Raw genomic sequence first — 56,780 nt, forward strand, 5'->3', positions numbered from 1 at the left:
GGACCTAAAACGGCATCATTGGGCCCAAGCGCCGCGAAAGCCTTTGCGATATGTCTCCGGGTTACGCCCGGTATGTCCGCGCCAATAATACAGACCGGACCGGGCGGCATCCCGCGCAAGATCCGCCCCATCCGGTCCCCCAGATCCCCGGCCTTTTGCGCAACACGCGGTAAATGCGCTGGCCAAACCCGGCTGAGCAGCCCAGCTCGGTCAGGCGAAACGGCAAGCACCACCTGCCAACGTGGATCCTCGATCTGACGTAACAGACGCGTGACCTGATGCCGAAACCACCAAGCGGCCGCCACTATGCCAATATCGCGCCCGAGCCGCGTCTTGACCCGACCGGGACGCGGTTCCTTGACCATAACTACGAGGTATCTGCGCATCGCGATCGATCAGGCAAAGAAATCGCGCAGAATTCGCGCGTAAATCGCCTTGAGCTGATGGATTTGCGCTACCTCGACCCGCTCATCCACCTGATGCATGTTCTGCCCCACAAGGCCAAACTCCACCACTGGGCAATGCTCCTTTACGAAGCGCGCATCTGAGGTGCCACCTGTCGTCGAGAGCACAGGCACGACGCCGGTTTCCGTCTCCACCGCATGTGCAACCAGATCAGAGAGCGCTCCCGGCGGCGTCAAAAAGCTCTCGCCGGAAACCTTGACCTGCATTTCACCGCTCACGCCGAATTCCTCACTCACCTTGTCCAGCTCACGTTGCATCCAATCCATCAGCTTCGCGCTGTCATGCGCATCGTTGAACCGGATGTTGACGGTGGCGCGACATTGTGCGGGAATCACATTGACAGCCGGATTGCCGGTATCGATTGTCACAACCGCCAGTGTAGAGGGGTCAAAATGCGCAGTGCCCTCGTCAAGGGTGTGTGAGGCAAGCCGATCCATCAACCGCGCCATGGCGGGGAGCGGATTTTTAGCCCGGTGTGGGTAGGCGGAATGGCCCTGCACCCCCGTCAGCGTGAACCATGCCGACAGAGAGCCGCGTCGCCCAATCTTGATCATCTCCCCCATGCGTTCAGGACAGGTGGGCTCCCCCACCAGACAGGCAGTCATGCGTTCACCATTGCCTTCCATCCAATCCAACAGGGCCACCGTGCCGTCCACTGCATCGCCCTCTTCATCCCCGGTGATTGTCAGGATCACAGCACCGTCCGGAGGCGTGTCACGCACAAAATCCACAGCCGCTGCAACAAAAGCCGCCACGCCGGATTTCATATCGGTGGCTCCACGTCCCCAGAGCATGCCATCCTTTTCAACCCCGTCAAACGGGGGTACGGACCAAGCCGCAACATCACCGACCGGCACGACATCCGTGTGACCGTTGAAACCAAAGCTGCGGGCGGCTCTCTTTTCCCCCCAACGTGCAAACAGATTGGCAACCCCTCCGCGATCCACGCGAGTGCAGAAAAAACCCGCTTCGGTCAGCACCTTTTGCAACACCTGCAAGGCACCCCCTTCTTCTGGCGTGACAGAGGCGCAACGGATGAGATCGACAGTCAGTCGGGCGGGGTCGAGTGGCGTATGTGGCATGGATCATTTCCTGTCAGTCGGGTTTTCCAGAGGCGTAGCGCGGATCGCATCCGAGCGCAAACCAGACAGCAGCAGGAGCGCGCGCGCAACAGATCGCAACGGCAGAGACAACTTCAGAGAATAAAACTTAACAATCCAGAAATTGTTTGCTATCCGAAAGGATATAAAAAGAACCCGAGGCAGGGCATACATACCACGTCAGGGCCGCCAGATCCGCAAAGGACAGCAGGCCCGCGACATTCGAGCTGCAAAGCGCATTACAGGCAATGAACATGCGCATTTGCATCCGGAATCGGGCGGTCTAATTGAGCGTCTGGGTTAATGAATGCGAAGCCTCTGACATCGGGGCGGGCAGTAAAATGGTTGCAGACGTAGAAATTCCCATTGATCGGAATGCCTCTGCGGTTGAGATGGCAGAGACTATATTTGACGATGGGGTCCAGGTGATAGGGGCCTCTTATACCGGAGACCGCAATTCATCAGGCATCTACAGTAACGGCGAGGCGATTTCTCCCGGCATAGTTCCCAGCGACACAGGCGTGATGTTATCAACTGGCGATCTACGCGGGGTCACCAACAGCAATATATTTCAGTCAAACCAGAACGCCAGCACGACAACATCTTCCAGTGGACCAAATGGGGTCGCCGATTTCAACGCCGCCGCAGGTGCGAAGACATTTGATGCCTCTTACCTTGATGTGGATTTTATACCCACCGGAGATGTGATGACGATGCAATTCGTCTTTACCTCCGAAGAATATCCCGAATTCTCTGCGGCAGCGTTTCAGGATTTCTTTGGCGTCTGGATCAATGGCAGTCTCGTTCCACTCAGCGTCAGCGATGGAGACATCGACCTCAATAACCTCAATGCAGGATCCAACGGCAACCTCTTCATCAACAATTCGCAGGACCAATTCAACACTGAAATAGACGGCTTTACCGTCACCATGACGCTGACCATCACGCAAATAAACGGCAAGGATGTGGTGGCTGGGGATATCGTTATCCTGAATTCCGGTGAGCAAAATCAGTTGAACGCCGATGGCACCATCAAGGTGATCGGCAATGGCGATTCTGAAGTTTTCAACTTCACCTATGAGGAGCAGAGCAGCACAGGCCAAACCGATGTAGGCTTTGTCACGGTCAATTCCGTGCCCTGCTTTGTCGCAGGCACATTGATCCGTACGTCAGTTGGCGAAGAGACCGTAGAATCGCTGCAGCCCAGCGATCTGGTGATTACGCAAGACGAAGGTCCGCAGCCATTGCGGTGGATTGGGCGAAGGCGGGTGGCGGCAATGGGCGCATTCGCCCCGATCCACATTGCAGCCGGAACGTTCGGGCGACACCGCGAATTGCTTTTGTCACCATTGCACCGGGTGCTGATCTGCGACAGCCTGGCAGAGTTGCTCTTTGGCGAACACGAGGTGCTTGTAGCCGCCCGCGAACTGGCCAATGATCGCTCGGTGCGCCATCTAGAGGGAGGTATGGTCGACTACGTCCATATCCTATTTGATCGGCATCAGCTGGTGTTCTCCGAGGGTTTAACCACGGAAATTTTCTTGCCCGGACCACAGACCGCCCAAAATTTCGAGGCAGAGATCGCCGCTGAAATTTGTGCACTTTTCCCGGAATTTGATCCAGAAACTGGCGCAGGCTATAGTCCCGCCAAGCGCAACACCCTCAAGAGCCATGAGGCAAGGCTCTTGGCGGCGCAGGGACTCGCGGCCTGATCGATGGGGTGGATTGGCATCTCCGATCAGACCGGCGGACGGTTCGCCATGGGCGGGCTAGAGGCAACGCAATCAAATGCGCCCCCGCCGCATGATTGCGCCCTGATGTCACGCGGCACCCTCATGATTGAGACCCGCCTGTCATCCGAGGGCCGCCCTCAAACATTATTGGCCTTCAGCCGCAGTCATCCCTGGAGTGGGGGGTTTTCCATTCAAGCATTGCCGAATGGTGGGATCGTCCTGATCGAGACACAGGCCGGTGACGTGCGTCATGCCACCTTGCCATACCATGCCGATGACCGCACAGACACCCTGCGCCTGACCTATTCGTGGGATGCACCGGCCCGGTGGGGGCGGCTTTCGCTGGAGCGACCAGAGATGGACCGCGTACACAGCATCGCGCTCCCACCGCCACATCCGATGCCACTTGCGGACTTACGCACGCTGCTTACCGATCCACGACAACGGCAATTGGACCCCGATGTCATCTTTGTCGCGCTCTCGAACCGGATTGAGCCAATTGGCCCGATGCCCGGCTTGACCGAAGGCGTGCCGGTCTACACCCCGCGCGGCTATGTGCCAGCGGGTCAACTCAGGCGTGGCGACTTGGTGGATACGGACGAGGGGGGGATTGTGCCGGTTCTGCAGACCGTTGCGCGGCGCGTGCCCGCCATGGGCAGTTTCCGCCCCGTTCGCCTGCGGGCCCCCTACTTCGGCCTTCGGCATGACATCGTTGTCTCACCACAACAAAGGCTGGTGATCCGCGGCTCCGAGGTAGAATATCTGTTCGGGTGCGAAGCCGTTCTGGTTCCGGCGCGCCATTTGGTCAACGGCTTCTCAGCGCTCTACGTCGAAGCCCCTGACATTATCAGCTATCATCACCTGCTCTTGCCTGGGCACGAAGAGATCATCGTGGCAGGCACTCGCACCGAGAGCCTTTACATCGGACGGCTTCGGCGCAATGCTGATTTACTTCAGGCCAGTGTTCTAGCCGAATTCGACCGTGCCCGCCTGCCCGAACATCCTCGCCCGATCTGGCCGGTGCTCAAACCTTATGAAGCAATCACTCTGGCGATGAACCGCGCAGCCTGAAGATGTCTTATGACGTGACCTCATCAAACGCGGCCGGCAATTCGATCCAGACCTGCGCGCCGCTTGGAATGTCGAAATCTATCCCGGCGGAACCGGACATAGCCTCGGCCTTGATCCGGGCGAGCGCGAGGCCCATCCCCGCCCCAAAAGTGGTACCTGTGGCGTGCCCAAGACGCTCAAACGGCGCAAAGGCCAGTTCCGGATCGACCGCGCCAAATCCGGGGCCATTATCCGCGACAACGATACGGTGATAGCCGGGCCGCACATTACTGACCCGTATCGAGACAGTACCGCCCGCACCACAGTAGCGCACGCCGTTTTCCACCAACTGCCCCAATGCATTCTCGCATAAGGTACGATCTGCAAGCACGGTGCCTGAGATATCGTCGACCTGAAGTGTAACCCCCTCGCGCTTCGCCTCACCTTGGTAGGATGCCGCAACCTTATCAACCACCTCTGATAGACGCACCGGCGCAAGCGTCACCACTGCGCGCCGCGTGGCGATATCGGCAAAATGCACCGTCTTATCCACCGTCGCCAACAGGGTCGCTCCTGCCTCCATGATGCGGTTAGCATAGTCGACCTGTCGTGCATCGCCATTGCGTTGCGCGTCATCCCGCAACAAATCTGCCAAACCGATCACGGCATTCAGAGGCGTGCGCATTTCATGGCTGATACCTGAAAGCAGTGCAGTCTTAGCGCGGCTCGATTGCTCGGCATCGCTCCGCGCACGTTTGATTTCCATGGATTGCCGCGCCGAAACGACAGCGAAAAAGAACACGGGATAGACAATGATGCTGAACGCCGTCAAGGCCGCCATCGGCGCATAAAACTGCGTGGCCGTAACCTCATCGATGACAGGAGACCAGGAATCGCGCCAAAAAAACCAAGTGCCCCACAAAACGATGGGCAATGCCTCCGTCGCGGCAATAAGGAGCTTATCCCGATAGATCGAAAAAACGGCAAATGGGAAACCCACCATCGGAATCAGCATGATGTCGACATGCCCGTCGGCATGCACAACGCAGGCCCCGAGAAAGATCGCAACATTGGTCGTCGTCAGCCAGCAGGTATTGATCAAAGCCAGCGGCAAGCGGTTCTTGAACAAAGTCACAAAGGCAAAACCGCCAAAAGCAAGGGCCGCGATCAAAAAGACCTCCAGCTCACCGATTAGCCCCGTGAGCGCCATCCAGCCCGACGAGAACACCAACCCAAGCCGGACAAAGGCAAAGGACAACTGGCGGCGGCGCCTGCCGGCCATCGCGCCGCTTTCGATTGTGGCCTGTTCTGTCATTAGAACTGCTGCCTTTTCGTTACTTTAAAACCACACGATATCTAATAGGGCAGAGCCCACATTATCAACTCTAGTGACTTGGGTCCAAACTTTGGAGAAATCAATTACCACTCTAATACGTTCCAAACGACAGATGGGAAACGGAATTTTATTCCGCGTCACACGCCATTTGGCAACAATGTCAGAAACATGCACAATGACACACCAATAAATTGAGCGAACACGCCACACAGGCAAACCAGCGCGACCCTTGGTAGAGTTTACGCTAGGGAAACAACGTCGGCGTTGCTTCACTTGGCCGCAGATCAGCCGCTCGCCCGATCAGTTCGCCGCTCAGTGCACCTCCGGCAAGATCTGCAAGCGCGGTGCCCGATTAGTCAAAAAATGGCGTCATCTGCGCGACAATGACAGAATTTTCATCCAGAGCGCGTTGCATCAACGCACGTTCGTCCTCGGAAATGTCGTGACCTTCGGCTTCGCGCTCGGCCAAAGTGCCATAGCCAGACACGTCAAGCGGCGCGCAATCGGCCTGTTTCAGGATTGCAACGGTTTCACGCACCGCTTCGGCCTCGTCTACACCCGAGGCGTATATCATGAGAGCGGCCCCCGTGGCCTTGTCCGGCAAACCATCGCCTGTCTTGCGGCCAATTTCGACCAGCAGCGTATAGACCTGCTGGCGGTTAGGTTTTTTTTCCGTGTCGCTCATACCTGACCCTCCGTCGCGCGCAGCCCTGATCCAAGCAAGGCCCAAAGTCAAGCCGCGCCGGGTTTTCATTCATCGCCGAGGACGCTAGCCTGCCTTGCAAGCAGACAGTGAAGGATAAGCAGGTGAAACGGATCAAGGACATGGTGGCAGAGGCGAATGCGGTTATCCCCCACGCGCCAGCCGCAGAGATGCTGGATTTATATGGCGCAGAGGGCGTGACATTTGTCGATTTGCGCGACCCGCGTGAATTGGAACGCGATGGCATGATCCCAGGCGCGTTCCACTGCCCACGCGGCATGTTGGAGTTCTGGATCGACCCAGAATCCCCTTACGCCAAACCGCAATTTCAGAGCGGCAACCGTTTCGTGTTCTATTGCGCGTCCGGCTGGCGCTCTGCCCTGTCCGCGCGCACCGCGCACGAGATGGGATTGGCAAACGTCAGCCATATCGACGACGGCTTCAAGGGCTGGCAATCAGCCGGCGGCGCGGTGGGCGAAAAGCCAAAGAAGAGCTAAGCACAGCCCTTGCATTCCTACGCCGCGTTGCGCAACGTGCCACCCAACTCCATCGGGGATAGCACATCATGTCGGGCAAAATCATCGTCATCGGCGCGGGCATCTGCGGATTGAGCGCGGCCATTTGGCTGCGCCGCGGGGGCCATGAAGTTACATTGCTCGACAAGGATGGACCGGGTGCTGGCGCATCTTTTGGCAATGCCGGGCTCTTGGCGCAATGGGCCATCGTGCCAGTCAACACGCCCGGCGTTATCGCAACAGGGTTGAAATACGCGCTCAATCCGCGCAAGCCGCTTTTTGTGCAATGGTCCTATTTCCCGCGCCTGCTGCCTTGGCTGATGAAATTCGCGGCCAATGCCAATGATACCGACACCCGTCGCATGGTGACTGGACTCACGGCCATTATAGGCGACAGCCTCGATCAACATCTTGCGCTCACACGCGGCACTCGGGCTGAGAAATGGGTAACCTCAAGCGATTTCAGCTATGCTTATGAGAGCCGCGCGGATTTTGAGGCCGACGCCTATGGCTGGGCGCTCAAGCGCGAGGCTGGGTATGTGCCCGAGCTGCTGGAGGGGGGAGCGGTGCAAGAGGCAGAACCGATGCTTGGCCCAGCAATCCGATGTCTGGCCACACTCAAGGGCCATGGCCATATCCTTAACCCCGGGGCCTATATGGCGGATCTGGCGGCAGTCCTACAGGATGAGGGTGGGCATTACATGCAGGCCGAGGTGCGTGACATCACTCTGACAGATGGTCGGATCGTCGGCGTCGAGACTGATCGCGGGTCGATGCCCTGCGATACCGCCGTGCTGGCGGCCGGAATCTGGTCCAAGCCTCTGATGCGCAAGCTTGGCATGAACGTGCCTTTGGAGGCCGAGCGCGGTTATCACCTGCATTTCGTGGGCCCCTCACAGATCCCACGCAACCCGATGATGATCGCCCGCAGCAAATTCGCCGTAAACCCTATGTCACATGGCCTGCGCTGCGCTGGCACGGTTGAACTGGGCAGCATAGACAAGGGACCATCCCGTGCACCCCTCAATCTAATTCGCCAAGGCACGGCGCGGGTCTTTCCAGACCTGACGTATGACGGTGTTGAGGAATGGATGGGGTTTAGGCCCTCTACCCCCGACAGCCTGCCGCTGATTGGCGAGATTGGGCAAACAGGTGTGCATGCCGCGTTCGGCCACCAGCATATTGGCCTGACTGCGGGCCCCAAGACAGGCCGCATCTTGGCCGACCTCCTGAGCGGCAAACGTCCGAATATCGACCTTGCTCCTTATAACGCCAATCGATTTTCCTGAACGCATGCGGGCAACCGCGATCTTGAAAAGATCGCGGCCCGAAATCTTTTCAAGATTTCGGTACCCTCAGTCGTAGCTGCGCAGATCCTCAATCACTTTGCCATCGTTGGGCAAACTTCCCGGCGGTACGATCTCGATCCGCCCCTTGAGCTTGAGCGTTTCAGTGACCGATCCGGCGAATTGCTCTGCCTCACCGCCTTCAGCCTCGATCCGCACAGTCATCACGTCGGTCTCGCCCTCGCGACTGGCGATCACGCGCGCGCGCGCGATGCTGTCGTGCCGCGCCACAAGGGCGGCCACCTGTTCGGGGCGCACGAACATACCCTTGATCTTGGTCGTCTGATCGGCCCGGCCCATCCAGCCCTTGATACGCATATTGGTGCGCCCACAGGGGCTTGGCCCAGCCATAACCGCGCTGAGGTCTCCGGTGGCAAATCGGATGAGGGGATAGTCAGGGTTGAGGGTCGTAACCACAACCTCTCCCACCTCTCCGGGCGCGACCGGATTGCCGGTGCCTGGGGTCACGATCTCAACGATAACGCCCTCATCGACGATCATCCCCTCCATTGCTGCGCTTTCATAGGCGATATTGCCCAGATCGGCAGTGGCATAACATTGCAAACAGGTGATACCGCGATCAGCATATTCCGCGCGCAACGACGGGAATAGCGCGCCTCCGCCAACTGCCGCCTTGGTGATCCTGAGTGGCAGCCCCATCTCTTCGGCCTTGTCGAGAATGACCTTTAGATAATCCGGCGTCCCGGCATAGGCAGTGATGCCAACATCATGTGCCGCACGCGCCTGCAATTCAGTCTGCCCCGTACCAGCGGGCAGAACTGCCGCGCCGACGGCGCGGGCGCCATTCTCAAAGATCATGCCAGCAGGCACCAGATGATAGGAAAAACAGTTCTGCACGATGTCGCCCCGACCCACGCCGCAGGCATGCAGAAAACGCCCCATACGCCACCAGTCAAGGGACGTGCCACCGGGCTCATAGATGGGTCCCGGCGACTGAAAGATATGGGAAAAATCATGTGCGGCACGGCTCGTTAGCCCACCAAAGGGGGCCATATTGCCCTGCGCACGTCCCATGTCAGATTTGCGCAGCACCGGCAGACGCGCCAGATCCCCCACCTCGGTGATCCGCGCCGCCTGAAACCCATCCAGCGTTCCGGCATATCCGGTCAAACCCTGAGCACGGGCAATCTGTTCGGGCAACGTTTGGGCCAAAGCCTCGGAACGTGCTTCTGGGCTACGGGTTTCCAACGGGTCGAAATATTGGGTCATGCCATCATCCTTTGGCGCGATGTCGTGCAAACGGGATTACTCGCGTCACGCCAGCCAACGCTTACGGCGGCGATAGCTGCGCACATCCCGGAACGATTTACGCCCTTCATCAGACATACCCAGATAGAACTCCTTGACGTCCGGGTTCTCGCGCAAGCTTTTGGCATCGCCATCCATCACAACCCGGCCCGATTCAAGAATATAACCGTAATGGGCAAATCGCAGCGCTACGTTGGTGTTCTGTTCGGCAAGCAGGAAGGTATACCCCTGATCCTCATTGAGCGATTTCACAATGTTGAAAATCTGTTCCACCAATTGGGGCGCAAGGCCCATGCTGGGTTCATCCAACAAAATGGTCTCTGGGCGCGACATCAAAGCGCGACCGATCGCTACCATCTGCTGCTCGCCGCCCGAGGTATAGCCCGCCTGTGACTTGCGCCGCTCCTTGAGGCGCGGAAAATAGTCATAAACCATGTTCAGATCTGCGTCGATCTCGCCACGGCTTGCGTCGCGCGTATAGGCGCCGGTCAGCAGGTTCTCTTCAACGGTCAGATGCTCAAAGCAATGCCGCCCTTCCATCACCTGTACCACGCCTTTCTTGACCAGATCCGAAGGCACCAGATCTTGCACCCGCTCCCCGCGATAGGTGATGGTGCCCTTTGTCACCTCGCCGCGCTCGGATTTCAACAGGTTGGAGATCGCCTTGAGCGTCGTCGTCTTACCAGCACCATTGCCGCCCAATAGCGCCGTGATGCCGCCTTTGGGCACGTTGAGGCTGACCCCCTTGAGCACGAGAATGACGTGATTGTAGATCACCTCGATATTATTGACCTCTAAAAGGGTCTCGTCACGTGGGGAAGCATCCAGCATCACAGCTCTCCGTCTCGAAAAAACAGGGCGCGCCCGTCTTCATCTTGTCAAAACTAGGAATGGTCCCTTGGTCGCGGCACGCACCGCGACCAAGGATAGGTCACCGGCTTAGCAGCCCGGCGTGATCCCGTTTTCAGCAGCAAAGGCTGCGCTGTCCTCGGCGACGAGCGCCGAGATGACCTCTTGATCTGACTGGAAATAATCAGTGATCAACTTGAACTCACCGGCCGCGGCATCCCACTGCGACACGGCACCAAAGCCATTGCCTCCGTGGTTTTCACAGGACACCTTAAACTCCGGGCCAAATCCAGGCAGGCCAAGGCCAGCCATCTTGGCTTCGGTTATCTCGAGGTTTTCCATGCCATCGCGCATTTGGGCTGCGTTGATCACAGTCACGCCATGCATTTCCTGTGCGGTCTTGATCGCCTCTGCGGCCAACATCGCGGCATACATGCCCCGGTTATAGAGCACCGAGCCAATCTGATCGCCGGCGCCAGCGGCCTTGCCACCATCCACCACAAACTTGCGGATGTCGTCATAGACCGGATAGTCGTCACCAAGATTGTGGAAGGTCAGCGCCTTGTAACCATTGGCCCCTTCGCCCGCCGCCTTGACATCGTTCTCGGATCCCGACCACCAAATTCCAATGAACTGGTCCATCGGAAAGCGGATGTTCACAGCCTCCTGAATGGCGACTTGGTTCATCACGCCCCAGCCCCACATGATCACATTGTCTGGCTTTTCGCGGCGGATTTGCAGCCACTGCGATTTCTGCTCCTGACCGGGGTGATCCACCGGAAGAAGCGTCAGCTCAAAACCATGCTTCTTGGCCAGCTCTTCCAGAGTGCGAATTGGTTCCTTGCCATAGGCAGAGTTGTGGTAGACCAGTGCAATCTTGCGACCTTTGATATCGCCGCCATTCTCGTTCAGAATATGCGTGATCGCGTGGCTCGCTCCATCCCAATAGTTGGCGGGGTAATTGAATACCCATTTGAACACTTCACCATTCTTGGCCGAGGTGCGGCCATAGCCCATCGTGTGCAACGAAATTCCATCCGCTGTTGCCTTGGGGATGAGCTGATAGGTGATGCCAGTGGACAGCGGTTGATACACCAGAGCGCCGTTACCCGAGCCCTTGGTGCCCTCGTAACATTCGACCCCCTTCTCGGTGTTGTAGCCGGTCTCGCATTCCACGAGGTTGATTTTTTCCCCGCCAATGCCGCCGTCACGCTCATTGAGCAAGGTGAAATAGTCCTGATAGCCATCCGAGAACGGGATGCCATTAGCGGCATAAGGCCCGGTGCGATAGCTTGTGTCAACGACCGTCAACTCGGCCAGCGCCGGGCTTGCGACCAGCATGGCGGCAGTCAAGGCCGTCATAAGTCTCTGTTTCATCGGTTTATTCCTCCCTTGGTGTTTCCGACGTCTTTTCTTGAACGCGGTTTCATGCGCCCAATCTCGTAGGGTGGGCATCAGCCCACCATGGCCCCACCCTCAATGTGGAAAGGGCCAAAGCCTTAGTTTTTCCTTGGCCACGCGCCATAGCTGCGCCAGCCCATGCGGCTCTGCGATCAGGAAAACGATGATCAGTGCACCGACGATCATGAACTCCAGATGCGCCGCCAGATCCGTAGGCCAGCCCAAGCCGCCGACCAGTGTGTTCTTCAGGAGCACTGGCAGAAGCACCAAGAACGCTGCCCCGGCAAAACTTCCAAAGATCGAGCCAAGCCCGCCAATGATCACCATGAAGAGTACGAGGAACGACTTGTTGATGCCAAAGGCCTCGCCCACTTCGACTGCGCCGAGATAGACCGAAAAGAACAACGCCCCCGAGATGCCCACAAAGAACGAACTAACAGCAAAAGCGGTCAACTTGGCCTTGAGCGGATTCACCCCGATGATCTCGGCGGCGATGTCCATATCACGGATCGCCATCCATTTACGCCCCGCCATACCACGCGTCAGGTTACGCGCAATAATCGCACAGGCCACGACAAACACGAGACAAAACAGATAGGATGCCCAAGGCGCGGTTTCCGCCCCGGTCACGGGCACGCCCAGAAAAGAACGCTCGGGCGCGCTGATCTGACCCGAGGCCGAGTAATTGTAAAACCATGGGACCCGGTTGAACAACCACACCAAAAAGAACTGCGCCGCCAATGTCGCCACCGCAAGGTAAAAGCCCTTGATCCGCAGGGACGGCAGACCAAACAGAACCCCCACACAGGCTGTGATGCCGCCGGCAAGAATGATGTGGATAAAAATGCTCACCTCGGGAAAGCTGGTCATCAGTTTGTAGACCGCATAGGCCCCCACTGCCATGAACCCACCGGTGCCAAGCGACACCTGCCCGCAATAGCCCACAAGGATATTGAGACCGATGGCGGCAATCGCATAGATCAGGAATGGCAGAAACACCGCATTGACCCAGTAGTCATTGATCACGAACGGCACCACGGCAAAGGCCGCGACCAGTACCGCATAATAGCGGTAGCGATCGAACTTGATCGGAAAGGTCTGACTGTCGTCGGTATAGGAGGTCTTGAAATCCCCCGCCTCACGGTAAAACATCTATAGAACCTCCCCATGAATCTCGTCGTCTTCGCGCTTGATCGCGCGATTTGCAGGCTTGGCATAGCCAGTGGTCTCGGTGTGGCGCACCAGCCAGAGATAAGCGAGCATGCCCACCCCCCCGCCAAACGCAGCAAGGATTGCGGCCGTGATCATCTGGCCAGTGTTTTCAACCTGTGCCGACAGAGCAAGATAGCCAAAAGACCAGAAGCCAGCCCAAGCGATCACGTTGACGATGGCAATCAGCTTTTGCATGGCTTCATACCCTCTCGATGATCTTTTCGCCGAACAGACCCTGCGGCCGAAACACGAGGAAGAGGAGTGCCAGCACATAGGCAAACCAGTTTTCAGTCGCTCCGCCCACCATCGGACCAATCGCGAATTCAAAGAGCTTTTCGCCCACCCCGATGATCAACCCGCCCACGATCGCGCCCGGGATCGAGGTGAAACCGCCCAACATCAGCACCGGCAGCGCCTTTAGGGCAATCAACGACAGCGAGAATTGCACACCCGATTTGGTACCCCACATGATGCCTGCCACGAGGGCCACAAATCCCGCAAGCGACCAGACCATAACCCAGATAAAGTTGAGCGAGACGCCTACGCTGAGCGCTGCCTGATGGTCATCCGCCACCGCGCGCATCGCCCGGCCCTGCTTGGAATATTGTGCAAAGACAACCAATGCGATCACCAGAAGCGCCGCCACCACCGTCGCCACAAGATCGAGGTTATCGATGAAAAAGCCATAACCGAAAATGTTGAACGTGGTCTCGTCGATGATCAGGTTGATCCCTTGCGGCAGGCCCACGTCAAGTTTCTTGATGTCACTACCCCACATCATATCCCCGAACCCTTCGAGGAAATAGGCAAGGCCAATCGTCGCCATGAAAAGGATGATCGGTTCTTGATTGACCAGATGCCGGAAAATCAGCTGGTTCACAATCCACGCTAGCACCACCATGATCGCCATGGTCAAGAGGATCGCGGCAAGCCCCGGCAAGTGCCAGCCGAAGTGGTGGACCTCGGTGCCAAAAACCGCATTGATGAGGTGGCTGAAGGGCACCCGCCCTTCCATTATCCCCACAAGCGTCATCGCGGCAAAGAGCGCCATCACCCCTTGGGCATAGTTGAAGATGCCCGATGCCTTGTAGATGAGCACAAAGCCAAGCGCGACCAGCGCATAAAGCACCCCCGCCATGAGGCCGTTGAGCACGACCTCCATCCCGAAAATCAACTGATCAGGCATGGGACAGCCCCCCTTTGCGCTGCGTGAATTGCGTCTTGGTTTGGCGTGGCCTTGCTCGGCCATATGCCTTTATTTCAGACGGGTATCGTGCGGGATGTCTAATCATGTGCGACCCCCAGATAGGCATCGATCACGTCTTGATTGTTGCGCACCTCGTCGGGTGTGCCGTCACCGATCTTCTTGCCGTAATCCATCACGACCACCCGATCGGAAAGGTCCATGACCACGCCCATATCATGCTCGATAAGGGCAATCGTGGTGCCGAATTCGTCATTCACGTCTAGGATAAAGCGGCTCATGTCCTCTTTTTCCTCGACGTTCATCCCCGCCATCGGCTCGTCCAAAAGCAGGATCGACGGCTCAGCTGCAAGTGCCCGCGCCAATTCCACCCGCTTTTTCAGACCATAAGGCAGACGCCCCACCGGGGTCTTGCGGATGTGCTGGATTTCGAGAAAGTCGATGACTTTCTCCACGACTTCCCGATTTTCGACCTCTTCGCGCTCGGCACGGCCCTTCCAGAGCGCCTGTGCGAACAGCCCCGCTTTCATCTGACGGATGCGGCCTGTCATCACATTGTCGAGCACGGTCATGCCCTCAAACAGCGCGATATTCTGAAAGGTGCGCGCAATGCCTTGCCGTGCCACCTCATAGGGCTTCATCTGGGGGCGCCGTGCACCCTGATACCAGACTTCTCCCTCTTGCGGGTGATAGAACCCGCTGATGACATTCAGCATCGAGGATTTACCCGCCCCGTTCGGCCCGATAATTGCGCGGATTTCACCCTGACGGATGTCAAAGCTGATGTCCTTGATCGCCACCACGCCGCCGAACCGCAGAGTGATGTTCTTCATCTCCATCACTACGCCGCCGATTTTGCGACCGTCCTCAGTGGTATATCCTTCGGTCGCGTCAAGCATGACAACCTCCCTCATATCCCAGACCGCTCATTCTGCAGCTACCTTCTGAGGCGCTGTTACCGTGGCCACCTCGGCATCGATGATCTTGAGCGTCGCGCTGATAGCCCCCTTGCGACCATCCTCATAGGTCACTTCGGTGGTGGTATAGATCTCATCCGATCCATCATAGAGCGCCGTCAGCAGGTCTTCGAACTTGTCGGAAATCACTCCACGCCGGACTTTGCGGGTCCGGGTCATCTCGCCATCATCGGCATCCAACTCCTTGTGCAGCACAAGAAAACGATGCACCTGACAATGCGAGAGCATCGGATCAGAGGCCAAGGAGCGGTTGACCTCTTCCACATGGCTCTTGATCGTCTCCAACACCTTGGGATGCCCTGCCAATTCCTGGTAAGAGGCGTACCCGATATTGTTGCGCTCAGCCCAGTTGCCAACCGCTGTCAGGTCGATGTTGATAAAGGCAGTGCAGATGTCGCGCTCGTTGCCAAACACGACTGCCTCCAGAATATTGGGATAGAACTTGAGCTTGTTCTCAACGTATTTCGGCGCGAACATCCGGCCATCGGCCATCTTGCCCACATCCTTGGCGCGGTCGATGATCCGCAGATGCCCCGATCCTTCCTCAAAGAAGCCGGCATCGCCTGTGGCAACCCAACCTTCGGCATCCTTGGTAGACGCCGTGCTTTCGGGGTTCTTGTAGTAATACTCAAACGTCCCCGCAGAGCGATAGAACACCTCACCTTTTTCACTGATGCGGATTTCCACACCGGGTGCCGGGATGCCAACGGTATCGCTTCGGACCTCGCCATCGGGTTGTAAGGTAATAAAGACGCTAGCCTCAGTCTGACCATAGAGCTGTTTCAGGTTGATCCCCAAAGACCGATAGAAATCAAAGATTTCCGGTCCAATCGCTTCACCGGCTGTATAGCCGACCCTCACCCGCCCCAAACCCAGCGTGTCCTTCAACGGGCCATAAATAAAGAGATTGCCAAGCATGTATTTCAACCGGTCCAAGCCGCCAACGGACTTGCCGTCCAATATGGCGCCACCGACCCGGCGAGCATGTGCCATGAAATAGTCAAAAAGCCATTTCTTGAAACGCCCCGCGTCCTCCATTCGGATCATCACATTGGTCAGCTGTGTCTCGAACACACGCGGCGGGGCGAAATAGTAGGTTGGACCGATCTCGCGCAGGTCGGTCTGCATGGTCTCGGGGCTTTCGGGGCAGTTGACACAGAATCCACACCAATAGGCCTGCCCGATAGAAAAGATGAAGTCGCCCACCCAAGCCATCGGCAGATAGGCCAGAACTTCCTCATCGCGCTGCAGATTGTCAAACCCGACCGAGGATCTCGATGCCTCGATGATATTGCGATTGCTGAGCACCACGCCCTTGGGTTTACCCGTGGTGCCGGAGGTGTAGAGCATCACGCAGATGCTGTCATACGTCAGTTTCTCGCGCCGTGCCTTCAGGTCCTCGATCCACTCGTAATAGGCCGCGCGCCCCTGCTCCTGAATGTCGATGAACCGGTGCAGCTTGTGATGGTCATATTTGCGCAACCCTCTGGGGTCGACATAGATCATGTGTTCAAGCTGGTGCAGCCCCTCCTGCACCTCAATCAGCTTGTCGACCTGCTCCTGATCCTGAACGATGGCAAAGCGCGCGCCACAGTGATCCATGACATAGGCCATCTCGGGCGCGGCGGCGTCCTGATATAGTGGAACGGGAATCGCACCAACCGATTGGGCCGCGACCATGGCCCAATAAAAATGCGGCCTGTTCTGCCCGATGATGGCGATAAAATCGCCCTCATTCACGCCAAGATTGATGAGACCCAAGGCCAACGCCTCGATCTCCTTTTCCGCCTCAGCCCAAGTCCAGCACTGCCAGATGCCGTATTCTTTTTCGCGATAGGCGGGTTTGTCCGCAAATCGCGTGGCGTTACGTTGCAAGAGCGCCGGAACGGAATCCATCCCGTCCGCCGCCTGTGACGACTGTGCCAAATTCTATCCTCCCTTTGCCCGCTTGCGCGAACATCTGACCGCCTTGAAGCGATTCTCCTCGCCCTAGAGGGTGCGAGAATCACCGTCGCCGTCAACTTTTTCCTGAACATTTCGCAATTCTTACGAATTGCAACAGGCTGACGATTAGCCTTTGCGGGCCCGTTTTCAGGTGCTAGCCAGTGATCAGGAGGAGAGTTGAATGTGTCCGAAGCGCGCGGGTCACGACGCCATGACCATGGCCGGGCTGAACCTAATTCAGCAGGCCCTGACAATCTATGACCATAATTTACAGCTTGCCGTCTGCAATCGCCGGTTTCAGGAAATGTTCGCCCTGCCCGATGCGCTCGTCACGCCGGGTGCCGATTTCGCCGATACGATCCGCTATCTGGCCACGCGCGGCGATTACGGCAACGTCGGTGATGTCGATGCATTCGTCACCACGCGCGTCGAGATCGCAAGTGCTTTCGAACCGCATTATATGGAGCGCGCCCGCGCCAATGGCCGCACCATCAGCGTCGAAGGCTCTCCCTTGCCACAAGGGGGCTGGATCACAGTCTATACCGACATCACACGTACCAAACGGCAAGAGGCATTATTGCGCTCGCGCTCAGAAGAGCTTTCTGATCAGTTGGTTGAATATTCCGAAGAGCTCTCGGCCACCAATCGGCAGTTGGAGGCGACGATCACAGCTCTCGAAGAAGCCAAGCGCCAGATTTCCGAGGCCGAGGCCCGCACGCGCCTTACGGCGGAAATGATGCCCGCCCATATCGCACATGTTGGGCGGGACCGCTGCTATACCTACTCAAACCGCCGCCTCACATCTGTCATGCCGGGCTCGCGCACGGATATCATCGGGGTGCACGCATCCGAGGTGTTGGGACCACAGACATGGTCCATCATCGGCCCGGAACTGGACAAGGTCTATGCCGGACAGTCGTCGGTGTTTGAGTTCACCCACGAACCCAGTTCCAGACGCATCCGGGTTGCGCTTACACCTGATCCCACGAGCGGCGGCGCCTATATCCTGTCGATGGACATCACCGAGGAAACCCAGACACGCGCCGCCCTGCAACAGACCCGCCGCCGCGAGATGGCGGCGCAATTGACCTCTGGCCTTGCCCATGATTTTTCTAACCTGCTGACGATCATCCTTGGCATGCAGTCCCGACTCGGGCGCATGGCCTTGCCACCAGAGGCGCAAGATCTCGTCAACGCGACACTTGCCGCCGCACGACGTGGCGGCGGCTTGCTCAATCGCATCGCCGATATGACTGGCCCGCGTGAACACGAGCCGGTTCCGACCGACCTGTCTACCTTCTTCAACGATCTTGAAACCCTGGCTCGCTCGGCCCTGCCCCCAAGCATGACTTTGCGAATCGAGACCGACGGCATAGCCGACCGCTACCTTCTCGACCCCGGCATGCTGCAGGACTCGCTGCTCAATCTCGTGCTGAATGCTCGCGATGCCTGCGGTCAAAGCGGCGAGATTACGGTCACCGCTCGCCCGTTGCAGAACACATGGCTCGAATTCGCCGTGACTGACACAGGTGCCGGCTTTACCCCTGAGGCACTTAAACATGCGCTGGATCCGTTTTTTACGACCAAGGGCGGAGAAGGATCGGGGCTAGGCCTGCCAATGGTCTATGACATGACCAAGCTGGCGGGAGGGCGTATCATCCTTGGCAACACCGCTCAGGGGGCGCGCGTCGCCCTGCGTTTGCCGCTTCGGACCGCAGGCGCCGCGCGCGCGCCCGGCCTCGTGCTTTTGGTCGAGGACAGTCCAGATCTGCGCTCGACCTTACGCGACATGCTGCGCGGTGCCGGTCATAGCGTGATCGAAGCGGTCAGCGTCGAAGAAGCCGCCGCCCTTATCTCTGAGCTTCCCGAGATTTCTGCCGTCCTGTCGGATATTGTGCTTGAGGGGGATCGCACCGGGCTTGATCTTGCCGTTCTGCCCCGGCGTGTTGATTGCCCGCTCGTTCTGATGACATCATTGCCGCCCGATGACCCGTTGCACCGCGAGGCCACGCGATTGGCATCGGTGCTGCGCAAGCCCTTCACCGCCGCACAGCTTGAGGCGGCACTTAATACCGGAGAGACGCCATGACCGCGCCGCTTGTGACGATTCTTGACGATGAACCTGCGATCCGCTCGATGTTGGCCGAGGCACTAACCGAGGCCGGATTTCGCACCATGACCTTTGGACGTGCCACAGAATTCGAGGCAGCGCTACGAAGCACCACGCCAGATGTCTGCCTTGTCGATCTGTCGCTGCCGGACCGCGATGGGCTCAGTCTTGTGCACCGTCTGGCACTGGAACAGGGTGCCACGGTTATCATCATCTCGGGCCGCGCACAGGTGCAGGATCGGGTGACTGGGCTGGAACTGGGCGCGGATGACTACATTATCAAACCGTTTGATCCTGCCGAGGTGGTTGCCCGCATCCGCGCCCGCCTGCGTCGTGGCACACCTGCACCGCAAAGCGGCGAGATTGCGCACTTCAACGGATGGATTGCGCATTTCGACCGCTACATGCTTGAGGATGAGAGCCGCGTTGAAACCCCCTTTTCCCACGCCGAGGGAGAGGTGCTGCGGCTCTTTCTTGAACGTCCCAAACGGCTTATTTCCCGGCAAGCGATGCAAGAGGCACTTGGCGGTGCGGCGGGCGAGAGCTTTGACCGGGCGATGGATGTGCGTATCTCGCGCCTGCGCACCAAATTACGCGAGGACCCCAAAAACCCAAGGCTGATAAAAACGATCTATGGCGCGGGCTATATTTTTCTGGGTGATGTCATCTGGGGTTAGGCTAGAAACTCTGCCTGATGCTCGCGGAAATACGTCTTGAGCAAGGTCCGAAACGCACTGACCTTGGCACCGGGCCAGACATCGGCATGCGCTACGACCCAGATCGGGGCATAGGGGCTTGGCTTCATCGCCGGTACCTGAACAAGGCCAGGCGTGCCGCGCCCGATGAACATCGGCATGCGCACCACCCCGAGTCCGGCCTGTGCTGCACCAGTCATCGCAATCATGTCGTCAAACCGCGCCCGCACAAAGGCGCGCGGGTTATGCGTGAGCGCTGCGGCGGGGACGCCATTGGCTTGGCCATAGACGATCCAGCCGATCGGGCCCTCAGGGTCCTCAGCAATACGGCAGGCGATTTCTGGGCTGGCATAGGCCGCCATATGCTGTTCACTCAGGCGCAGCCCGGTCAGGGTATCGCCGGGGCTGGCACTCACGCGGACCGCTAGATCAGCCTGCCGACGCCCTAGATCGACAAGGTCATTGGCAGAGTTCACCGACAGGTCGACCTCGGGGTGAAGCGTGCAGAATTGCCCGATCACATGCACCAGATGCAATTGCAGCAATATCTGCGGCGCGGTGACTACCAGCGGTCCCCGCAGAGTGTCATCGCGGCCCTGCAATTGGCGCATGAGGGCGTCTTGATGCTTCTCCATCTCTTCGGCATGACCCGCTGCCAAAAGCCCAAGATCGGTGGGACGATACCCCTCGGACAGACGCTCGAACAGTTTTTGACCAAGGGCGGTTTCGGCACGCGTGATGCGGCGCGCAATAGTGGTATAATTCACCCCAAGCGTTTGCGCGGCGCGGCCAAGCGTGCCTTCTCGGACCACCGCGAGGGTGGTTTTTAAATCTTCCCAGTCAAGATCCATACATGCGTATTCGCATGTATGATGTGCAAATACACGCGTTTTTGCACTTCCAATTTGGCTTTATCTAACGCCCACACCACTCACGGAGACCCAAAAAATGATTTATGCCTATGTTGCCTTGACCATCACCAACCCCGACTCGCTTGCCGCGTATCGTGAAAAGGCGGGGGCGGCGCTTGCGAAATATGACGGCACCGTCGTCTCAGCCAGCAAAGAGACCGCAGTGCTTGAAGGCACGCCAACCCTGCCTGATATGGCGGCAATCCTGTCCTTTCCGGATCGCGACTCCGCACTCGGCTGGATCAACGATCCAGAGCTGGCGGATGTCCACGCGTTGCGCCGGGGCGCGGGGCGCTCGGATACTATTCTGCTGGGCTGATTCGGGTTCAAACTGGCGCGGGCTGACAGACATGGCTGACAAGTGGCACACCCAAGCCGAGCGCGCGCCCCATGATCTCATTGGCAAAGCGGTGATTGGAATCGCGGTGACGCGCCGCATCGGAGCGCACCATGATCAACACGCGCTCTGCCCGCGATGGCCGCCCAATGCGGATAAAGGTCACCAGATGCATCCGCTCATGCCCGGCCCCCTCCAGCGATTCACTGATCAGGCCTTTATCGTCCCGGATAAGGCGAATGGTTTTTGAGATGGCGCGACAGGCCCGGGCCATGCCCCTCTGTCTCAAGTACATGTTCCAGCCGAATCCACGTTTCTCGGGCCGGTTCAATCGTTCCCCACCAGCGACCATCCGCACAAATCCAGCAGCCTCCACCGGCCTGCATCAAAGACGCTGACTGGTCTGGGCAGGCCCTGACGCAATCACCGCAACTGGTACAAAATTCGGCAAGCGGTCCCGCAACAGTGCCTTATGGACATTATGCGCAAAGACGCGCCACCGCGCCCGCCAGCACCTTGAGGCCCGTAACCAGATCGGCCTCATCTGTATCCTCGGCAAAGGCATGGCTGATCCCGTTTATGGATGGCACAAATAGCATGGCGGCAGGCATAAGCCGCGCCACATTGGTTGCATCATGCAGCGCGCCCGACTGCATCTGCCGCCAACGTCCCGGAGCCACGGCCTCGGCGCTCGTATTCAGCGCGGCACGCAGATGCGCGTCCATCGGCACCGGCTCCAGCCCCAGCATCTCACCATAGCTCAGACCCAGTGCCGCCTCGCGTGCAACCTCCTCGGCGGTTTCACGAATGATCGTTTCCATCCGGCGCAAACGATCGGACTCTCCGTCGCGCCATTGCATCGAGAACGTCGCCCGGCCCGGCACGATGGAATGCGCGTCGGGATGCAATCTGACGTGGCCAATGGTCCAAACCGTTTGAGGTGTCACAACATTGCGGAACCGTTCATTGATCAGCGCATTAAACCGCGCCACGCCCTGGAACGCATCGCGGCGGCGGTGCATCGGGGTGGTTCCCGCATGATTCTGCTCACCGTCAAAGGTGATCCGCATGTCACGGATGCCTACGATGTCGCTGACCACGCCCACGGCTTCTTTCGCCTCAAAGAGCCACGGACCCTGCTCGATATGCATCTCCACAAATCCGGTGAACCGCGATGGGTCGACAAAATCTCCAGACATATGCGCCATTGCGGCGCGCGCCTCGGCAAAGCTGACACCATCACGGTCGCTTTGCCGATCCGCCACCTCTAGCGCCAGATTGCCCGACCATATCGCGCTGCCGGTGGTCACACCGAACCGCCCCTCTTCGTCCTGAAAGGACACGACTGACACGGGAGGCCCCCCTGCTTCGTGCGCCGCGCGCGCAATCTCAAGCCCCGCGATCACGCCCAATGCCCCATCCAGCCATCCGCCCTCGGGCTGACTATCGCTATGTGAGCCAACCAGAAGAGATTGCCCCTGAGCAAGTCCGAACAAATTACCGACAGGATCAAAGCATGGCTCAAGACCAGCAGACTGCATCTGTTCGGCCAGCCATTCGCGTGCCGCAATATCGGCAGTACCAAAGGCCGGGCGCACCACGCCCTTGCCCACACCCGCCGCGCCGAATTCGCGCAAGCGATGCAGGTCGTCCAAAAATCTCACGCTGTTGACGTTAAGCATCAATATTCTCCCGTTCTCTGGGCTCAGGTTACAGGCGCACCATTCTGCTGCAAAGCACTTCTCCACTGCCGGGTAAGGATTGAGACGCTGGACGGTCACCGCCCATCCCGCTTCTGCACAGTCACGCCATGTCGCTCGAACTCGACCGCTGCAAGATCGCAACAGTCTTCGCCACCCTGTCCTTGATCGCCGCCAGCATCAAAGGTGCCCGGCCGCGCCTTGCTCGCCGCATAAGACCGAGACGCACACAAATAAACATGCGGCCATAAGACAGGTTTGAAACTTGGAAAACTGGTGCTGCTGGGGAGGATTGAACTCCCGACCTCGTCATTACCAATGACGCGCTCTACCACTGAGCTACAGCAGCACGCTGTGGCGGGCTGATTAGACGCTTATTGCACATGGCGCAAGGGGTAACTGGACGGTTTTTCGCACCTCCTGTAAGAGAGGGGTCATGAACAAAAAACAAACACCGGATACAGGCGCTAAACAGGGTCAGAGCCGTGAAGACAGGCTGAAATCGGCATTGAAGGCCAATCTCGCGCGGCGTAAGGCGCAGACGCGCGCGCGGGCCGATGAAACGTCGGACTCTAAGACAACCGACGACAAGGATGAAGGGTAGAGCAGATGGATTCGATTATCGTAACCGGCAATGGGCCTTTGAACGGGCAAATCCCCATCGCAGGTGCCAAAAATGCCTGCCTTACGCTGATGCCTGCCACGCTCTTGAGCGAAGAACCGCTGACTCTGACCAATGCACCGCGCCTGTCGGACATCAAGACGATGACAACGCTCCTGCAATCGCTGGGGGCCGAGGTGGCGCAAATGCAAGGCGGTCAGGTGCTGGCGCTGTCTTCGCACGCGCTCGACAATCACGTGGCCGACTATGACATCGTGCGCAAGATGCGCGCCTCGATCCTTGTGCTTGGGCCGATGCTGGCGCGGGATGGGCATGCGGTGGTTTCACTGCCCGGTGGCTGCGCCATCGGCGCGCGACCTGTCGATCTGCATCTGCGCGCGCTTGAGGCAATGGGCGCTGAATTGGATCTGCGCGAAGGCTATGTGCATGCCCGTGCGCCCGGTGGTCTTAAGGGCGGCACATTCGAGTTTCCGATTGTCTCGGTCGGGGCCACGGAGAATGCGTTGATGGCGGCCACACTGGCCAAAGGTACGACCGTCCTCAAAAACGCCGCGCGCGAACCCGAGATCGTCGATCTGGCGCAATGCCTGCGCCGCATGGGCGCGCAAATCGACGGCGAAGGCACCAGCACGATCACCATTCAGGGGGTGGACCGCTTGGGCGGCGCGACCCATCCGGTTGTCGTCGACCGAATCGAGCTTGGCACCTATATGCTCGCCCCCGCCATCTGTGGCGGCGAGGTGGAATGCCTTGGTGGGCGGATGGATCTGGTGGGGGCGTTTTGCGAAAAACTGGATGCGGCGGGCGTCAACGTCACTGAAACCGAGAATGGCCTCAAGGTTAGCCGCAAAAACGGCGTGGTGCGCGCTGTGGATGTAGTGACCGAACCCTTCCCCGGATTTCCCACAGATCTGCAGGCGCAGATGATGGCGCTGATGTGTACCGCCGAGGGCACCTCGGTGCTGGAGGAACGGATTTTCGAGAACCGCTTTATGCACGCGCCCGAGTTAATACGCATGGGGGCCAAGATCGACGTACACGGCGGCACGGCCACCGTCACAGGGGTTGAGCGCCTCAGGGGCGCCCCGGTGATGGCCACCGATCTGCGCGCCTCTGTCTCGCTTATCCTCGCGGGGCTGGCGGCAGAGGGTGAAACCATCGTCAACCGGGTTTATCACCTTGATCGCGGCTATGAGCGGGTCGAGGAAAAGCTGGGCAATGTTGGAGCGAAAATCGAAAGGATCAGCGGCAAATGACCCAAGATGCCACCTTCGAGGACGGCCGCGAAGCACCGCTCAATCTGGGCGCGGTGGATGCCGACGACCTCAAGATCATCTCTTCACTCACACAGGATGCGGTATTCCCCATCACCGAAATGACTTGGCGACCGGGCCAACGTCGCTTCGGCCTCCTGCTCAACCGCTTTCGCTGGGAAGATCGGGGCCGCGACCGGCACGGACCCGAACGGGTGCAATCCTTGTTGGTCGTGGACAATGTGCTGGGCGTGGCAAGCCAGGGTATCGACCGTCGGGACAAGGACACGATCCTGTCCCTTCTGGCGCTTGATTTTGAGTTGGGGACAGAGGATGCGGGCCATGTCCTGCTGACGCTTGCGGGCGACGGCGCGCTGCGTCTCGCGGTTGAAGCCCTTGAGGTCACGCTCAAGGATGTGACCCGTCCCTACCGCGCCCCCTCAGGCAAGGCGCCTGACCACGATGCCTGACCGCGTGGCACGCGGCGGCATCAGAGTATTTGACCCCAGGCAAACTCAATAGACTTGAGACGCCCCCCGCGCCCCGCTATGTCCCCAGGCGAAAGGAACCGCCATGCCGATCATGCTTGACGCCACCGCCCCCGATTTTGAGGCCTGTTTTACTGCCTTGCTCAGTGCCAAGCGCGAGGACAGTCCCGATGTGGACGATATCGTGGCAGGTATCATCGCCGATGTGCGCGCCCGAGGAGACGCGGCGGTGATCGCACTGACCGAGCGGTTTGATCGGCTGACCCTCACGCCTGATACGTTGCGCTTCTCTGCGTCCGAGATCGCGGCGCTGGTCGCACAGGTGCCACAGGCCGAGCGGGATGCGCTAGAACTGGCCGCCGCCCGCATCCGTGCCTATCACGCGCGTCAGATGCCCGAAGACGCAAGCTGGATTGAGGAGAGCGGCGCGATGTTGGGCTGGCGCTGGACGCCTGTCTCGGCGGCGGGGCTCTATGTGCCCGGCGGCCTTGCGTCCTATCCATCGTCGGTTCTGATGAACGCCATTCCCGCCAAGGTGGCGGGGGTGGACCGTTTGGCCATCGTCGTTCCCACGCCGGATGGCAAGGCCAATCCGCTGGTCCTGTTGGCGGCGCAGATCGCGGGCGTGGACGAAATCTATCGCATCGGCGGCGCGCAGGCGATTGCGGCGCTTGCCTATGGCACCGAGAGCATTGCCCCGGTGGACAAGATCACCGGCCCCGGCAATGCCTTTGTCGCCGCAGCCAAGCGCCGGGTGTTCGGTAAGGTCGGCATTGACATGATCGCGGGGCCCTCAGAAATCCTCGTGATTGCCGACCGGGGGCAAAACCCGGACTGGATTGCGCTCGACATGCTGAGTCAGGCAGAACATGACGAAAGCGCTCAGGCCATTCTAATCACCAACGATGCCGATTTAGCCGAGGCGGTCGGCAACGCGATTGACCGCCAGCTTCAAACACTGGAACGCCGCGCCATCGCAGGGGCAAGCTGGCGCGACTATGGCGCAATCATTCTCGTGCCGGACATGGCCACCGCCGCAACCCTCTCCAACCGCATCGCACCCGAGCATTTGGAGCTGTGCGTGGATGATCCTGATGGCCTGTCAAAAGAGATCACCCATGCAGGTGCAATCTTTTTGGGGGCTTGGACCCCGGAGGCAATTGGCGATTATGTCGGCGGCCCAAACCACGTCCTGCCCACGGCGCGCTCTGCCCGGTTCTCGTCCGGCCTGTCGGTGATGGATTTCCTCAAGCGGACGACACTGGCCAAGATGACCCCAGAGGCCCTGCGCGCCATCGGCCCCGCTGCCGAGACCTTGGCCATATCCGAGAGCCTTGAGGCGCATGGGCTGTCGGTCCGCGCGCGGTTGGACCATCTCAACACCTAAAGCGGCGGTTTGACGCTTGCCCTGCCGAAACATACCCTTTCACCCGAGCGGTTCGACCACTATAAGAGCAGACGCTCCGGACCCCGAGTCGCGGGGCTAATCAGCATTTTAGGCGACAGGGCACAGGCGCATATGTCTATATTTGATAGGATTCCCAGTCTGTTTTCGTCGGACATGGCGATCGATCTGGGAACAGCAAACACGCTCGTCTACGTCAAGGGGCGCGGGATTATCCTGAGCGAACCGTCGGTCGTGGCCTATCACGTCAAGGACGGCGTGCGCAAAGTGCTGGCGGTGGGCGAGGATGCCAAGCTGATGCTCGGACGCACGCCCGGCAGCATCGAAGCGATCCGGCCGATGCGCGAGGGCGTGATCGCCGACTTTGACACAGCCGAAGCAATGATCAAGCATTTCATCCGCAAGGTGCACAAACGCTCGACCTTTTCCAAACCCAAGATCATCGTCTGCGTGCCCCATGGCGCCACACCGGTGGAAAAACGTGCCATCCGCCAATCGGTGCTCTCGGCAGGCGCACGCCGCGCGGGCCTGATCGCGGAACCCATCGCCGCGGCCATCGGTGCTGGCATGCCCATCACCGATCCCACCGGCAACATGGTGGTCGACATCGGCGGCGGTACGACCGAAGTGGCGGTGCTTTCGCTCGGCGATATCGTCTATGCGCGCTCTGTCCGCGTCGGGGGCGACCGCATGGATGAGGCGATCATCAACTACCTGCGCCGCCAGCAAAATCTGCTGGTGGGCGAATCGACCGCCGAGCGGATCAAGACCAGCATCGGCACGGCGCGCATGCCTGACGACGGGCGCGGCACCTCGATGCATGTGCGCGGTCGCGACCTGCTCAACGGCGTGCCCAAGGAGATCGAAATCAGTCAGGCACAGATCGCCGAAGCGCTCGCAGAACCGGTGCAGCAAATCTGCGAGGCGGTGATGACCGCGCTGGAGGCGACACCGCCCGATCTTGCGGCTGATATCGTCGACCGGGGCGTGATGCTCACGGGTGGAGGCGCTCTCTTGGGCGATCTCGATCTGGCGCTGCGCGAACAAACCGGGCTGGCCGTGTCTATCGCCGAGGACAGTTTGAACTGCGTAGCACTTGGCACTGGCAAGGCGCTCGAGTTTGAAAAGCAGTTGCGGCACGCGATTGACTACGACAGCTAGTACGCCCACCTTTGCCTAAAAGGGGGATCCCGTGGCCAAGGACCGGGGACAAAGCGAAGATTACAGCGGCCCGCTGAAGCGTCTGCTTCTGGGGGTTTTGCTACTATGTCTTCTGGGTTTTTTCCTGCTTTGGCGGATAGACAGCCCGCGCGTGGAACGCTTTCGCGCCCAGATCGTGGACCGTGTCGTCCCCTCATTTGACTGGGCAATGGCCCCTGTCACCGGCGCGGTGAATATCCTTCAGGATTTTCAGAGCTATCAGCGGATGTATGAGCAAAATCAGGATCTACGCCGCGAACTACAACAGATGAAGGCGTGGAAAGAAGCCGCCCTGCAACTCGAACAGGAAAACGCCCGCCTGCTCGACCTAAACAATGTTCAGCTTGACCCCCGGTTAACCTATGTCACTGGCGTGGTCTTGGCCGACAGCGGTTCGCCCTTTCGTCAATCGGTGTTGATCAACGTCGGCGCGCGCGATGGCATCATGGATGGCTGGGCGGCGATGGACGGGTTGGGGCTGGTCGGGCGGATATCAGGCGTTGGACGCAATACCGCGCGGGTGATCCTGCTAACCGACACCTCCAGCCGCATTCCGGTAACAATCCAGCCTTCGGGCCAACGCGCACTGATTATCGGTGACAATTCCATCGCACCGGTTGTCGATTTTGTAGAAACCCCAGACCAAGTGCGTCCCGGCGACCGGGTATTGACCTCAGGCGATGGCGGGGTATTTCCCGCCGGGCTGCTGATCGGACAACTGGCCGAGGACCCGGGCGGACGGATGCGCGTGCGCATCTCAGCCGATTACGAGCGGTTGGAATTCCTGCGCGTGCTGCGCAGCTATGAGAATGAGCGACTGACCGACCCCGGACAACTGATTGCACCCGCCACTCTTCCCGGTGCGGAGAATTCCGAGAATGCGCCCGATGCGGCCAAAGCCGCGGAGGCCGGAAATGGCTGAGGTGCTCCTGCCACGCTCTTGGATCATGCGCGCGCTCTATCTTGGGCTTTGCGTGTCGCTGCTCTTTCTGCACCTTCTGCCGCTCGAGCATTTGCCGCCAAAATGGGCCGGGCCCGATCTTGTGATGGCGCTGACCTTTGGCTGGGCGGTACGGCGCCCGGACTATGTGCCGGTGCTTCTGGTCGGATTTGTCGCGCTCGGGCTGGATCTGATGTTGCAGCGCCCGCCAGGCCTCTGGGCGGCGCTGATGGTGATTGGCACGCAGACCCTGCGCAGCCGTGCACCATCATTGCGCGATCTCACCTTTGCCGCAGAATGGGCCTCAGTGGCCAGCACCATGATTTTGATCACCGTTGCCAATCGCGTAGTCTTGGCAATCTTGATGGTGGATCAGGCACCCTTGGGCCTCAGCCTGATGCAGCTGCTCTCAACTTTGGTCGCTTATCCGGCGGTCGCGGCTGTATCACACGCCCTCTTTGGTGTACGTAAACGCGCGCCCGGCGACCTCGATACAACAGGCCTGCGCTCATGAGACGCCCCCCCCGCGACACCGCCGAAAGCCAGCGTCGGATCACCCGGCGCGGGCTGGTCGTGGGCGGTTTGCAATTGGGCGTGATGAGCGCGCTTGCGCTGCGCATGCGTTACATGCAGCTTGATCAAGCGGATCAATTCCGTCTGTTGGCGGATGAGAACCGCATCAATGTGCAGCTTATCCCGCCCACCCGCGGCCGTATTTTCGACCGTGAGGGCCGGATCATTGCCGAAAACGTACCAAGTTACCGGATCACAATGGTCCGCGAACAAGCGCACGACGTGGACGAGGTTATTGCCCGACTGGCCAAACTGATCGAACTCGACCCCGGAGAGCTGGAGAAAGCTCAGCGCGAACTGACCGAGCTGCGCGGCGATACCCCCGTGACAATCGCAGATCGCGTCACATGGGAAGAAATCAGCCGGGTTGCCGTCAACGCCCCCGCCCTGCCCGGCGTACATCCCGAAGTAGGACTGTCGCGCCGATACCCATTGCACGGCGATCATGCACATGTGGTGGGCTATGTGGGCCCAGTCAGTGACCGTGATCTTGACCGTATCGACGCCCCCGAGCAGCTTTTGCGCCTGCCCCGTTTTCAGATTGGCAAGATTGGGCTTGAGGCGCAGCGCGAGAACCTGTTGCGTGGCTCTGCCGGCACCCGCCGGGTCGAGGTGAACGCCGCTGGTCGCGTCATGCGCGAACTTGATCGACAAGAGGGCAAGCCGGGGGCGGATATCCAACTGACGCTCGACAACGAGCTGCAATCCTACGCCAATGCCCGCCTTGATGGCGAGAGCGCGGCGCTGGTGATGCTTGACTGCGAGAGCGGCGATATACTGGCCTGCGCGTCCTCACCCAGCTATGATCCCAACCTGTTCGTGCGCGGTATCTCGGTGGCGGATTATCGTGCCCTGCTCGACGACCCATATCGACCTCTGCCAAACAAGGCGGTACAGGGCATCTACCCCCCCGGTTCGACCTTTAAGATGGTCACGGCCCTCGCCGCGTTAGAGGCAGGCGATGTGTCGCTACAGGACACCGTCTATTGTCCGGGTCAAATGGAAATCAGCGGTCGCCGCTTTCATTGCTGGAAACGTGGTGGCCATGGCAACATGGATTTGCATCTGTCGCTGCGCGAAAGCTGCGATGTTTATTATTACGATCTGGCAATGCGCACCGGCATCGAAAATATCAGCGCTATGGCCGAACGGCTGGGCCTCGGGGTGCAATTCGACCTGCCGATGACCAGCGTCGCCAAGGGGCTCGCCCCCACGCGCGAGTGGAAAGTGGCCAATCGAGGCGAGCCTTGGGTGGTGGGCGACAGTGCCAATGCCTCGATCGGGCAGGGTTTCGTGCTGGCCTCACCCCTGCAACTGGCGGTGATGACCGCGCGTCTGGCCACCAGCCGCAGCGTGACGCCACGCCTTATCAAATCGGTGGACGGGGTCGAACAGCCCTCTGGACATGGCGAACCGATGGGCCTGAATGAAAACCTGCTGCGTGAGGTCCGCCGGGCGATGTTTGCCGTCTCCAACAGCAATCGTGGCACCGCCTATCGCAGTCGGATCATCGAGGACGCCTTTCGCATGGCGGGCAAAACCGGCACCAGCCAAGTGCGCAATATCTCGACCGGCGAGCGGGCGACGGGGGTGCTCAGCAACAATGCCCTGCCACGCGAACAGCGCGATCACGCGCTCTTTGTCAGCTTTGCCCCCTATGACGCGCCGAAATACGCCGTGGCTGTGGTGGTCGAACATGGCGGCGGCGGATCGACCGCAGCCGCCCCAATTGCCCGCGACATCACGCTTCAGGCCCTCTATGGCGAGGACCCACCACTGACAGCATATCCCGAGGCCGACCGCCCCCGTATCAAGACGCAACAGGAAAAACTGCGCGAGGCCCGTCCCCGGTCCGGCGCAGAGGACAGCGACCGCGCATGAGCTATCTTGAACATTCCATCAAGACCGCCCCCTCGGGTGCACGCAAGATCCTCTTTCTCAATTGGCCGATTGTCCTTTTGCTCTGCACCGTTGCTGGCATCGGATTTCTCATGCTCTACTCGGTCGCGGGCGGAACCCTGTCGGTCTGGGCGGAACCTCAGATGAAACGCTTTGCGCTTGGCCTTGCTGTGATGCTGTTTGTGGCCATGGTGCCAATCTGGTTCTGGCGCAACATGTCGTTGGTTGCCTATCTCATCTCACTTGGGCTGCTGATCGCCGTGGCCCTAGTCGGGGTCGAAGGCAAAGGGGCGCAGCGATGGATCGATCTGGGATTCATGCGGTTGCAACCCTCCGAACTGGTCAAGATCACGCTGGTGATGTTGCTCGCGGCCTATTACGACTGGCTGCCGATGTCGCGCGTGTCGCGGCCCGTTTGGGTACTCATTCCGGTGACCTTGATCCTGTCTCCTGTTGCCCTCGTGCTGCGCCAACCCGATCTTGGCACGTCGATCCTGCTCTTGGCAGCGGGGGGGGTAATGATGTTCGTCGCAGGTGTGCATTGGGCCTATTTCGCAACCGTGATCCTTGCGGTGGTGGCCCTGATCTTTGCTGTGTTCGAAAGTCGCGGCACCGACTGGCAACTTCTTGAAAACTATCAATATCGCCGGATCGACACCTTTCTCAATCCCGAGAATGACCCACTTGGCGCGGGCTATCACATCACCCAATCCAAGATCGCCCTCGGCTCTGGTGGCTGGACCGGGCGTGGGTTCATGCAAGGCACGCAATCACGGCTCAACTTCCTGCCCGAGAAACATACTGACTTTATCTTTGTGACGCTGGCCGAGGAATTCGGCTTTATCGGCGGTATTTCCATTCTCGGGCTCTACACCCTTATCCTTGTCTTCTGCATTTCCGCCGCGTTCAGCACCAAAGACCGCTATTCCTCGCTGCTGATCCTCGGGGTCGCCATGACGTTTTTTCTGTTTTTTGCAGTCAACATGGCCATGGTCATGGGCTTGATGCCCGTGGTCGGCGTGCCTTTGCCGCTGGTCAGCTATGGCGGATCGGCGATGCTTGTGCTCATGGTGGGCTTTGGCCTTGTTCAGAGCGCCCATATCCACAAACCAAGGTAGAAACGATGCCCGTGAACATTCTCTTTGCTGCTCGTCCAGAGCAATGGAAAATCTATGAAAACCCTTTGAAGTCAGCACTATCCGAGGTTGGCGTGACGGCAAATCTTGCCCTCGACATGGCCCCGGACGCGGTGGACTACATGGTCTATGCCCCTGACAGCGCGGTGCAGGATTTCACCCCCTATACACGCCTCAAGGCGGTGTTGAACCTCTGGGCCGGGGTCGAGAATATCGTCGGAAATCAGACGCTTCAGGTACCATTGGCACGGATGGTCGATCATGGTCTCACGCAAGGCATGGTGGAATGGGTCACGGGCCATGTGCTGCGCCATCATCTGGGGATGGATGCGCATATCACGAAACAGGACGGTGTCTGGCGCAAGACGATCCCGCCCTTGGCCGAGGATCGCCCGGTCACGGTGCTGGGTCTGGGCGTGCTGGGGCAGGCCTGCTCCAAGGCGCTGAGCTGTCTCGGATTTCCGGTGACAGGCTGGGGGCGCAGACAACGGGACGTGCCGGGGATTACCTGTCTCTCAGGCGATGATGGGCTACGCGCAGCGTTGCAAAGCGCTGAAATTCTTGTGCTTTTGCTGCCGCTGACAACCGAGACCGAAAACCTGTTGAATGCCGAACGGCTGGCGCTGCTGCCCAAGGGGGCAATGATCGTCAACCCCGGACGCGGGCCCCTGATCGACGATGACGCCCTCCTCGGCGCGTTGGACGCAGGGCATATCGCCCATGCCACGCTGGATGTGTTCCGGGTAGAGCCGCTGCCGCCCGCGCATCCCTATTGGGCGCATCCGCGCGTGACGGTGACGCCGCATATCGCCTCGGAAACCCGGCCGATCACGGCGGCGCGGGTGATCATCGAGAATGTGCGCCGGGGCGAGGCAGGAGAGCCGTTCCTGCATCTGGTAGATCGCAGCAAGGGCTATTGAGCCGACGCTAACTATTTGAGAATGGGCGGTTTATCCGGGTCAGAGCCAGGCGCGCTGCGTGGTTCTGGCCGAGGGGATTCCGGCAGGTCAAACCGCAGCCCGCAGCGCGCCAGCCGCGCCGCTGCCGGATCGGAGGCCGCGAAGAACGTCACATCCAAGGCTGCTGCCTCTAGTCCGGAAAAAATCAGCACCTCTGACACAGCGCGTGCCAAGGCAGGCTGCGCATGGGGGGCCGCATCGACAAACCCCAGCAAATGCCCCTGCGCACCGCTGTCATAGGTCACGCCAACCAAATAAGCTAGATCCGCAAGCCCCGCCATGGCGGCCAGTCTTGCATCCAGCGCCAAGAGAAAGTTCTCAGGCAAGCCCTTGGGTGCGCTGAATTTTTCTACTCGTGCCTCAATTTCTGACGGGGCATCAGACAGGGTTTGCGCCAACCAGTCCACCGCCTCGGGTGGGATCAGGATCGACGACGGGGCGACATCGAGATTGACGCCAAGACCCACCCCCTGTCCAGCCAACATGGACGCGATACTGCGCCCGCTGAGCGCCGCATAGGGCACGATCCGGCCCGCGAATTGCGCCAGGCGGTCCTCGCGGTCGAACACCAGAACAAAGGAATGGTCCGATAAATCAAATACTTCCGGGTCGAGTGTGTCGCCCTCCGCTTCGGATTTGAGCAAGAGGTACAACTCGCTTGCGGCCAAGGTTTCGTAGAACCGCAAGCGGGCCTGCGATTCCTCTGGGGCTGTCTCCATCGCCATGTGCGCGGTATCGAGACGGGTCAGGTCAGTCATGGATAACCCTTTGAACTTGTGCGCGTAATTCTGGCAGAACCTCAGCCTCGAACCACGGATGTTTCCTGAGCCAAGCGGTATTGCGCCACGAGGGATGCGGCAAGGTAAAAAGCCGCGGTGCATGGTCGCGCCACGCCTGAACGGTTTCGGTCACGCCGGTCTTGACGCCAAGGTGATATTTATGCGCATAGCCTCCCACCAGAACGGTTAATTCTACCTTTTCGAGGGCTTGCATGACGCGACCATGCCAAGTGTTCCCACAGATGCGCGGCGGCGGCAGGTCTGCGCCCTTGGCATCATAGCCAGGAAAGCAGAACGCCATCGGCACGATTGCAACACGGGATTTATCGTAGAATTCACAATCGCTTAGCCCCAGCCAATCCCGCAGCCTGTCGCCTGATGGGTCATCAAATGGCTTGCCCGACTGATGCACCCGCAGGCCCGGTGCCTGCCCGGCGATGAGCACCCGCGCCGAGGGTCTGAACCATGCCACCGGGCGGGGCGCATGCGCGGTATGGGTGGCCGCAAACCTGTCCGTGCAGAGCGTGCAGGCGCGGATTTCTGAGGCAAGGTCAGACATTACAAACCTTACGGTTCAGCGCGGATTTTGTAAGGTATCCGCTCACAAAAGGCTCACGCCTGCCGCGACCATCCCCGCCTCTGCCACCGCCAGCGATCCGTCAAGATCAATCGCCCGCGTCAGATCCCGCCGGACGCTCACCCGGTAGCCCAATCGCGCCGCATCCACCGCTGAAAAACTGACACAGAAATCGGTGGCCAGCCCCACGAGGGTCAGGTCGGTGATGCCGCGCGTCTGCAAATAGCCATGCAGCCCGGTTGGCGTTTGTTGGTCATTCTCGAAAAACGCTGAATAGCTGTCGATGGCGGGGTTATAGCCCTTGCGAAGAATGAGATCGGCGCGCGATGTGTTCAGCGCTTGGTGAAAGGCCGCCCCATGACTGCCTTGTACGCAGTGATCAGGCCAGAGCACCTGTGGCCCATAGGGCATCTGGATCATGTCATAAGGGGATTTTCCGGGATGCGACGAGGCGAAAGAGGAATGCGCCAAAGGGTGCCAGTCCTGTGTCAGAAGCACCGCCCCGAACGCATCCATCAGCGCATTGATACCCGGCACGATCTGATCCCCCGCTGGCACGGCCAAGGCCCCACCGGGGCAGAAATCGTTTTGCAGGTCGATCACGATGAGGGCGGATGTCATGGCGGGTCTCCTTTGCCTTATATGGGTAGGCAGAGACGCAACTTAGGTCAATGGCGGCGGAATGTCCTCTTGCGAGCCTGCGCGCAGGGGCGTAAATCGCGCGCCATGTATAAAATTGCAGCTCTCTATCATTTCACCCGCTTTGAAGATCCCGCCACCGTGCAGGGGCCGTTACAAACGCTGTGCGACGCCGAAAAGATCAGCGGATCGCTTCTGCTCGCGCGTGAGGGCATCAATGGCACGATTGCCGGGCCTGCGGCGGGAATCGCGGCGGTACTGGCGCATATTCGCGCCCTGCCCGGCTGTGACGATCTGGAATGGAAAGAGAGCGAGAGCGCGGCGCAGCCCTTTCGCCGGATGAAGGTGCGATTGAAGAAAGAAATCGTCACCATGGGGCAGCCGGATGTCGATCCGCGCGCATGTGTTGGCCATTATGTCGAGCCGGCCCAATGGAACGATCTGATCCGCAGCCCCGATGTGGCGGTGATCGACACGCGCAATGATTACGAGGTCGCGATTGGCACCTTTGAGGGGGCGGTAGACCCGCAAACGCCCACGTTCCGCGATTTCCCCGCGTGGTGGGAGGACAACAAGCACCGCTTTCACAACAAACGGATTGCGATGTTCTGCACCGGGGGGATTCGCTGTGAGAAATCCACCAATTACCTGTTGGGGCAAGGGGTTGAGGAGGTCTATCACCTCAAGGGCGGCATCCTGAAATACCTCGAAGAGGTGCCCGAAGCGCAGAGCACATGGCAGGGCGACTGCTTTGTCTTTGATGGACGGGTGTCAGTGGGTCACGGGCTGAAAGAGGGGCCGCACCGGCTGTGTCATGCCTGCCGCCGTCCGATCCTGCCTGCTGATACAGCCCGGCCCGAGTATGAAGAGGGCGTGTCCTGTCACCATTGCGTGGCCGAGACAAGCGACGACGACAAGGCCCGGTTTCGCGAGCGGCAAAAGCAGATGGCCTTGGCCGAAGCGCGGGGCGAGCGGCATATAAGGATCGTTCACGAAGGGTGAGGGGCGGTGCCTGCGGCACTTTGATTCCGCGCTTTGGGATTTGGGGCTACGAATGAGTGCCCCACTCCGCCCCCTACCCCTTATCGCCGATCCGGGGCTCTGTCCCGGCCCTGATCCGGGCAATGTTGCTGCGATGCCGCCAGAAGATCAGCAGCGACAGCACAAAGGCCAGCACCATACCCGCGCCATGGCCCAGCACCACCATCCAGCCGGTCGAGAGCGCCGCCGCCATGATCGCCGCCTTGGACGATACCCGCGTCACCAGCGCCGTCACCAGCCATGTGGCGCAGCTTGCCAGACCCACGGGCCACGCCAGCGCCAGCAGGATGCCGAGGAAGGTCGCCACCCCCTTGCCGCCGCGAAAGCCGAGCCAGACCGGATAGCAATGCCCCACAAATGACGCGAGCGCTGCCAGTTGTGCCGCGTCCTCGCCCGCCATGGCGCGCGCCAAGAGCACCGCCACCGCTCCCTTGCCACCATCGAGCAGGAGGGTGAGCGCCGCAGCCAGTTTGTTGCCGGTGCGCAAGACATTGGTCGCGCCGATATTGCCCGATCCGATCTCGCGCAGATTGCCAAGGCCCATGACCCGCGCCAACACCATGCCAAAGGGGATGGAGCCCAAGAGATAGCCGATCACGGTCCAGAGGACGAGGAAGGTGGCAGAGGTTTCGATCAGGGGCATGTGTCGGCCTCATATACGCGTGTGCCTGCAACATAGGTCGCACAGACCTTACCTTGCAGGCGCGCGCCGTCAAAAGGGGTGTTCTTGGATTTTGATTTCAGCGCGAAGCGGTCCAGAACAAAGGGTTTCATGGGATCGAACAGCACCAGATCGGCCGGTGCGCCCAGCGCCAGCCGCCCCGAGGTCAGCCCCAGGCGTTTGGCGGGGTTGAGGGACATGGCGCGAAAGAGCGCCGGAAGATCAAGCGCCTCGGCATGATAGAGCCTGAGCGCCACGGGCAGCAGGGTTTCGAGCGCCACGGCACCGCTGGCCGCCTCTTCAAACGGCAGGCGTTTGGATTCCTCGTCCTGCGGCGTGTGCATGGAGGAAATGATGTCGATCAGCCCTTCGCGCAGCGCCTCTATCACGGCCTGACGATCATCCTCAGAGCGCAGCGGCGGCTTGACCTTGAAGAAGGTGCGATAGTCCGACACATCGAGCTCATTGAGCGTGAGGTGATGGATCGACGTGCCCGCCGTGATATCGAGCCCGTTCTTTTTGGCGCGGGCCAAGGCAGGCAGGGCGCGGGCGGTGGTGATCTGATCGGCGTGATAGCGCGCGCCGGTCATTTCCAGAAGCGCTATGTCACGGTCCAGCCCCATCCGTTCAGCCATGGGCGACACGGCAGGCAGGCCACGCAAGCTCGCGAATTTGCCAGAGGTTGCCGCCGCGCCAGCAGAAAGGCCCGGATCCTGTGGATGGCCAATGACCAATGCGCCAAGGCTGCGGGCATAGGTCAGCGCGCGGCTCAGCACCTTGGTATCGCTGACCACATGGTCGCAATCGGTAAAGGCCACGGCGCCTGCGTCCATGAGAAAGCCGATTTCGGTCATCTCGCGGCCCTGCCGCCCCTTGGTCAGCGCCGCCATCACCAGCACGTTGACGGGTGCTGCCTCATTGGCGCGGCGGGCGACGAATTCAAGCACCTCGGGGCTGTCGATGGCGGGGGATGTATCGGGGCGCGTCACCATGGTTGTGACCCCGCCCGCCGCCGCCGCAAGGCCCGCAGAGCGATAGCTTTCCTTGTGCCGCTCGCCCGGTTCACAGACCTTGACGCCAATATCGACGATGCCGGGGGCAAGGCAATGGCCGCCGCAGTCGATCACGGTCTCGGCCTGCGGTGGGGCATCGGTCCCGCGCGCGGCAATCACGCCCTTGTCGATCAGAAGCCAGCCGGGGGCGTCCGTTCCTGCCTCGGGATCAATCAGGCGGGCATTGGTGAAAAGGGTTTGGGTCATACTGTCATTTTCCTCTGGCTCCGGCCTCTGGCTCTGGCGCGGCTCATCCTGCCACCCAGACCATCAGCACGGTCAGCGCCACGATCACCAGAAGGGCCGCCATGGCGATCTTGCCGGACATGCGTGGGTCTTTGGGTTCCTGCATCCTGTCCTCTTATAGTCCTGCGGCGGCACGAATCCGCGCCTCGGTGCCTGCGCGGTCGGCCTGATACTTGATCAGGTGCTTATCGCCGGTGGCGGTGATCACCTGCACGGCGCTGCCCAAGCCCCGCACTGTCCTGATCTCCGACAGCCGCACCGCCCGCGTCTGTGGCCCCAAAAGCCGTCGGTCGGTCAGGTCCCAGCGCGCCTTCATCTCGTCCGAGGCAACATAGAACCCCCGCACGGCAATCGCCGCAAGCCCGCCCACAGCACCTGTCCAGGCGTGCGGATTGCCAATCGCCCAGAGGATGCCCATGCCCAGCGCCATCGCCGCCGCCGCAAGCCAGGCGTGGTCGCGCCAATAGGCGGCACGGTCGGGATGAAACCTATGCACGACCTGCTCGCCCTCGGCCAGCGTGGTGGTGGGCGTCATCGCATAGATCAGCCCCTCGCTCACAGTTTTACCGCCAGTCCAATGGCCAACGCCAACCCGACCGCCAAAAGCGCCAGCACCGAAAATGCGATCAGCCGCAACCGCCCTGACCCGCGTGGGCGCGCATTGGCGCGGGCGGTGATAACGCCCTCCGCACCGCCTGTTGGTAACGTCGTGAACCGTACCGGCGCCACGTCCTCGGAAAACCGGCCGATCAGGCGCAGCGGCGTGCGCGGCCGCATCTCTTGTGCGTGCCCCTCAAAGGCACGCGACGGCAGGATCAGCACGCGCCCCCTGAGGCCGTTGACCTGCCCCAGCATCGGCGCAATCTCGGAGGCGGCAATGCCATGACCCTCGGTCAGATAATCCGAGAGCGTCATGGCCTGTAGATCGGCCAGATCGAACAACTCGATTTCCTCGGTCTTGAGCGGGCCTGCGCCCAAGGCTTTAAGAATCTCCTCATCGGCACAGGGGGCGGCGTGGTCCTCGTCCACGGCAAAGAGGCGCACGACATGCGCCTCACCCGGCGGAATACGCAGCACCGTGCTCATGCTGCGGCCCGCCGCGCACGCAGGTTGCGCGCCAGCAGGTCCATTGCCGCCATGCGCACCGCGACGCCCATCTCGACCTGATCCTGAATCACGGATCGGTTGATGTCATCGGCAATCTCGCCGTCGATTTCGACGCCCCGGTTCATCGGGCCGGGGTGCATGACGATGGCATCAGGCTTGGCATGCGCCAGCTTTTCGGCATCAAGCCCGTAGCGGTGGTAATATTCGCGCTCCGAGGGGATGAAGCCGCCGTCCATGCGTTCCTTTTGCAGTCTCAGCATCATCACCACATCGGCGCCCTCCAGCCCGCGGCGCATGTCGTCATAGACCTCGACCCCAAAGGCGTCGATGCCAGCGGGCATAAGCGTGGGCGGGCCGATCAGGCGCACCCGGTTTTCCATGCGCCCGAGCAGGAGGATATTCGAGCGCGCGACGCGGCTATGCGCGATGTCGCCACAGATGGCCACGGTCAGCCGGTGCAGCCGTCCCTTGGCACGCCGGATCGTCAGCGCATCGAGCAGCGCTTGGGTGGGATGCTCGTGGCGCCCGTCGCCCGCATTGAGCACCGCGCAGCGTACCTTTTGCGCCAGAAGGTCGACCGCGCCGGAATGCGGGTGCCGCACCACCAGCAAATCGGGGTGCATGGCGTTGAGCGTGAGCGCGGTATCAATCAGGGTCTCGCCCTTCTTGAGGCTCGACGCCTGCATCGCCATATTCATGACATCCGCGCCCAGACGTTTGCCCGCCAGTTCGAAACTGGCCTGCGTGCGGGTGGAATTTTCAAAGAACATATTGATCTGTGTGAGTCCCGCCAGAGCGTCGCCATGTTTGGTGGCGCTGCGGTTGAGGGTCACATAATCCTCGGCCAGATCGAGAATCGCGGTAATGTCCGCCGGGGACAGTGGCTCGATCCCCAAGAGATGCGCGTGTGGAAATGTCATGCCGCCCTCCCGAGCCTGTTCCGTCTGCTTTGTAAGACCGCGGGTGCGGCAGGGCAAGGCGCGGATTGCGCGCAGCCCCCTGCCTTTCATCGTTCTGCAAATACTCAAATCCACCGCCGACCTCTGCATGCGCCATCATCGCTCTTTCACAGGCCCGCGCCACAAGGTAGCGTCACGCTCATGGAATCGATGCAGAGCCCCCATGACGCGCTGGCCAGTCTTGTCTGGCAGATCGAACTTGGCGCGACCGAGGCGATTTGTGATGCGCCGGTCAATCGTTATGATTTGCCTGACAAGATCACCAAACCCGTCGCCCCCGCTGCCTCTCCGGCGCAGGTAAAGCCCGCTGCGATGACCGCGCCAGTCGCCGCCGTCCCGACCGATCCGGTGGCCGCCGCCCGTGCCGCCGCGACCGGGGCTGCCAACCGCGACGCCCTGCGCGCAGCCCTTGCCGCTTATCCGCATTGCGAGTTACGACTCGGGGCGCGCAATCTGGTGTTCAGCGATGGCAATCCCGCCGCACGGGTGATGATCATCGGCGAGGCGCCGGGGCGGGATGAGGACCAGCAGGGTCTGCCTTTTGTGGGGCGTGCCGGGCAGATGCTCGACCGGATGTTTCAGGCGATAGGCCTTGCGCGCGGAGCGGACACCGCAGATGAGGCCGTCTATATCACCAATGTCCTGCCGTGGAGGCCACCGCACAACCGTGACCCGGAGCCGGCCGAGATTGCCATGATGCGGCCCTTTGTGGCGCGGCATGTAGAGCTGATCGCCCCCGATCTGATCGTGCTCATGGGCAATATCAGCTGTGACGCAGGTCTGGGCAAGCGCGGTATCACCCGGTTGCGCGGGCATTGGACCGAGGCCTATGGCAAGCCTGCGCTGCCGATGTTTCATCCCGCCTATCTCTTGCGCAACCCTGCGGCCAAACGCGAGGCATGGGCCGATCTTTTGGCGCTCAAGGCGCGTCTGCGCGCGGGGGCGGGGACGGGGGCCGAATGATCGTCGATCCTCTGATCCTGTTGGCCTTCATTCCGGCGGGCCTCGCGCTCAACCTCACGCCCGGTGCGGATATGATGTTCTGCCTCGGTCTGGGCCTGCGCGCGGGGCCGCGCCCGGCGCTGGCGGCCAGTGCCGGGATTTCGGCGGGTGGCATGGTGCATGTAACGCTGGCGGGGCTGGGGCTGGCCGCCGCGATTGCAGCGCTGCCGGTGGCCCTTGACGTGATCCGCTGGTTGGGTGTGGGCTATCTCTTGTGGTTGGCATGGGGGGCGCTGCGCATGGGGCCGCTGCGCCCGGATGCGCCGGTTCTGAGCGTGGCGCGGGCGTTTCGCGAGGGGATGCTGGTCAATCTGCTCAACCCCAAGGTCATTCTCTTTGTGCTGGCCTTTGTGCCGCAATTCGTCGATCCCGCCCGCGCGATCCTGCCGCAGTTTCTGATCTTTGGCCTGATTTTGGCGGTGGGCGGGTTTGTCATCAACGGGGCGGTCGGGGTCTTTGCCGGGGGCTTGGGCCGCCGGCTGGCCACCTCGCCGCGGTTTGCCCGTCGGCTGGGCATCGCCTCGGCCACGATCTTTACCGCGCTGGCCGTCCGGCTCGCGCTCATGCAAAGGAGTTGATCCATGTCGCGTATCGACGAGAGCAAGGACTTCATTCCCGTCCGCATCGCCGTTTTGACGGTTTCAGACAGCCGCGACATGGCCAGCGACCGTTCCGGCGATACCTTGGTCGAACGGATTGAGACGGCGGGGCATATCCTTGCGGATCGTATGATCGTGCGCGACGAGCGCGATCAGGTGGCCGAACAATTGCGCGAGTGGATCGCCCATCCCGGTGTGGATGTGGTGATCTCGACAGGGGGCACCGGCCTGACGGGGCGCGATGTGACGGTCGAGGCGCATCGTGACGTCTATGAGAAGGAAATCGACGCCTTCGGCACGGTCTTTACCATGGTCTCGATGCAAAAGATCGGCACTTCGGCGGTGCAGAGCCGCGCGACGGGCGGTGTGGCCGGAGGCACTTATCTCTTTGCTCTGCCCGGCAGTCCGGGGGCCTGCAAGGATGCTTGGGATGAAATCCTGAAATATCAACTCGATTATCGCCACCGGCCCTGCAATTTCGTGGAGATCATGCCGCGTCTGGACGAGCATCAGCGCCGGAAGTGACGGGCGGCGGCGTATGATCCCTGTGCCGCGCTTGGCATTTTGCAGGCCGGGGTTACATTACACGGGACATCCAGCCAACCGGGCCGGTTCAAGAGGTTACGCATCATGCGGTTTCTGCGTCAGGGTCTGATCGGGCTTTTTCTGGCCTCCCTCGTCTTGGGACTGCTGGCCTATGCCGGACAGACCATAGTCAGCGCCGTGCAAGAGCGCATGGCCCGAGAGCTGCACGTGCCGGAGCGCAAAGAGCGCGCCTTTGCCGTGCGCACCGTGCGAGCCATTGAGGCCGAGATCACCCCCACCCTCACCGCCTATGGTCAGATCGAGAGCCGCCGCACGCTGGAAATCCGCACGCAGGCCACCGGAATCATCACCGAGCTTGCGCCCGAGTTTATCGAAGGCGGCGTGGTGCGCGCCGGGCAGTTTCTGGCGCGGATCGACCCCGCCGATGCCCAGAGCGCGCAGGAGCGTGCGCGCACCGACCTGATGGATACGCGCGCCGAGGCGCGCGAGGCGGCCCGCGCGGTCGAACTGGCGCGGGACGAATTGGCGGCGCGCCGTGAACAGGCCGATATTCAGGAGCGCACGCTGGCGCGGCAACGCGACCTTGAGGCGCGCGGCGTGGGCACGCTGACCGCCGTCGAAAGCGCCGAATTCAATCTGGTTCAGGCCCGTCAGGCGGTGCTGGCCAGCCGTCAGGCACTGGCCCTGGCCGAAGCGCGCATAGATCAGGCCGCCACTGCGACAGCGCGTGCCGAATTGGCCCTGTCCGAGGCCGAGCGTCGTGTGGCCGAGACCCGCATCACCGCAGGGTTTACCGGCACGCTCAGCGAGGTGAGCGTGGTCGCGGGGCGTCTGGTGGCGGCCAATGAACAACTGGCGCAATTGGTGGATGGCACGGCGCTGGAGGTGGCGTTTCGTGTCTCGACCGCGCAGTATGCAGAGCTTTTGGATGCGGGCGGCGCGCTGATCAATGCGCCGGTCACGGTGACGCTCGACACCGGCGGGCTGGATCTGACCGCCACCGGGCGGATCACCCGGCAAGGCGCGGCGCTGGCCCAAGGCGAAAGCGGGCGGCTGGTCTTTGCCACGCTGGAGAGTGCAGCCGCGATGAAACCCGGCGATTTTGTCACCGTCACGGTGCAGGAGCCGCCAATCGCTGCCGCCATCCGCCTGCCTGCCACCGCGCTTGGGTCCGATGGCCGGGTTCTGGTGCTGGGCGCCGAGGATCGGCTGGAGGCGGTAGACGTCACGCTGTTGCGGCGTCAGGGCAATGATATTCTGGTGCGCGGCGCGGGATTGGCGGGGCGCGATGTGGTGGCCGAGCGCACGCCGGTTCTGGGCGCGGGCATCAAAGTGCGCAGGCTGGCGGGTGCAGAGGCCGAGGCAGAGCCAGAGGCAGGCACCGTGACGCTGACACCCGCCCGGCGTGCGCGGCTCCGGGCCTTTGTGGAGGCCAGCACGGATATGCCCGAAGAGGCCAAGCGCCGCTTGCTGGCGCAGTTGGAGCAGCCCGAGGTGCCCGCCCAAACGGTGGAACGGCTGGAACGCCGGATCGGAGGCTGAGCGCCATGGCGGGCGTCATTTCATGGTTCACCCGGCATCGCACGGCGGCCAATCTGCTGTTGGTGCTGATGGTGGCGCTGGGCCTCTTGGCGCTGCCGCGCATGCGGGCGCAATTCTTTCCCGATGTGGTGATCGACAATGTGAGCGTGTCGGTCGTCTGGGAGGGGGCCAGCGCCGAGGATGTGGACGGGGCCATCGTGCAGGTGCTGGAACCGGCGCTCTTGGCGGTCGAGGGGGTCGAAGGTGCCACCTCGCTCAGCCGCGAGCGGAATGCGCTGATCACGCTGGAATTCGAACCGGGCTGGGACATGGGCCGCGCGGCGGACGAGGTGCAGGCGGCGCTTGATATCATCACCACCCTGCCCGATGAGGCCGATGAGCCGGTGGTGCGGCGCGGCGCGTGGCGCGATCAGGTGACGGATGTGGTGATCACCGGCCCGATCGGCACCGAGCAATTGGCGCGGCTGGCGGATGAGCTGGTCACGCGGCTCTTTGATGCGGGTGTCACGCGCACCACGATCCAAGGCGTGGCCGCCCCCAAAACCGTGGTCGAAGTGCCGGGACAGGCGCTGATTGCCAATGATATCACCATGGCCGAAATCGCCGCCGCCATTGCCGCCGAGATTACAGCCGACCCGGCAGGGGATATGACCGGGGCCAATGCCCGGTTGCGCACCGGCTCGGACAAACGCAGCGCGCGCGATATTGCAGGCGTCACCCTGCGGATCGCCCCCGATGGCAGCGCGCTGCGGGTCGGTGATGTGGCACGGGTGCGGGTCGAGGGTGCGACGCGATCGCTGGCCTATTATGTGGGCGAGGCCCCGGCCATGAAAGTGCGGGTGGACCGCTCGGCACGGGGCGATGCGCTCGAGATCCAAGCAAAGGTGCAGGGCGTGGCCGACCGCATGGCTGAAACCCTGCCCGAAGGTGTCAGCATCGACCTGATCCGCACGCGGGCCGAGGCGATCTCTGGCCGGATCGAGATGCTGCTCGACAATGCGCTGACGGGTCTGGCGCTGGTGGTGGGGCTGCTGTTTTTGTTTCTCAACGCACGCACGGCATTCTGGGTGGCGGCGGGGATTCCGGTGGCGATGCTGGCGGCGCTGGCGCTGATGTATGCCGCCGGTCTCACGCTCAACATGATTTCACTCTTTGCGCTGATCATCACCTTGGGGATCGTGGTGGATGATGCCATCGTGGTGGGCGAACATGCCGACGCGCGGCACCACAGGCTGCGCGAGCCACCGATGGTCGCGGCAGAGCGGGCCGCCGGGCGCATGGCCTTGCCGGTTTTCGCCGCGACACTGACCACGCTGATCGCGTTTTTCGGACTGGCCGTGATCGGCGGGCGGTTCGGGGATCTGATCTATGACATCCCCTTTACGGTGATCGCCGTGCTGGTTGCGAGCCTGATTGAGTGTTTCCTGATCCTGCCCAACCATATGGCCCATGCCCTGACCCATTCGGTCAGGGATCACTGGTATGACATCCCAAGCCGGGCGGTAAACCGGGGCTTTGGCCTGTTCCGCGACCGCGCCTTTCGCCCGCTCATCGCGCTGGTGATCCGGGCGCGTTATGTGGTTCTGGCGGGGGCGGTACTGCTGTTGGCCACGCAAGTCGCAAGCTTTGTGCGCGGTGATGTGACATGGCGGTTTTTCAACGCGCCCGAACAGGGCAGCGTCACCGGTAATTTTGCCATGCTGCCGGGGGCCACGCGCACCGACACTCTGGCGCAGATGCAAGAGCTGCAACGCGCAACCGAAGAGCTTGGCGCGGATTATGAGGCCGAGTATGGCACCAACCCGCTGAGCTATGTGGTGGCGCAATTGGGCGGGGCAGCCGGGCGCGGGCTATCGGGGTCAGAGACCCGCGACGCCGATCTTTTGGGCGGGATTTCCATCGAGCTTATTGACGCGGATTTGCGTCCCTATTCCAGTTTCGCCTTTGTCGCCGATCTGCAAGAGCGGGTCACGCAACTCCCTCTGACCGAGACCCTCAGTTTTCGGGGTGGGCGCTCTGGTCCCGGTGGCGATACGCTCGACATTCAGCTCTATGGCGCTGAGGCGGATCGGCTCAAGGCGGCTGCCGAGGCGCTGAAAACCGCGCTCGGGCGCTATCCCGAGGTGTCAGGGCTGGAGGACAGTCTTGCCTATGACAAGGTCGAATTGATCCTTGATCTGACAGCGCAAGGCTCCGCGCTTGGTTTCACCATCGAGGATCTGGGCCGCACGCTGCGCAACCGCGTGAACGGTATCGAGGCGGCGACCTATCCCGACGGGCCGCGCTCTGCCAAGGTGCGGGTGGAACTGCCCGAGGATGAACTGGCCGCAGATTTTCTGGAACGCATGCAGTTGCGCACGCCGACGGGCCAGTATGTGCCGCTCGCCGATGTGGTCAGCGTCGAGACGCGCACCGGATTTGCCACGGTCCGGCGGGAAAACGGCCTGCGGCTGGTGACGGTGACGGGCGATATTTCCGAGGATGACCCGACCCGCGCCGCCGAGATCATGCGGACACTGGAGACCGAGATTCTGCCAGATGTCGCCGCCACCCATCAGGTCGAATACCTGCTTGCGGGCCTGTCAGAGCAAGAAGACGCGTTCATGTCCGATGCGCGGCTGGGCCTGATGAGCACGCTTTTGGGAATTTATCTGGTGCTGTCGCTGGTCTTTGCCAGTTGGACCCGGCCAATCGTGGTGATGGCGATCATCCCCTTTGGCCTGATTGGCACGATCTGGGGGCATGCGCATTGGGATGTGCCGCTGTCGATGTTCACGGTGGTCGGTCTCTTGGGGATGACCGGGATCATCATCAACGATTCCATCGTTCTGGTTACATCCATCGACGAACATGCTCGGGCGCGCGGGTTGATCCCGGCCATCATCGAGGGCACCGCCGACCGGCTGCGCGCCGTTCTGCTGACCACGCTGACAACCGTTCTGGGCCTTGCGCCGCTGCTGTTTGAGCGTTCGACACAGGCGCAATTCCTCAAGCCGACGGTGATCACGCTGGTCTATGGTCTGGGGTTTGGCATGCTGCTGGTGCTGATGCTGGTGCCCGCCCTTCTGGCGATCGGGCGTGACCTTACGCGGCCTTTGACCGCGCTGCGGCGCGGATTGCGCGGGCGGCGCGCGGGGCTGCGGCCGGTTTTGGGCGTAGGGCTGGCGATGCTGCTGGGGTGGTTCGCGGCGACGATGGGTTGGGTGCTGGCAACCGGCGCGCTGCCGGAGAGATTGGCGGGGGTGTTGCCGCTGCCGCCCATGGGGGCGGCGTTGGCTCTGTTCGTGCTGGGCAACGGTCTTGGCCTCATCCTGATCTATCTAGGCGCTGCATTGCGCCGCCCGCGCCGCGCCTGAACGCTCTTGCACAGGCGGCGTTGCGGCGCTACCCCTCTGGCCATGCATATCATCCGTGATTACACCTATGTCACCGACGCCGACCGGGGCGCGAGCGCCGCCATCGGCAATTTCGATGGCGTGCATATTGGCCACCGTTCGGTGATCGAACTGGCACGCACAGCGGGCGCGCGGATCGGCGCGCCCTTGGGTATTCTGACCTTTGAGCCGCATCCGCGTGAATATTTCGCACCCAACGCCCCGCCCTTTCGCCTGATGGGCCGCGAAGCGCGGGCGCATCGGCTGGAAAAACTGGGGGTCGAGCGGCTCTATGAGATCAATTTCAACGCAGGGCTGGCTGCGCTGACCCCCCGTGCCTTTGCGGAAAACGTGATCCGCGATGGGCTGGGCCTGCGGCATGTGGTGGTGGGCGCTGATTTCTGCTTTGGCAAGGGACGGGCAGGCCATGCCACAATGCTGCAAGAGTTTGGTGACGAGATGGGCTTTGGTGTGACCATCGCCACATTGCTGGAGGGCGAGAGCGGTCAGGTTTCCTCGACCGCGATCCGCGCGGCGCTGAGCGCGGGCGACCCGCGCGCCGCCGCCGCCATGCTGGGCCATTGGCACCGGATCGACGGGCCGGTGATTGGCGGCGAACAGCGCGGCCGCACGCTGGGCTATCCCACCGCCAATATGTCGATCAAGGGGTTACACCCGCCCAAATTCGGCATTTACGCGGTGCTCGTGGATGTGCTGGATGGGCCACACAAGGGACAATATCACGGCGCGGCCTCGCTCGGGGTGCGGCCGATGTTTCAGGGCGAGGAAGCCAATATCGAAACCTTCATCTTTGATTTCACCGGCGACCTCTACGGGGCCAACCTGTCGGTCGGGCTGATCGAGTATCTGCGCCCCGAGGCAACATTTGACAGCCTTGAGGCGTTTATCGCGCAGATGGATGCCGATTGCCTCAGCGCCCGCACCATTCTGGCCGCATTATGAGCGATGCCATCGACCGCAGCGGATTGCGCCCGCGCTATTGGGAGACCACGCGCCTCGACCGGATGACCCGCGCCGAATGGGAGGCACTCTGCGATGGCTGCGGCAAATGCTGCATGAACAAGCTGGAGGATGAGGAGAGCGGCGAGGTGGCCTTTACCCGCGTGGCCTGTCGCCTGTTTGACGATACCAGTTGCCTGTGCGCGCAATACCCGATCCGGCATCAGTTCGTGCCCGAGTGTATCACGCTCAAACCCCATACGATCGAGAGCCATGCCTATTGGCTGCCGGAAACCTGCGCCTACAAACTGCTCTACGAGGGCAAGCCGCTGTTTGACTGGCACCCGCTGATTTCCGGCGACCCGGCCAGCGTGCATGACGCCGGCGTGTCGATGCGGCACCGCACGGTGCCGGAATTCGAAGTCCCCGAGGACGATTGGGAAGATCACATCATCGAGGAGCCGCTCTGATGCAATTCGCCTCTGACAATTCCGGCCCGGCCCTGCCTGCCGTGATGCAGGCGATGGCCGACGTCAATATCGGCCATATGCCATCCTATGGCGGTGAGGCCCCGATGGAGGAGGTCCGCGACCGGCTGCGCGCGCTGTTTGAGGCTCCGCAGGCCAGTGTCTATCTGGTGGCGACCGGCACGGCCGCCAATGCGCTGGCGCTGGCGACGCTCTCAGAGCCGTGGCAGACGGTGTTTTGCACGCCGCTGGCGCATATCCACACCGATGAATGCAACGCGCCCGAGTTCTTTACGGGCGGCGCGAAACTCAGCCTTGTGGGTGAGGCGGATATGATGACGCCTGAGGATCTCAGCCGTGCCATCGCCGCATGGCCTGCGGGCGATGTGCATAATCCGCAGCATGGGCCGCTGGCCTTGACCCAAGCGACGGAACGCGGGCGGATTTATACCTGCGCCGAGATTTCCGCGCTGACCCAAGTGGCGCGCGATCATGGTCTGCCCTGCTATATGGACGGGGCGCGGTTTGCCAATGCGGTGGCAGCCCTTGGCTGCACGCCCGCCGAAATGACATGGCGGGCGGGCATTAACGCGGTTTCCATGGGCGGCACCAAGAATGGCTGTCTTGGGGTCGAGGCGGTGATTTTCTTCAACCCCGAAAACGCATGGGAATTTGAGTTGCGCCGCAAACGCGCGGCGCATCTGGTGTCGAAACATCGCTATCTCTCGGCGCAGATGCTGGGCTATCTGCACGATGACCTGTGGCTGAAGACCGCGCAGCAGGCCAATGCCCGCGCCGCGATACTGGAGGCCGGGTTGCGCGATATTCCACAGGTTGAGATGGTGTTTGAACGCGCGGTCAACATGATCTTTGCCCGCCTGCCCCGCGCCACCCATCAGCGCCTCAAGGCGGCGGGCGCAGTCTATGCGCTCTATGAGGGGCCGTTGGAAAATGGCCCCAAGGATGAGCCGCTGATGGCGCGGTTTGTCTGTGACTGGTCCGTGAGCGAGGCACAGATCGCGCAGTTTCTGGAAATCGCGCGGGGGTGATTTGCGCGCCTGGGCGCTTGGGGGCAAGGTCCGCTCGGGGCCATATTCCCCTATGCCGCCCCGCCCCCGGCCATCGCCCGGCGCGCGCCCGCGACGAGCGTTTCAGCCCCTTGGGACGACCTAAAGCTCTGCACAACACGGGCGCGCCCGGCCTTGGACATGCGCGCGCAGAGGCTGGAATCGGCGGCAAGCGTGGCAATCGTCTCAGCCAGCACTTGCGGAGACTTGGGCGGCACCAGAAGTCCGTTTTCACCGTGATCAATCAATTCGTGCACACCGCCGGCATCGGTGCCGATGGTGGGCACGCCACAGGCCATCGCCTCCATATAGGCAACGCCAAGGGGTTCGTGCCAACTGGCCAGCACGAACACATCCGCGTCCAGCAGGTGGCGGCGCACTTCGGCCCCACTGATGGCCCCAAGCAGGCGGGCATGTGACCCAAGGTTGAGCGCCTCAAGATGGGCCTGCAATTCGCGACGGTAGCCAGTGCCGCCCGCGTCATCCTCGCCCGCGATATCAAGCTGCACGTCGATCCCGCGATCCAAGAGCAGACGCAGCGCCGAGAGCAGATCCTGATGACCTTTGACCCGGTGCAACCGCCCGCAGGTGAAAAGGCGCAGCGGCGCACCGGGTGCAGGTGGCAGATAGGGCGTATCGCGCTTGAAATCCTCGGTATCCACGCCCATCGGCTGTACCATGACATCGGCGGGCAGATCCGGGCCGAGAACGTCACGCATTTCGGCCATGAGTTTATGGGTGATGATCGTGGCAAAGCTGGCGTGCCGCCATTTAAAGCCCTGACCGGGGCCATAATCCGACAGCGCGCCATGCAGCGTGAGGCTATAGCTTGGCCCGCCCATGAGCCGGGCAAGCGCGCAGATGAGGGCGGCGCGACCACAGGAATGGGCGTGCATATGAGCAATCGCGCGCGCGCGGCATTCTTGGACAAGGGCGCGCGCGGCGGGCAGGCAGATCGCCACATCCTTGAGAAACGTGCCCCCCTGCGCTTCGCGCAAGATGGCGCGCCACGGGGCCAGAGCCAGCCCCGAAAGCAGGTGACCCGGCGTTGGACGCCCAAGATAGGTGGTGCGGGCAATAGCCGCCTCGGACCAGTCATGCGAAATCAGGCCGGGGGGCGGGGGGCGCGTACTCAGAAGATGCGGAACCACCCCCAACCGTTCCAGATCCGCAATCTCGCGCCAGAAGAAAATATGCGTTTGACCGGGAAACTGAGGGACGAGATAGCCGAGGTTCAGGGGATCGGGCATTTTCAGTTCCGCTAGTCGCCAGTTTGTCGGATAAGGTGTAGCACGCCGCGCAAGCGCAGGACAGGCAGACGGCTGAATGAAATGGAAACCATGTGTTGACAGAAGACCACGCGCCGCGGCTGAGTGTCATCATTCCTGCCCATAATGAGGCAGGGATGATCGGGGATTGCCTGCGGGCGCTCTTTGCCTCGGACCCGGTGCCGGGCGGCGCGGAGGTGATCGTTGTGGCCAACGGGTGCCGGGATGCAACCGTGCAAGAGGCCAAGGCCTGTCAGGAGCAGGCGCGCGATTGGGCGCTCACCGTGCTTGATCTGCCGCAGGGGGGCAAGCCCGGCGCGCTCAACGCGGGCGAGGCAGTGGCGCGGGGCGCGGTGCTGGCCTATCTGGATGCCGATGTTGTGGTTTCGCCCGCGCTGGCCCGACGCATCGCCAAGGCGCTCGAAGGTCCAGAGCCGGGCTATGCCAGCGGTCAGGTGGTGATCCCTGCGCCTGCCAACCGCTTTAGCCGGGTCTATGCGGGGTTCTACCGGCAGGTGCCCTTTTTTCATCATGGCGTGCCGGGTTGTGGGGTATTCGCCATGAACCGGGCGGGGCGTGTACGCTGGGGCGCTTGGCCCGAGATCATATCGGATGACACCTTTGCGCGGTTGAATTTCACGCCCGAAGAGCGGCATGTGGTGCCCGCGACCTATCTATGGCCCATCGTCGAGGGGTTTGGGGCACTGGTGCGGGTGCGCAGGCGTCAGGATGCAGGCGTGGCCGAGATTGCACAACGCTACCCTGCATTATTGGCCCATGACGATGCGCGGCCAAGGGGGCCGGATTGGGTGTTGCGCGCAGCGACCCGCGCACCATTGGGGTTTTTGGCCTATGTCACGGTGGCAAGCGCGGTGCGGTTACGACCGGGCGGGACCGGCTGGGCACGCGGCCGATAAGCCTCAGTATCTAAACGGAGACGCGCGAAATTGACGCAAACAACGGCCAAAGAACACAACGGGGCAAGCGACGCATGCAGCGGGTGACGGCAATATTCTCGGGTGAGGGTCTCTTGGCGCGGGCGCTGCGATCCTCGGCGCTGACGGTGGCCGGTTTCGGCGGTTCGCAGGTGCTGCGGCTGGCGTCGAACCTGATCCTTGCGCGGCTGCTCTTTCCCGAGGCCTTCGGCCTTATGGCGATTGTCTCGGTCATTATTCAGGGCCTCATGCAGTTTTCCGACGTCGGGGTCAGCCCCGCGATCATGCAGAGCAAGCGCGGCGATGATCCGGCGTTTCTGAACACCGCCTGGACCATTCAGGCACTGCGCGGCGCGGGTCTCTGGCTGGTGGCCTGCGCGCTGGCTTGGCCGGTGTCGGTGATCTATGACGACCCGCTCCTGATGCAGCTTTTGCCGGTGGCGGGGCTGTCGCTCTTGATCACCGGGTTCAATCCCACCGCCCTTGATAGCGCCAAAAGGCATCTGCGCTGGGGCCGGGTGACGGGGATCGAATTCGCCGTGCAGATCACCGGCATCGTGGCGGCCGTGGCGCTGGCGTGGTGGTGGCAATCGGTCTGGGCGCTGGTGGTGTCGGGTGTGCTGAGCGCGGTTGTGGCGCTGGCGCTGTTTCGGATGTTTTTACCGGGGGCAGACAACCGGATGCGGTGGGACAGGTCCGCAGCCAAAGAGCTGATAAACTTTGGGAAATGGATATTTCTCAGCACAATCTGCGGGTTCCTGTTCAATCAGGCGGACAAGTTAATCTTGGGAAAATACCTGAGTATTGAGGTCTTTGGCGTCTATAACATCGGGTTTTTCCTCGCGTCTTTTCCGATGCTTCTGGGGACGATGCTGACGTGGCGTTTGCTGATCCCGATCTACCGGGAACTGCCGCCCCATGAGAGCGCGGCCAACTTTGCCAAGCTCCGGCGTATGCGGTTTGTGGTGACGGGCGCGTTGATGGCGCTCACTGCCGGGTTTGCGGTTCTGGGCGTCTGGCTGATCGGGATCATGTATGATGAGCGGTATACGATGGCGGGGGCCGTGGTGGTGCTGGTGGCGTGCATGCAGATCCCGCAGATTATCGTGATGACCTATGATCAGGCGTCGCTGGCTGCGGGGGATTCGCGGCGGTTTTTCACTCTGACATTGACCAAGGCGGTGGCGATGATTGCCGCCCTCTTGGCCGGGCTGGAATGGGGCGGGCTGATGGGGGCGCTCTTGGGGTATGGCGCGGCGATGCTGCTGGCCTATCCGGTGGTGATCTGGCTGGCACGGCACATGCGGGCGTGGGATCCGCTGCACGATGCGCTAATGGCCGGTCTGGGGCTGGCGCTGATGGCGCTGGCGGTCTGGCTCAATGGCGAGGCGCTGGCGGATCTTGCGCGTTTCTCGGGATGGTGAGCGATAAAAACACTATTATCGCCAAGGGCCTGCCGCAAAACAGTCGCATTGTCGGGCGACGTTCTGGCAAGTATAATGTGAGCCGTGGAATTGATGGCGGATGATATGACACAACCGTCGCCCGACGGCGCAGACATCGCAATTGTTGGCATGGCGGCGCATCTGCCGGGCGCGCGGAGCGTGGCCGAGTATTGGCAGAACCTCTGCGCAGGGCAGCGCGCCATTCGGCGGATGAGCCAGGCTGAGTTGCTGGCGGCAGGCGAGAGCGCGCAAAGGGTCCGTCGCCCCGATTATGTGCCCTATGCCGCCCCTCTCGACGGATTTGAGATGTTCGATGCCGAGTTTTTTGGCTTTGGGCCCAAGGAAGCAGCGATTCTCGATCCACAGCACCGCCGGTTTCTGGAGGTGGCATGGGAAGCGCTGGAGGATGCAGGCCATCCGCCCGAGCGGTTTGACGGCCCCATCGGCGTCTTTGCGGGCTGCGGCATGGGCAGCTATTTCTATTTCAACCTCTGTTCCAATCGCGATCTGGTCGAGGATGTCGGCCTGTTCCTGTTGCGTCACACCGGCAATGACAAGGATTTTCTGACCACACGGCTGAGCCATATCCTTGATCTCAAGGGACCATCCCTGGGCGTGCAAACCGCCTGTTCCACCTCGCTGGTCGCGGTGCATCTGGCGGCGCAATCGCTGCTCAATGGCGAATGCGACATGGCGCTGGCGGGGGGGGTCACGATTGAGCTGCCGCAGGGGCGCGGTTATCTCTACAAAGAGGGCGAAATTCTCTCGCCCGATGGCGAATGCCATGCCTTCGATCACCGCGCCCAAGGCACGGTCTTTGGCTCTGGCGCAGGGGTCGTGGTGCTGCGGCGCCTTTCGGACGCTCTGGCCGATGGCGATCACATCTGGGGCGTGATCAAGGGCTCTGCCGTCAATAACGATGGCGCGGCCAAGGCGGGGTATCTCGCGCCGTCAGTGGATGGTCAGGCAGCTGCGGTGGCCGAGGCGCAGGCGGTGGCGGGCATTCCCGCCGACACTGTCGATTACGTCGAATGCCACGGCACCGGCACATACCTTGGCGATCCGATTGAGGTGGCGGCCCTCACTCAGGCGTTTCGCAAAACCACCCAAGCGGTCGATTTCTGCCGCATCGGCAGCGTCAAGACCAACATCGGCCATCTCGACACGGCGGCAGGTGTGGCCAGCCTGATCAAGGCGACGCTGGCGGTCTATCATGGGCAAATGCCGCCCTCCTTGGGCTACGAGGCCCCAAACCCGGCCATCGGGTTCGAGGGCAGTCCGTTTGCGGTCAATGACCGGCTGAGCGACTGGCCGCACCGCGACCATCCGCGCCGGGCGGGGGTGAATTCGCTGGGGGTGGGCGGGACCAATGCGCATGTGGTTCTCGAAGAACCGCCCGCGCGCGCCGCCCCCGAGGCCAGCGATTGGCCGTTTCAGCCGCTGGTGATCTCGGCCCGCTCCAAGGGGGCGTTGGAGGACAGCAGCGCACGGTTGGCGGCGCATCTGCGCAGCCATCCCGAACAACCGCTGGCCGATATTGCCTGGACCCTCAAGCAAGGCCGCCGCGCCTTTGAACGGCGTCGGGTGGTTGTGGCGGCCAGCCATGACGAGGCGGCAACGCTGTTGGAAAAGGGCGATCCGCGCCGCGTTTTCACCCATGAGGCGCTTGATACCCCGGACGTGGTCTTTATGTTCCCCGGCGGCGGAGCGCAATATGCGGGCATGGCGCGCGACCTTTACGAGACCGAGCCGGTGTTTGCCGAATGGATGGACCGCGGGCTGGCGGTTCTGGCACCCAAACTCGATTACGACATTCGTGCGCTCTGGCTGCCGGAACCCGGTGATATGGCGGCGGCGGCGGAACGTCTGAAACAGCCGTCGGTGCAATTGCCGCTGATCATGATCACGGAATATGCGCTGGCGCAGCTCTGGCAGAGTTGGGGGGTCACCCCCGCCGCCCTTATCGGGCATTCCATGGGCGAGAATACCGCTGCCTGTCTTGCGGGGGTCATGAGCTTTGAGGATTGCATCGGGTTGGTGCATCTGCGCGGGCAGTTGTTTGACAGCATCGACAAGGGCGGCATGCTGAGCGTGCCGCTGTCCGAACCAGAGTTGCGGCACTATCTGGGCGACACGCTGGATATCGCGGCGGTCAATGCGCCGGGGCTGAGCGTGGCCTCTGGTCCACAGGCCGCGCTCGACGATCTGGCCGCAAGGCTGGCCGACGCGGGCCTCGAGGCACAGCGCATCCCCATCGACATCGCCGCGCATTCCCGCATGCTGGAGCCGATCCTGACACGTTTCGGCGATTACTTGCGGGCCATTTCGCTTCATGCGCCGCAAATCCCCATCCTGTCGAACCGCACCGGCGATTACCTTACCGCAGCCGAGGCCACAGACCCCGCCTATTGGGTCGGCCACCTGCGCAACACGGTGCATTTCGCCGATGGGCTGGGACGCTTGGCCGAAGGCAAGCGCCGCGTGTTTCTGGAGGTCGGGCCGGGCAAGGCGCTGGCGTCTCTCGCGCAGGCACATGGGGCCATCAGCGCCAATCAGGTCATCGGCACCCTGCGCCACCCCGACGACAGCATCGCGGATGATGCCTATTTCATGGCAATGCTGGCGCGGATGTGGGCGGTGGGCGTCGAAATAGACTGGGATCAGATCTGGGGCGAGGCGCGGCGCAACCGGGTGCCGCTGCCCACCTATGCCTTTCAGCACAGGCCCTATTTCATCGCCCCCGGCAAGGTGCGGGATACCGCCGAGAGCGACTGGCCCACACGGCGCGACGATCTGGCCGACTGGGGGTATCTGCCCCATTGGCGGCCGCATCTGGCCGAGATCGAGATCGCCTCTGACGCCGATCTGGCGGGCATGCCACCCGAGACTTGGCTGATCTTTGAGGATGATACCGGGCTCGCGGCCAACGTGGGCAAACGGTTGGAGAGCGCGGGACATACGGTCACCTATGTTGTGACGGGGGACGCCTTTGCCCAACTCGCGCCGGGGCGCTACGCGCTCTCGCCCGAACGCGGGCGCGAGGATTACGATACGCTCGTCCGCGCGCTGGTGGCAGAGGGGCGGGCACCGACGCGTGTCGCGCATTTCTGGTTGGTCACCCGCGACGCGCGGCATCGTCCGGGATCGAGCTTCTTTCACCGGGTGCAGGAACAGGGGTTCTA

The 56,780-nt window shown here is 61.3% G+C and carries 53 protein-coding genes and 1 tRNA gene (2 of these 54 running past the window's edge); 29 read left to right on the forward strand and 25 right to left on the reverse strand.

Annotated elements, in window-relative coordinates; genetic code table 11:
• Both ACN0SW_RS06710 and dapE read right to left on the reverse strand, forming a co-directional pair.
• Positions 1-386, reverse strand: the 5' portion of a protein-coding gene (locus ACN0SW_RS06710; RefSeq protein ID WP_417727141.1) for a TIGR04282 family arsenosugar biosynthesis glycosyltransferase. 208 nt of this gene lie to the left of the window's left edge; only the first 386 of its 594 coding nucleotides appear in the window; the start codon lies at positions 384-386; its stop codon lies off the left edge, out of view.
• A 9-nt stretch (positions 387-395) separates the two neighbouring features.
• Complete coding sequence (gene dapE / locus ACN0SW_RS06715) at positions 396-1,547, reverse strand: succinyl-diaminopimelate desuccinylase (protein WP_417727142.1); 1,152 nt, start codon at positions 1,545-1,547, stop codon at positions 396-398.
• A 359-nt stretch (positions 1,548-1,906) separates the two neighbouring features.
• On the opposite strand from dapE, the gene ACN0SW_RS06720 reads away from it, so the two are divergent.
• Positions 1,907-3,277, forward strand: coding sequence for a Hint domain-containing protein (locus ACN0SW_RS06720; RefSeq protein ID WP_417727143.1), 1,371 nt, complete (start codon positions 1,907-1,909; stop codon positions 3,275-3,277).
• Positions 3,278-3,280: 3 nt separating this feature from the next.
• Positions 3,281-4,369, forward strand: coding sequence for a Hint domain-containing protein (locus tag ACN0SW_RS06725; protein ID WP_417727144.1), 1,089 nt, complete (start codon positions 3,281-3,283; stop codon positions 4,367-4,369).
• 7 nt (positions 4,370-4,376) lie between these two features.
• Here ACN0SW_RS06725 and ACN0SW_RS06730 read toward each other — a convergent pair whose 3' ends face one another.
• Positions 4,377-5,663, reverse strand: coding sequence for a sensor histidine kinase (locus tag ACN0SW_RS06730; RefSeq protein ID WP_417727145.1), 1,287 nt, complete (start codon positions 5,661-5,663; stop codon positions 4,377-4,379).
• Between the two features lie 373 nt (positions 5,664-6,036).
• On the reverse strand, positions 6,037-6,369 hold the full coding sequence (locus ACN0SW_RS06735; RefSeq protein WP_417727146.1) for a hypothetical protein: 333 nt from the start codon (positions 6,367-6,369) through the stop codon (positions 6,037-6,039).
• 122 nt (positions 6,370-6,491) lie between these two features.
• Between ACN0SW_RS06735 and ACN0SW_RS06740 the strand changes: the two genes are divergently transcribed.
• On the forward strand, positions 6,492-6,884 hold the full coding sequence (locus tag ACN0SW_RS06740) for a rhodanese-like domain-containing protein (protein WP_417727147.1): 393 nt from the start codon (positions 6,492-6,494) through the stop codon (positions 6,882-6,884).
• A 68-nt stretch (positions 6,885-6,952) separates the two neighbouring features.
• Positions 6,953-8,191 carry an NAD(P)/FAD-dependent oxidoreductase gene (locus tag ACN0SW_RS06745; protein WP_417727148.1) on the forward strand — a complete coding sequence of 413 codons (1,239 nt, stop codon included), beginning with the start codon at positions 6,953-6,955 and terminating at the stop codon, positions 8,189-8,191.
• A gap of 66 nt (positions 8,192-8,257) precedes the next feature.
• Here ACN0SW_RS06745 and ACN0SW_RS06750 read toward each other — a convergent pair whose 3' ends face one another.
• The 8 genes from ACN0SW_RS06750 to ACN0SW_RS06785 form a co-directional block, all read right to left on the reverse strand.
• Positions 8,258-9,478, reverse strand: a complete 1,221-nt coding sequence (locus ACN0SW_RS06750; RefSeq protein WP_417727149.1) for a phenylacetate--CoA ligase family protein — start codon at positions 9,476-9,478, stop codon at positions 8,258-8,260.
• 45 nt (positions 9,479-9,523) lie between these two features.
• Complete coding sequence (locus ACN0SW_RS06755; RefSeq protein WP_417727150.1) at positions 9,524-10,348, reverse strand: ABC transporter ATP-binding protein; 825 nt, start codon at positions 10,346-10,348, stop codon at positions 9,524-9,526.
• A 108-nt stretch (positions 10,349-10,456) separates the two neighbouring features.
• Positions 10,457-11,743, reverse strand: a complete 1,287-nt coding sequence (locus tag ACN0SW_RS06760) for an ABC transporter substrate-binding protein (protein ID WP_417727151.1) — start codon at positions 11,741-11,743, stop codon at positions 10,457-10,459.
• 99 nt (positions 11,744-11,842) lie between these two features.
• Entirely contained in the window at positions 11,843-12,919 is a 1,077-nt protein-coding gene (locus tag ACN0SW_RS06765) for a branched-chain amino acid ABC transporter permease (RefSeq protein ID WP_417727152.1), read from the reverse strand.
• Positions 12,920-13,174, reverse strand: coding sequence for a hypothetical protein (locus ACN0SW_RS06770; RefSeq protein ID WP_417727153.1), 255 nt, complete (start codon positions 13,172-13,174; stop codon positions 12,920-12,922).
• A gap of 4 nt (positions 13,175-13,178) precedes the next feature.
• On the reverse strand, positions 13,179-14,165 hold the full coding sequence (locus ACN0SW_RS06775; protein WP_417727154.1) for a branched-chain amino acid ABC transporter permease: 987 nt from the start codon (positions 14,163-14,165) through the stop codon (positions 13,179-13,181).
• Between the two features lie 98 nt (positions 14,166-14,263).
• A complete protein-coding gene (locus ACN0SW_RS06780; RefSeq protein ID WP_417727155.1) occupies positions 14,264-15,082 on the reverse strand; it encodes an ABC transporter ATP-binding protein in 819 nt (272 codons plus the stop codon).
• A gap of 27 nt (positions 15,083-15,109) precedes the next feature.
• Positions 15,110-17,056: an AMP-binding protein gene (locus tag ACN0SW_RS06785; protein ID WP_417727203.1), complete on the reverse strand. Its 1,947-nt coding sequence runs from the start codon at positions 17,054-17,056 to the stop codon at positions 15,110-15,112.
• Positions 17,057-17,285: 229 nt separating this feature from the next.
• Between ACN0SW_RS06785 and ACN0SW_RS06790 the strand changes: the two genes are divergently transcribed.
• Positions 17,286-19,193: a PAS-domain containing protein gene (locus tag ACN0SW_RS06790; RefSeq protein ID WP_417727156.1), complete on the forward strand. Its 1,908-nt coding sequence runs from the start codon at positions 17,286-17,288 to the stop codon at positions 19,191-19,193.
• A complete protein-coding gene (locus ACN0SW_RS06795) occupies positions 19,190-19,891 on the forward strand; it encodes a response regulator transcription factor (RefSeq protein ID WP_417727157.1) in 702 nt (233 codons plus the stop codon). Before ACN0SW_RS06790 ends, ACN0SW_RS06795 begins: the two co-directional genes overlap by 4 nt.
• On the opposite strand, the gene ACN0SW_RS06800 is transcribed toward ACN0SW_RS06795, so the two are convergent.
• Entirely contained in the window at positions 19,888-20,760 is an 873-nt protein-coding gene (locus ACN0SW_RS06800; RefSeq protein WP_417727158.1) for a LysR family transcriptional regulator, read from the reverse strand. The genes ACN0SW_RS06795 and ACN0SW_RS06800 overlap by 4 nt on opposite strands.
• 97 nt (positions 20,761-20,857) lie before the next feature.
• Here ACN0SW_RS06800 and ACN0SW_RS06805 point away from each other — a divergent pair, with 97 nt between their 5' ends.
• Positions 20,858-21,139 carry a DUF1330 domain-containing protein gene (locus ACN0SW_RS06805; RefSeq protein ID WP_417727159.1) on the forward strand — a complete coding sequence of 94 codons (282 nt, stop codon included), beginning with the start codon at positions 20,858-20,860 and terminating at the stop codon, positions 21,137-21,139.
• Positions 21,140-21,146: 7 nt separating this feature from the next.
• On the opposite strand, the gene ACN0SW_RS06810 is transcribed toward ACN0SW_RS06805, so the two are convergent.
• The 3 genes from ACN0SW_RS06810 to ACN0SW_RS06820 form a co-directional block, all read right to left on the reverse strand.
• Entirely contained in the window at positions 21,147-21,431 is a 285-nt protein-coding gene (locus tag ACN0SW_RS06810; protein WP_417727160.1) for an alternative oxidase, read from the reverse strand.
• Positions 21,432-21,636: 205 nt separating this feature from the next.
• Positions 21,637-22,839, reverse strand: a complete 1,203-nt coding sequence (locus ACN0SW_RS06815; RefSeq protein ID WP_417727161.1) for a hydantoinase/carbamoylase family amidase — start codon at positions 22,837-22,839, stop codon at positions 21,637-21,639.
• A gap of 292 nt (positions 22,840-23,131) precedes the next feature.
• Positions 23,132-23,206 (reverse strand) — tRNA-Thr (locus tag ACN0SW_RS06820).
• An 87-nt stretch (positions 23,207-23,293) separates the two neighbouring features.
• Between ACN0SW_RS06820 and ACN0SW_RS06825 the strand changes: the two genes are divergently transcribed.
• The 10 genes from ACN0SW_RS06825 to ACN0SW_RS06870 all read left to right on the forward strand — a co-directional run bounded on the left by ACN0SW_RS06825 (position 23,294) and on the right by ACN0SW_RS06870 (position 33,293).
• Positions 23,294-23,461: a hypothetical protein gene (locus ACN0SW_RS06825; RefSeq protein ID WP_417727162.1), complete on the forward strand. Its 168-nt coding sequence runs from the start codon at positions 23,294-23,296 to the stop codon at positions 23,459-23,461.
• Between the two features lie 5 nt (positions 23,462-23,466).
• Complete coding sequence (gene murA / locus ACN0SW_RS06830) at positions 23,467-24,735, forward strand: UDP-N-acetylglucosamine 1-carboxyvinyltransferase (RefSeq protein WP_417727163.1); 1,269 nt, start codon at positions 23,467-23,469, stop codon at positions 24,733-24,735.
• Positions 24,732-25,202: a DUF2948 family protein gene (locus ACN0SW_RS06835; protein WP_417727164.1), complete on the forward strand. Its 471-nt coding sequence runs from the start codon at positions 24,732-24,734 to the stop codon at positions 25,200-25,202. The genes murA and ACN0SW_RS06835 overlap by 4 nt, the downstream gene beginning before the upstream one ends.
• A gap of 103 nt (positions 25,203-25,305) precedes the next feature.
• On the forward strand, positions 25,306-26,607 hold the full coding sequence (gene hisD / locus ACN0SW_RS06840) for a histidinol dehydrogenase (protein ID WP_417727165.1): 1,302 nt from the start codon (positions 25,306-25,308) through the stop codon (positions 26,605-26,607).
• 132 nt (positions 26,608-26,739) lie between these two features.
• Positions 26,740-27,786 (forward strand): rod shape-determining protein, encoded by a 1,047-nt coding sequence (locus ACN0SW_RS06845; RefSeq protein ID WP_417727166.1) that lies wholly within the window; start codon positions 26,740-26,742, stop codon positions 27,784-27,786.
• A 31-nt stretch (positions 27,787-27,817) separates the two neighbouring features.
• Positions 27,818-28,747, forward strand: coding sequence for a rod shape-determining protein MreC (gene mreC, locus ACN0SW_RS06850; protein WP_417727167.1), 930 nt, complete (start codon positions 27,818-27,820; stop codon positions 28,745-28,747).
• The gene (locus ACN0SW_RS06855) at positions 28,740-29,279 is read left to right on the forward strand and encodes a rod shape-determining protein MreD (protein ID WP_417727168.1); all 540 of its coding nucleotides are present in this window, start codon (positions 28,740-28,742) and stop codon (positions 29,277-29,279) included. The genes mreC and ACN0SW_RS06855 overlap by 8 nt, the downstream gene beginning before the upstream one ends.
• Positions 29,276-31,219: a penicillin-binding protein 2 gene (gene mrdA / locus ACN0SW_RS06860; protein ID WP_417727169.1), complete on the forward strand. Its 1,944-nt coding sequence runs from the start codon at positions 29,276-29,278 to the stop codon at positions 31,217-31,219. Before ACN0SW_RS06855 ends, mrdA begins: the two co-directional genes overlap by 4 nt.
• Positions 31,216-32,355, forward strand: coding sequence for a rod shape-determining protein RodA (rodA, locus tag ACN0SW_RS06865; RefSeq protein ID WP_417727170.1), 1,140 nt, complete (start codon positions 31,216-31,218; stop codon positions 32,353-32,355). The genes mrdA and rodA overlap by 4 nt, the downstream gene beginning before the upstream one ends.
• A 5-nt stretch (positions 32,356-32,360) precedes the next feature.
• Positions 32,361-33,293: a 2-hydroxyacid dehydrogenase gene (locus tag ACN0SW_RS06870; protein ID WP_417727171.1), complete on the forward strand. Its 933-nt coding sequence runs from the start codon at positions 32,361-32,363 to the stop codon at positions 33,291-33,293.
• An 11-nt stretch (positions 33,294-33,304) separates the two neighbouring features.
• Here the strand turns inward: ACN0SW_RS06870 and ACN0SW_RS06875 are convergent, their stop codons facing one another.
• Genes ACN0SW_RS06875 through pncA form a run of 3 tightly spaced genes read right to left on the reverse strand, consistent with a single transcriptional unit; the run spans position 33,305 to position 35,309 of the window.
• Positions 33,305-34,090, reverse strand: coding sequence for an SseB family protein (locus ACN0SW_RS06875; protein WP_417727172.1), 786 nt, complete (start codon positions 34,088-34,090; stop codon positions 33,305-33,307).
• Positions 34,083-34,670, reverse strand: a complete 588-nt coding sequence (locus tag ACN0SW_RS06880; protein WP_417727173.1) for a uracil-DNA glycosylase family protein — start codon at positions 34,668-34,670, stop codon at positions 34,083-34,085. The genes ACN0SW_RS06875 and ACN0SW_RS06880 overlap by 8 nt, the downstream gene beginning before the upstream one ends.
• 42 nt (positions 34,671-34,712) lie before the next feature.
• Positions 34,713-35,309, reverse strand: coding sequence for a bifunctional nicotinamidase/pyrazinamidase (pncA, locus tag ACN0SW_RS06885; protein ID WP_417727174.1), 597 nt, complete (start codon positions 35,307-35,309; stop codon positions 34,713-34,715).
• Between the two features lie 105 nt (positions 35,310-35,414).
• Here pncA and ACN0SW_RS06890 point away from each other — a divergent pair, with 105 nt between their 5' ends.
• Positions 35,415-36,329, forward strand: coding sequence for a rhodanese-related sulfurtransferase (locus ACN0SW_RS06890; RefSeq protein WP_417727175.1), 915 nt, complete (start codon positions 35,415-35,417; stop codon positions 36,327-36,329).
• 73 nt (positions 36,330-36,402) lie between these two features.
• Here ACN0SW_RS06890 and plsY read toward each other — a convergent pair whose 3' ends face one another.
• The 5 genes from plsY to ACN0SW_RS06915 form a co-directional block, all read right to left on the reverse strand.
• The gene (plsY, locus tag ACN0SW_RS06895) at positions 36,403-37,011 is read right to left on the reverse strand and encodes a glycerol-3-phosphate 1-O-acyltransferase PlsY (protein ID WP_417727176.1); all 609 of its coding nucleotides are present in this window, start codon (positions 37,009-37,011) and stop codon (positions 36,403-36,405) included.
• Complete coding sequence (pyrC, locus tag ACN0SW_RS06900) at positions 37,002-38,288, reverse strand: dihydroorotase (RefSeq protein ID WP_417727177.1); 1,287 nt, start codon at positions 38,286-38,288, stop codon at positions 37,002-37,004. The genes plsY and pyrC overlap by 10 nt, the downstream gene beginning before the upstream one ends.
• Positions 38,289-38,442: 154 nt before the next feature.
• Positions 38,443-38,886, reverse strand: coding sequence for a hypothetical protein (locus ACN0SW_RS06905; protein WP_417727178.1), 444 nt, complete (start codon positions 38,884-38,886; stop codon positions 38,443-38,445).
• Complete coding sequence (locus tag ACN0SW_RS06910) at positions 38,883-39,413, reverse strand: hypothetical protein (protein ID WP_417727179.1); 531 nt, start codon at positions 39,411-39,413, stop codon at positions 38,883-38,885. Before ACN0SW_RS06910 ends, ACN0SW_RS06905 begins: the two co-directional genes overlap by 4 nt.
• Complete coding sequence (locus ACN0SW_RS06915; protein ID WP_037275304.1) at positions 39,410-40,354, reverse strand: aspartate carbamoyltransferase catalytic subunit; 945 nt, start codon at positions 40,352-40,354, stop codon at positions 39,410-39,412. Before ACN0SW_RS06915 ends, ACN0SW_RS06910 begins: the two co-directional genes overlap by 4 nt.
• Before the next feature lie 180 nt (positions 40,355-40,534).
• Between ACN0SW_RS06915 and ACN0SW_RS06920 the strand changes: the two genes are divergently transcribed.
• From ACN0SW_RS06920 to ACN0SW_RS06955, 8 genes are all read left to right on the forward strand, one after another.
• The gene (locus ACN0SW_RS06920) at positions 40,535-41,356 is read left to right on the forward strand and encodes a uracil-DNA glycosylase (RefSeq protein WP_417727180.1); all 822 of its coding nucleotides are present in this window, start codon (positions 40,535-40,537) and stop codon (positions 41,354-41,356) included.
• Entirely contained in the window at positions 41,353-41,973 is a 621-nt protein-coding gene (locus ACN0SW_RS06925) for a LysE family translocator (protein WP_417727181.1), read from the forward strand. The genes ACN0SW_RS06920 and ACN0SW_RS06925 overlap by 4 nt, the downstream gene beginning before the upstream one ends.
• Positions 41,974-41,976: 3 nt before the next feature.
• Entirely contained in the window at positions 41,977-42,519 is a 543-nt protein-coding gene (gene moaB, locus ACN0SW_RS06930; protein ID WP_417727182.1) for a molybdenum cofactor biosynthesis protein B, read from the forward strand.
• A 105-nt stretch (positions 42,520-42,624) separates the two neighbouring features.
• Entirely contained in the window at positions 42,625-44,082 is a 1,458-nt protein-coding gene (locus ACN0SW_RS06935; protein WP_417727183.1) for an efflux RND transporter periplasmic adaptor subunit, read from the forward strand.
• Between the two features lie 5 nt (positions 44,083-44,087).
• The gene (locus ACN0SW_RS06940) at positions 44,088-47,438 is read left to right on the forward strand and encodes an efflux RND transporter permease subunit (protein ID WP_417727184.1); all 3,351 of its coding nucleotides are present in this window, start codon (positions 44,088-44,090) and stop codon (positions 47,436-47,438) included.
• A gap of 42 nt (positions 47,439-47,480) precedes the next feature.
• A complete protein-coding gene (locus ACN0SW_RS06945) occupies positions 47,481-48,419 on the forward strand; it encodes a bifunctional riboflavin kinase/FAD synthetase (RefSeq protein ID WP_417727185.1) in 939 nt (312 codons plus the stop codon).
• Positions 48,416-48,886, forward strand: a complete 471-nt coding sequence (locus tag ACN0SW_RS06950; RefSeq protein WP_417727186.1) for a YcgN family cysteine cluster protein — start codon at positions 48,416-48,418, stop codon at positions 48,884-48,886. Before ACN0SW_RS06945 ends, ACN0SW_RS06950 begins: the two co-directional genes overlap by 4 nt.
• Positions 48,886-49,932: a threonine aldolase family protein gene (locus ACN0SW_RS06955; RefSeq protein ID WP_417727187.1), complete on the forward strand. Its 1,047-nt coding sequence runs from the start codon at positions 48,886-48,888 to the stop codon at positions 49,930-49,932. The genes ACN0SW_RS06950 and ACN0SW_RS06955 overlap by 1 nt, the downstream gene beginning before the upstream one ends.
• 50 nt (positions 49,933-49,982) lie before the next feature.
• Here ACN0SW_RS06955 and epsE read toward each other — a convergent pair whose 3' ends face one another.
• Entirely contained in the window at positions 49,983-51,200 is a 1,218-nt protein-coding gene (gene epsE, locus ACN0SW_RS06960) for an exopolysaccharide biosynthesis GT4 family glycosyltransferase EpsE (protein WP_417727188.1), read from the reverse strand.
• Between the two features lie 92 nt (positions 51,201-51,292).
• On the opposite strand from epsE, the gene ACN0SW_RS06965 reads away from it, so the two are divergent.
• From ACN0SW_RS06965 to ACN0SW_RS06975, 3 genes are all read left to right on the forward strand, one after another.
• A complete protein-coding gene (locus ACN0SW_RS06965; protein WP_417727189.1) occupies positions 51,293-52,135 on the forward strand; it encodes a glycosyltransferase family 2 protein in 843 nt (280 codons plus the stop codon).
• A 74-nt stretch (positions 52,136-52,209) separates the two neighbouring features.
• Positions 52,210-53,577: an oligosaccharide flippase family protein gene (locus ACN0SW_RS06970; protein WP_417727190.1), complete on the forward strand. Its 1,368-nt coding sequence runs from the start codon at positions 52,210-52,212 to the stop codon at positions 53,575-53,577.
• Positions 53,578-53,682: 105 nt separating this feature from the next.
• Positions 53,683-56,780, forward strand: partial view of a type I polyketide synthase gene (locus ACN0SW_RS06975; RefSeq protein ID WP_417727191.1) — the 5' end (the start) only. Its footprint extends 3,295 nt past the window's final position; only the first 3,098 of its 6,393 coding nucleotides appear in the window; the start codon lies at positions 53,683-53,685; its stop codon lies beyond the right edge, outside the window.

This window comes from Roseovarius sp. (assembly GCF_048262375.1).
In the GTDB taxonomy this organism is placed as follows: domain Bacteria; phylum Pseudomonadota; class Alphaproteobacteria; order Rhodobacterales; family Rhodobacteraceae; genus Roseovarius.

What these genes read in the sequence shown, in the direction of transcription:
- rodA (WP_417727170.1), top strand. Translation starts at nt 31,216, where the DNA reads ATGAGCTATCTTGAACATTCCATCAAGACCGCCCCCTCGGGTGCACGC.
- mrdA (WP_417727169.1), top strand. Translation starts at nt 29,276, where the DNA reads ATGAGACGCCCCCCCCGCGACACCGCCGAAAGCCAGCGTCGGATCACC.
- ACN0SW_RS06910 (WP_417727179.1), bottom strand. Translation starts at nt 39,413, where the DNA reads ATGAGCACGGTGCTGCGTATTCCGCCGGGTGAGGCGCATGTCGTGCGC.
- ACN0SW_RS06810 (WP_417727160.1), bottom strand. Translation starts at nt 21,431, where the DNA reads ATGGCCCGGGCCTGTCGCGCCATCTCAAAAACCATTCGCCTTATCCGG.
- ACN0SW_RS06780 (WP_417727155.1), bottom strand. Translation starts at nt 15,082, where the DNA reads ATGCTTGACGCGACCGAAGGATATACCACTGAGGACGGTCGCAAAATC.
- ACN0SW_RS06845 (WP_417727166.1), top strand. Translation starts at nt 26,740, where the DNA reads ATGTCTATATTTGATAGGATTCCCAGTCTGTTTTCGTCGGACATGGCG.
- ACN0SW_RS06890 (WP_417727175.1), top strand. Translation starts at nt 35,415, where the DNA reads ATGTATAAAATTGCAGCTCTCTATCATTTCACCCGCTTTGAAGATCCC.
- ACN0SW_RS06725 (WP_417727144.1), top strand. Translation starts at nt 3,281, where the DNA reads ATGGGGTGGATTGGCATCTCCGATCAGACCGGCGGACGGTTCGCCATG.
- ACN0SW_RS06950 (WP_417727186.1), top strand. Translation starts at nt 48,416, where the DNA reads ATGAGCGATGCCATCGACCGCAGCGGATTGCGCCCGCGCTATTGGGAG.
- ACN0SW_RS06745 (WP_417727148.1), top strand. Translation starts at nt 6,953, where the DNA reads ATGTCGGGCAAAATCATCGTCATCGGCGCGGGCATCTGCGGATTGAGC.
- pncA (WP_417727174.1), bottom strand. Translation starts at nt 35,309, where the DNA reads ATGACATCCGCCCTCATCGTGATCGACCTGCAAAACGATTTCTGCCCC.
- murA (WP_417727163.1), top strand. Translation starts at nt 23,467, where the DNA reads ATGGATTCGATTATCGTAACCGGCAATGGGCCTTTGAACGGGCAAATC.
- ACN0SW_RS06775 (WP_417727154.1), bottom strand. Translation starts at nt 14,165, where the DNA reads ATGCCTGATCAGTTGATTTTCGGGATGGAGGTCGTGCTCAACGGCCTC.
- dapE (WP_417727142.1), bottom strand. Translation starts at nt 1,547, where the DNA reads ATGCCACATACGCCACTCGACCCCGCCCGACTGACTGTCGATCTCATC.
- ACN0SW_RS06755 (WP_417727150.1), bottom strand. Translation starts at nt 10,348, where the DNA reads ATGCTGGATGCTTCCCCACGTGACGAGACCCTTTTAGAGGTCAATAAT.
- ACN0SW_RS06875 (WP_417727172.1), bottom strand. Translation starts at nt 34,090, where the DNA reads ATGACTGACCTGACCCGTCTCGATACCGCGCACATGGCGATGGAGACA.
- ACN0SW_RS06720 (WP_417727143.1), top strand. Translation starts at nt 1,907, where the DNA reads ATGGTTGCAGACGTAGAAATTCCCATTGATCGGAATGCCTCTGCGGTT.
- pyrC (WP_417727177.1), bottom strand. Translation starts at nt 38,288, where the DNA reads ATGACCCAAACCCTTTTCACCAATGCCCGCCTGATTGATCCCGAGGCA.
- hisD (WP_417727165.1), top strand. Translation starts at nt 25,306, where the DNA reads ATGCCGATCATGCTTGACGCCACCGCCCCCGATTTTGAGGCCTGTTTT.
- epsE (WP_417727188.1), bottom strand. Translation starts at nt 51,200, where the DNA reads ATGCCCGATCCCCTGAACCTCGGCTATCTCGTCCCTCAGTTTCCCGGT.
- ACN0SW_RS06795 (WP_417727157.1), top strand. Translation starts at nt 19,190, where the DNA reads ATGACCGCGCCGCTTGTGACGATTCTTGACGATGAACCTGCGATCCGC.
- ACN0SW_RS06760 (WP_417727151.1), bottom strand. Translation starts at nt 11,743, where the DNA reads ATGAAACAGAGACTTATGACGGCCTTGACTGCCGCCATGCTGGTCGCA.
- plsY (WP_417727176.1), bottom strand. Translation starts at nt 37,011, where the DNA reads ATGCCCCTGATCGAAACCTCTGCCACCTTCCTCGTCCTCTGGACCGTG.
- ACN0SW_RS06815 (WP_417727161.1), bottom strand. Translation starts at nt 22,839, where the DNA reads ATGCTTAACGTCAACAGCGTGAGATTTTTGGACGACCTGCATCGCTTG.
- ACN0SW_RS06765 (WP_417727152.1), bottom strand. Translation starts at nt 12,919, where the DNA reads ATGTTTTACCGTGAGGCGGGGGATTTCAAGACCTCCTATACCGACGAC.
- ACN0SW_RS06770 (WP_417727153.1), bottom strand. Translation starts at nt 13,174, where the DNA reads ATGCAAAAGCTGATTGCCATCGTCAACGTGATCGCTTGGGCTGGCTTC.
- ACN0SW_RS06790 (WP_417727156.1), top strand. Translation starts at nt 17,286, where the DNA reads ATGTGTCCGAAGCGCGCGGGTCACGACGCCATGACCATGGCCGGGCTG.
- ACN0SW_RS06970 (WP_417727190.1), top strand. Translation starts at nt 52,210, where the DNA reads ATGCAGCGGGTGACGGCAATATTCTCGGGTGAGGGTCTCTTGGCGCGG.
- ACN0SW_RS06735 (WP_417727146.1), bottom strand. Translation starts at nt 6,369, where the DNA reads ATGAGCGACACGGAAAAAAAACCTAACCGCCAGCAGGTCTATACGCTG.
- ACN0SW_RS06730 (WP_417727145.1), bottom strand. Translation starts at nt 5,663, where the DNA reads ATGACAGAACAGGCCACAATCGAAAGCGGCGCGATGGCCGGCAGGCGC.
- ACN0SW_RS06750 (WP_417727149.1), bottom strand. Translation starts at nt 9,478, where the DNA reads ATGACCCAATATTTCGACCCGTTGGAAACCCGTAGCCCAGAAGCACGT.
- ACN0SW_RS06940 (WP_417727184.1), top strand. Translation starts at nt 44,088, where the DNA reads ATGGCGGGCGTCATTTCATGGTTCACCCGGCATCGCACGGCGGCCAAT.
- ACN0SW_RS06915 (WP_037275304.1), bottom strand. Translation starts at nt 40,354, where the DNA reads ATGACATTTCCACACGCGCATCTCTTGGGGATCGAGCCACTGTCCCCG.
- ACN0SW_RS06955 (WP_417727187.1), top strand. Translation starts at nt 48,886, where the DNA reads ATGCAATTCGCCTCTGACAATTCCGGCCCGGCCCTGCCTGCCGTGATG.
- ACN0SW_RS06880 (WP_417727173.1), bottom strand. Translation starts at nt 34,670, where the DNA reads ATGTCTGACCTTGCCTCAGAAATCCGCGCCTGCACGCTCTGCACGGAC.
- ACN0SW_RS06835 (WP_417727164.1), top strand. Translation starts at nt 24,732, where the DNA reads ATGACCCAAGATGCCACCTTCGAGGACGGCCGCGAAGCACCGCTCAAT.
- ACN0SW_RS06925 (WP_417727181.1), top strand. Translation starts at nt 41,353, where the DNA reads ATGATCGTCGATCCTCTGATCCTGTTGGCCTTCATTCCGGCGGGCCTC.
- ACN0SW_RS06825 (WP_417727162.1), top strand. Translation starts at nt 23,294, where the DNA reads ATGAACAAAAAACAAACACCGGATACAGGCGCTAAACAGGGTCAGAGC.
- ACN0SW_RS06935 (WP_417727183.1), top strand. Translation starts at nt 42,625, where the DNA reads ATGCGGTTTCTGCGTCAGGGTCTGATCGGGCTTTTTCTGGCCTCCCTC.
- ACN0SW_RS06945 (WP_417727185.1), top strand. Translation starts at nt 47,481, where the DNA reads ATGCATATCATCCGTGATTACACCTATGTCACCGACGCCGACCGGGGC.
- ACN0SW_RS06785 (WP_417727203.1), bottom strand. Translation starts at nt 17,056, where the DNA reads ATGGATTCCGTTCCGGCGCTCTTGCAACGTAACGCCACGCGATTTGCG.
- ACN0SW_RS06870 (WP_417727171.1), top strand. Translation starts at nt 32,361, where the DNA reads ATGCCCGTGAACATTCTCTTTGCTGCTCGTCCAGAGCAATGGAAAATC.
- ACN0SW_RS06920 (WP_417727180.1), top strand. Translation starts at nt 40,535, where the DNA reads ATGGAATCGATGCAGAGCCCCCATGACGCGCTGGCCAGTCTTGTCTGG.
- ACN0SW_RS06855 (WP_417727168.1), top strand. Translation starts at nt 28,740, where the DNA reads ATGGCTGAGGTGCTCCTGCCACGCTCTTGGATCATGCGCGCGCTCTAT.
- ACN0SW_RS06800 (WP_417727158.1), bottom strand. Translation starts at nt 20,760, where the DNA reads ATGGATCTTGACTGGGAAGATTTAAAAACCACCCTCGCGGTGGTCCGA.
- ACN0SW_RS06805 (WP_417727159.1), top strand. Translation starts at nt 20,858, where the DNA reads ATGATTTATGCCTATGTTGCCTTGACCATCACCAACCCCGACTCGCTT.
- moaB (WP_417727182.1), top strand. Translation starts at nt 41,977, where the DNA reads ATGTCGCGTATCGACGAGAGCAAGGACTTCATTCCCGTCCGCATCGCC.